We start from the raw sequence: 57,671 nt of genomic DNA, 5'->3' as shown, positions 1-57,671 counted from the left end.
TGCCATCGGACAACATATAGTCTTGCCAGCCGCTATAGCTGAGCACAAGATCGCCTACTTTGAAATCAGAATGCAGCGATGCCTCTACGCGGGCGACTGTGCCAGCGCCCATAACCGCATTCACCGCCACTGGCTCAGCATAAGATGGGGCGTCGCTCATACGACCACGCATATAAGGGTCAAGCGACAGGTACAGAGTGCGCAGCAATAGTTGACCGGTTGCTGGCGTCGGGACAGCCGTTTCTTCTAACCGAAACGTTTCGGCCGTCGGCGCGCCATGTGGACGGGCGGCAAGGACGATACTGCGATTGAGTGTGTTGTCTTTAGGCATGGTTAAGTCTCCTGAAAGTTGAACCAACGCCGGTGTCCCGGCGTTGTCGGTAGGATGGCTATCGAATGAAATAGCATTGCATTAGTTTATGCGAGAAAAAGAAATCCGGCCCGGTAGTGACGCAGTAACGCTCACGCACTATTCGCAGCTTATTAAAGGAACAGATGCGTACGGTTGCGGTTACGCGTACGCCACGCCATTTTGATCCGGTATGGATGTCTCTTTTACTATAAAGCGCCTTCAAGGATTTTGCGACTCACTTCCAGCGTAATATCCTTGTGTTCGCCTAACTTTGTCATCCCGTGCGCACTCAATTGTGTCACCACAATATCAATGGCAGCCTGACCCAATTCATAATCTCCGAGGCGAGTTTTAATGCCCATGCTTTCAAAGAAATCGCGGGTGTTCTGGATAGCTTGATCAATTCGGGCATCTTCGCTACCTTCTGTGATGTTCCACACTCTCGCAGCATATTGCAGCAGTTTGGCACGCTTGTTTTCGCGTTGTACTGTCAATAGCGATGGCAACACGATTGCCAGGGTACGGGCGTGATCAATGTCATATTGCGCCGTCAGTTCGTGGCCGATCATATGCGTCGCCCAATCTTGCGGTACGCCGGCACCGATCAAACCGTTCAATGCCAATGTCGCCACCCACATCAAGTTAGCACGCGCATCATAGTCGTTGGGTTCGGCCATGACGCGAGGACCGGTTTCAATCAGGCTCAGCAGCAATCCCTCAGCAAAGCGATCCTGTACCTGACCATTTACCGGATAGGTCAAATATTGTTCTACTGTGTGCACGAAGGCATCGACAACGCCGTTGGCGATTTGACGTGGTGGCAAGGTAAAGGTTTTACTCGGATCAAGTATCGAAAATTGCGGATAAACCAACGGGCTATGAAAGGCGAGTTTGGCCTGGATTGATTTACGCGTCACAACGCCGCCATTGTTCATTTCTGAGCCGGTGGCGGGCAATGTCAACACCGTCCCAAAAGGTAAAGCATTGGTTATATTGACGCCACCTTTGACGGCGATATCCCAAGGCTCACCATCGAAGTGTGCGGCTGCGGCGATAAATTTGGTGCCGTCAATGACGGAGCCACCGCCCACGGCTAGCAGGAAATCGATCTTTTCACGGCGCACGTGTTCTACGGCACGCATCAGGGTTTCGTAGGAAGGATTGGGTTCGATGCCGGAAAATTCCTGCACTTCGCGTGTGCCCAGCGCAGCTTTTACTTCATCAAGTGTGCCATTTTTTTGTGCGCTTGCACCACCGAATAAGATCAATACGCGCGCATCAGTTGGGACTAATGTAGATAGTTTGGCGACGGTATCGCGACCAAATACAATTTTTGTTGGATTATAGAGTTCGAAATTAAACATACGATTCCTTATTAGTTATAAATTAGACCGGTCGACTAGCTAAAAGACGAGTCAATAGGGCTGTCATGTAAATCAAGCGATGTGGGTTAGAAATAGCTTTTGATTGTTTAAAGCATTCAGTTAATAGGCTGAATGAACAGGGAGATTCTCGTAAACAAATGTAAGACTGCTAAGGAAGCGGTTTTACCCTTGTTTCAAAACGCTGATGGTGGTCTCCATGGCGTTTTCGAGAGGGCGGCGATCGCGTTGTAGCTTGGCAAGGAGGCTTGCGCCCAGCCACATTTGGTAAAGCATTTCAGCCGTTTTTTCGGGATTAAGCTGAGAATCCAGAGAACCTTCTGTGATGCCCTCGGTAATGCAAATAGCCAACTGCTCCATGAGGCGTTTGGTCCCTTTGCACAGTGCAATGCGCATATCGTCCGACAAGTCGGCAACTTCAGCGCCCAACTTCACCACCATGCATCGTCCCTTGGGGTCGTGGCTTGACTGACTTTCAACCCATCCTCCCCAATACTGCAAGAGCCGGTAACGTGCTAATTGTGCCGTATTGGAAGCATCGAAGGGAGCGTGCAGTATTTGCTTGAGCTTAACCAGATATTCATCAAAATATTGCTCAAGAAGCGCGCAGCCGTATTGTTCCTTTGATCCAAAGTAATGGTAAAAAGATCCTTTTGGAATATCTGCAGCGCTCAGAATTTCGCTTAATCCAACGCCCGCGAAGCCTTTGACCGCAATAATTTGCTGTCCAGCGTCGAGTATGTGGCGTTTGGTGATGTCGTAGGTTGCTCGCATGATATTAGCAAGTATAGCGTAAATTAGACCGGTCGTCTAAAGTTGGTAGGAAATCGAATTTGAATCATGTAATGCCGCCTCAAAAGAGCCTATTTTTGGTGAATCTCTTTATGTAAGCCTTCAATGCCGGTCATCGTTGGAAAATGTTTATCCGAGACCGCTTGAGATGAGAATAATCGGAGCGCATAAAATGTGCACCAATCATGCGCACTCTTTTCGTCAACGCATTGCGTACACCCAACAGCAGAAAAGAGGCATCAAACGAATGAGGGTTGTGCGAATGTGAATATACTCAATCAGTCACTTATCCGTTATCCTTCAAGAATGTATAAAGACACTTTTTTGGTAGTTGTCAGGCATATTTGTCCGATGGCTTATGTTCGCCTCATGTTCACTCAATTTTCCTCCACTGTTAATGACTTCTCGCGCTAATCATCATCTCGATACCTATCTGCTTCGCGTCTTGCATACTTTGCTGGTGGAGAAGAGTGTGTCACGCACGGCGATTAAGTTGGGGCAATCGCAACCGACTATCAGCAATACGTTGAAGCGCTTGCGCGAGTTGACCGGCGATGCCATTTTAGTGCGTGGCAAAACGGGAATGGTAGCAACCGAGCGCGGGCAGGAACTATTGGCGCTGGCGAAGGAAGGACTCGATGTATTTGAAAAAATCGGCGCACCGGTAGCAGCATTTGAAGCAGGAAGCACTGCACGGATATTCCATGTAGGAACGCCGGACTATCTGAACGTTTTGTTGATTCCCTCGATCATTGAACAAGTGCGGCGGCGCGCTCCTGGCGCCAGTCTGATGGTGCATGCACTTGATGCTGGGCTGGATTATTCTAATGCGCTGGAGACCGGACGGCTGGATCTGGTCATCGGTAATTGGCCCGATCCGCCTGAGCATTTGCATCTTGCGCAACTGTTTGAGGACGAAGTCGTCTGCATGATGCACCGTGATCACCCGGTTGCCAAAAAGGGACTGACGCTAAAATATTACGTTGAGATGCCGCACCTTGCACCGACCCCATACATCGAAGGCCATCGGAGCAGCATTGATGCGGCTTTGGCGGAGCAAGGATTAAAGCGCAACATTCAGGTGGCAATTCCCTATTTTGCATTGGTCCCGCATGTGTTGGCAAAGTCAGATTTGATTTTTACGACCGGTCGTCAGTTCGCTAATTACTTTGTGAAGGACTGGCCGATTCAGGTGTTCCCGCTTCCGTTCGATATGCCCAAAATGCGGTTTTATATGTTGTGGCATACGCGCTCGCATGTTGCGCCCGACGTGGTGTGGTTGCGTCGCCTGATTTCTGAAGTCGCCGTCGGACTTGGTATGTCCGCGACTTGATGTTGCGATCACGCTCCCAAACCGTCTCACGGGTTCGGCAGCGCTGATTTCTCGTAATCGCTGTTAGTCGGTACTTAACGTGAACTAAGAGTGAACGAAGTTACGGCTAATTTATACGCGATTGATTTCACTCATCGCCATAATCAATCGACGGCCGCATTGGCATTTTGCGTGATGTGGCGCGAGCATATTGCGGTGGCCATGGTGTTTCGGCACGCAGCGCATCCGCAGCGTGTAGTGGCCAGTTAGGGTTGCGCAACAATTCACGCGCCAGCAAGATCAGGTCGGCTTGTTCGGTGCGCAAAATGTGTTCAGCCTGAATCGGCTCCGTAATCATGCCAACTGCACCGCTGGCAATGCCTGCTTCTTTTTTAACGCGGGCCGCAAATTGCGTCTGATATCCCGGACCGACCGGAATGACGGCATTGGCCGCATTGCCACCAGTCGAGATATCCACCAGATCGATACCCGCTTCCCGTAGCAATACGCTCAAAGCCACTGTTTCATCCGGGTTCCAGCCGCCCTCGACCCATTCTGTCGCAGAGACCCGCACAAACATCGGTAACTCTTGAGGCCAGACCTGACGGACAGCAGTGACGACTTCCATGACCAGACGTATGCGGTTTTCAAAGCTGCCCCCGTATTGATCGGTGCGGGTATTGCTTAATGGCGATAGAAATTCGTGCAACAAATAGCCGTGTGCTGCATGTATTTCGATCAGTTTGAAACCAGCCTTGTGGGCACGTTCTGCAGCAGCGACAAACGCTTGCACTATATCGGCAATTTGTTCCACCGTGAGTGCTAACGGCGTTGCGAAACTAGTGTCGAAGGCCAGTGCCGACGGTGCTACCGTTTGCCAGCCACCTTGCGCTAATGGAATGCTGCCTTGCGTCGATTCCCATGGTCGCGTGACACTGGCTTTGCGTCCGGCATGGGCTAGCTGAATGCCGGCTACTGCGCCTTGCTGAGCAATGAACTGCGTGATCCGGCGTAATGGCGCAATATGTTCATCTTTCCAGATGCCAAGATCCTCGGGTGTGATTCGGCCATCGGCAACGACCGCGCTCGCTTCAACAATCACCAGTCCAGCGCCGCCCACCGCACGACTGCCCAAATGCACCATGTGCCAGTCGTTAGCAAAGCCATCCTGGGCCGAATATTGACACATCGGAGCGACGGCGATCCGGTTTGGCAGCGTGACGCTACGTAAAGTTAAGGGGGAAAATAATAAGCTCATAGCGGTTTTCCGATCAAAGGGTTTTAGATGATGCCATTATTAAATTGCAGTGCCAAATTGCAGCGCCGCCAGACTCGCGTAAAGGCCATTTTGTGCGACAAGTGACGCGTGGTTTCCTGTTTCGACTATATGGCCGTGTTCCAGCACGATAATCCGATCGGCCCGTTGGACTGTCGCCAAACGGTGAGCGATCACCAGCGTGGTACGACCGACCATGGCAGCTTCCAATGCGCCTTGGACAACACGCTCAGATTCGGCGTCAAGTGCGCTCGTGGCCTCATCCAGTAACAGTAATGGTGGATTTTTCAACATGGCGCGGGCGATCGCAATGCGTTGACGCTGGCCGCCAGATAAACGTACACCGCGTTCGCCCAGAAACGATTGATAGCCTTCAGGAAGCCTGACAATAAACTCATCGGCGGCTGCCATGGTCGCCGCTGCGATGACTTCTGCATCCGTAGCGTCGACCCGACCGTACCGAATATTTTCCATCGCATTGGCAGAAAAGATGACGGTGTCTTGTGGAACGATCCCGATGGCATCACGTAAACTATGCAAATCCAGAAACTTAATGTCTACGCCGTCCAGTTTGATGCTGCCTTGTTGCGGGTCATAGAAGCGCAGCAATAGTTGAAATAAAGTGGTTTTACCCGCGCCGGAAGGACCAACGATCGCGACGGTCTCACCGGGACGAATAGTCAACGAGAACGCTGATAACGACGCCGTGTCTGGACGGGATGGATAATGAAAGGCAACATTTTCCAGCGTTACTGCCGCACCTTGTTCGGTACGTGGCGGCAAGTTTTCAGGTACTAATAATGACTGAACAGGTGACTTAGCCGATAATAATTCGAGTAAGCGTTCAGTCGCGCCGGCAGCGCGTTGCGTATCGCCCATGACTTCTGCCAACGCACCGATTGAACCGGCAACCAGCGCTGCGTACAAGATAAATTGTCCCAGTTCACCGCCACTCATTTTGCCTTGCACGACCGCGTGCGCGCCCAACCATAGTACGAATACGATCGCACCGAACACTAGTAAAATCGCCATCATGGTTAACAACGAACGGGCGCGGATTCGCTCCATTGCAGTTGCGAACGCACTTTCAATGGCGCCTTTAAAACGGTTTCCTTCGATGTTTTCATGCGTGAAGGCTTGTACAGTCGGCATCGCATTCAAGATTTCACCCGCCATCGCCGAGGCGTCTGCAACACGATCCTGCGAGGCGCGAGACAGTTTTCGTACGCGCCGTCCAAACCAGACGATTGGTAGCACTACCAAGGCCAGCATGACGATGATGATCGAGCTCAGTTTGATACTGCTGACGAACAACATAATCAAGCCGCCAGCGAACAGTAAACCATTGCGTAACGCCATTGAAATACTGGTCCCGACCAGCGCCTGAATCAGCGTGGTATCGGTCGTGATGCGAGAGAGCACCTCGCCAGTTTTGGTAGTCTCAAAGAATTGTGGACTTTGGGTCACGACGTGGGAGTAGACAGCGCTGCGCAGGTCCGCAGTGACGCGTTCACCAAGCCAGGACACCATGTAAAAACGTGCCGCGGTGGCTACGCCCAAAATACACGCGACGCCGAATAAAGCCAGAAAATACAGATCAATGTGGCTTGGGTCCTTGATGCCGTTTCCACCAAAGCCCAAATCAATCATTTGTCGGAAAGCGTAAGGGATCGCCAACGTTGCGGCAGCGGCGACCAATAGCGCAATCCCAGCCAGTACAAATTGGCGCTTATAAGGAGAAAGGTAGGGAATTAATCCGGCTAAAGTAGCTAAACTGCGTTTTTGAGGGACTTTTGTTGTGGTTGTCATGTTACTTTTGATTTTGTTGCTAACTGGTTAATTTGTTGCGCTGTGTTTGCGGCATGGCATTTCCGCGTGTAAATTTGAACCAAGTGTCTGACCTGAATGTCGATACTCTGATAAATTATACAAATACTACTATCACGGGGTATCAAACTAGTTTGCTAGTGTAGTAGATGTTGCGAAGCAGCGCAGAATTGTCGGTAATTCATCTCAATTCTTAGCGTACGCGGTGCTTTTACCTAAATCTCATCAAAATATATAGCCTGATGTTGGACGCCTTAGTTCGATAAATACTATTTTTACCATTCTGGAGACTTCCTTGGCTCAACAACAACAACCGGAGCAGCCGGAAAACTGCACGCCGCAAAGTTATATTGAGGATGCGATCGTTACGCAGCTTGAGGCCGGATTAATGGCACCTCAGGCGTCAACATCGCCCAAATATCTCTACGATACGCTCGGCTCGCGTCTGTTTGCTGCGATTTGTGAGTTGCCGGAATACTATCCGACCCGCACCGAAGCAATCATTTTCGATCAGTATGCGTCACAAATCGCGACGGCGGTGGGGCGTAAGGCGACGTTGATTGATCTTGGCGCTGGCAATTGCGCCAAGGCCGCCAAGCTTTTTCCTAGTTTGCAGCCCAGTGAATACGTAGCGGTCGATATTTCCGAGAAATTTTTGCAAGAGGCGGTGGCGGGTTTGCAGCAACAATTTCCCCACATCGCGATGACTTGTCTCGGCATGGATTTTTCGAACGAGCTTGAATTACCCGTATCGATCTCGCGCGAACGTAGACAATTTTTTTATCCGGGATCATCCATCGGTAACTACACGCCGCTTGAGGCGCTGAAATTTTTATTGCGGATTCGAAAAACCATTGGGATCGATCATAGCAACCATAGCGGTAAAGACAACGATGACGGTGAACATAAAAGTGGCGGTGGCGGCTTGTTGATTGGGATCGATCTCATCAAAGACAAGGCAATTCTGGATGCCGCTTATGACGACGCATTGGGAGTGACTGCATCGTTTAACCTCAATCTTTTACAGCATATTAATCGTCTGTTGGATGCCGATTTTGAACTTCGTGAATGGCGTCATCGCGGCTTTTATAATGCTCAACAACATCGTGTAGAAATGCATCTGGAAGCTAAGCGCAACGTGACTGTGCGCTGGAAAAATGGTGGAAGCCGCCAGTTCGTGGCAGGCGAGCGTATTCATACTGAGAGCAGTTACAAGTATACGCAGCAGAGTTTTACCGCGCTGCTGCAGCAAGCCGGTTTTGGCAAGATTCAGACATGGTGTGATCCGCATGAGTGGTTCATGGTGTGTCACGCGCAGGGAGGATGAGAATGGGTGCTTTGACAGTAGAAAAAGTGGCGGCCCCGACCTTGGCTATGGCGACATTAGCGGCCTTGTTTGCCAGGCTGCGTGAAGATACGATGGCGCTTGTGGCACCCTTGGAGGCAGAGGATTGCTGCGTGCAATCGATGCCGGATGCAAGTCCGGTTAAGTGGCATCTGGCGCATACGACCTGGTTTTTTGAGACATTCATTCTGGAACGATTCGAACCGAATTTTCAGCCATTTCATCCTGCGTTCCGCGTTCTATTTAATTCTTATTACGACGGTATTGGTCAGCAACATCCGCGCGCGCAGCGTGGCTTGATAACGCGCCCGTCATTGGACGAGGTATGGGCTTATCGCCGCAATGTAGACGAACGTGTATCGCAAATATTTTCTTTAGAATTACCATCTGCAAGTGCTGATGCGTTGGCCGCCCTGGTCGAATTAGGATTGCATCACGAGCAGCAACATCAAGAGTTGTTGCTGACGGATATCAAACATCTATTTTCGATGAATCCGCTAAAGCCACCTTATAAATTACTCGAAACATCTTTGTATCAAGTTGCGCCAAGGGATGTATTGCCGCAAATAGCGCTATCACACTGGCAAAAATTCGATGGTGGTATTGTGGAGATCGGGCACGATGGTGTCGGTTTTTTCTTTGATAATGAAACACCGCGCCATCGCCAATTTGTTGAGCCATTTTTTATTGCAACACGTCTGGTCAGTAATCGTGAATATCTCGCTTTTGTTGAAGATGGTGGCTATCAAAATCCCTTGTTATGGCTTGCCGCAGGTTGGGATTGGATTACGCAGGAAAAATTGACTCATCCTATTTACTGGCAAGAATCACATTCCCAATTTGATTCGACATGGCAGGAATTTACCTTGAATGGTTTGCAGCCAATAGCGCTGGATGAGGCGGTCGCACACATTTCATTTTTTGAGGCCGAAGCGTACGCGCGTTGGGCGGGTGCGCGACTTCCGACCGAGGCCGAATGGGAGAGTGCGGCTAACGTTGCCGATCACGATGAGACCGATTATTTTGGGCAAGTCTGGCAATGGACCACGAGTAGTTATGGGCCGTATCCGGGCTACACTGCGCTTGAAGGCGCGGTAGGTGAGTACAACGGTAAGTTTATGGTGAATCAATATGTCCTGCGAGGGTCGTCGTGTGTGACACCAATTGGTCACACACGATTGAGCTATCGCAATTTTTTCCCTGCGACTGCGCGTTGGCAATTCAGTGGTGTACGATTAGCGAGATCATCGTTGCCGCGCCTTGACTAACTAACTTTTTCTGATTTTTCGGACAGTTCCGCAATTAAAAAATCGATAAAAACTCGGACCGCGGGCAGGAGTCCGCGCTGCGTCAGATAGACCAGTTGCAGCGTGCCCGAAGGCATGCCCCAATTTGGCAAGACGCGCAGCAGTTCTCCGCGGGCGATTTCGTCGTCACAATTTTCTGATGGCAGCATCGTAATCCCAAGGCCGTGCAATGCGGCTTGTTTTCGAATGGTAAAGTCTTCCACCGTTAGTCTTGGATCGACTACTAGTGTGTACCGCTCGTTGTTGGGGCCAACCATCGGAAAATGTGCACGACGATCCTGATTGACTGCACCGAGAAAAGGAAATTTTGCTAACGCTCGGGGGTGTTCCGGGACCGCGAATTGTTTCATTAAGGTCGGTGCAGCGACCAGATAAACTTCAGTCCGTTGCAGTCTGCGCGTGGCGAGATTGGGATCTTCCTCTTCAGGGGTACGGACGCGGACTGCGATATCAATTCCGTCCTCCAGCAAATTGACGCGCCGATTGGTCAATACCAGCTCGACACTTACGCGAGGATATCGCTCCAAAAAAAACGGGAGAGCAAGCGTCAACTTTTCACGTGCAATCGGCACCAGACAACTTACCCGCACATGACCGCTCGGTTCGGTCAGCGAACTGGTGACCGCGTTCTCCGCAGCTTCTGCCGCCGCCAAAACGATCTGGCATTGCTTGTAATAGCGACTGCCGATATCAGTGAGTGCAATCCCACGCGTATTGCGTTGCAGTAATCGGACGCCCAACCGTGCCTCCAGTTCCGAGATGCGACGCGATAGTCGCGACTTTGGAATCCCAAGGGATCTGCCAGCGGCCGTGAAACCGCCTTCTTCGACCACATTAGCGAAAAAATACAGGTCATTTAAATCATTCACAATTGTCTTTCATTGTTCTTTATATAGAACAATATATCTCAGTATTGACGGCTAGTTCAATTTTGTGGTGCAAGGTAGGATGCTGTTAAACCATGCGCCAGGTTGGCGTTATCCGAATCTTTCATTATTTTATGACGTGCATCGGACGAAACAAGTCTTCAATTGCTCTGATTTGTCACAAATTTTGAACAGTTTCTACATTTATTGGACGGAATTATCATGAAATTATTACACATTGATTCGAGCATTCTTGGCGACGCTTCGGCTTCGCGCGCACTGACTCGTGAGGTCGTTGCTAATTTGACGTCGGCCGAGTCTGGCGTTGAAGTGGTGTATCGTGATTTGAGCAAAGACGTCACCGCACACATTTCCGGTGGAACGTTTGTGGCTAAGGGTACGCCCGCTGAACAACGCAGCGAGACGCAACAGCAAGAGGTTGCCTTCGGTGAGGCGATTTTGAACGAATTTATGGCGGCGGATGTGATTGTCCTTGGCGCGCCAATGTACAACTTTACCGTTCCAACGCAACTAAAAGCATGGATTGATCAGATTTGTGTTGCGGGCGTAAGCTTCCGATATTCGGAAACTGGCCCAGAAGGTTTGGCAAAAGGTAAGCGGGTAGTGATTGTGGCGACATCCGGTGGCATACACGCTGGTACGCCAACGGGTTTTGCCCATGAGGACTACTTGAAAGTTGTTTTCGGTTTCTTAGGTATTACCGATATCGAAGTAATACGTGCCGATGGCTTGAATTATGGTCCAGATGCTAAAGAAGCTGGATTTGCCGCCGCACGTGTCAGTATCAACGCGTTAAATTTTGCTGTAGCTGCGTAAAACGCAATAACGGCTTAGTACTGTTTTAGTACAGTTGGGTAACGCCAAATTGGGTTAAGTTTATCGGTAATGACCGGGCTTTTGTCCGGTACTATACAACACGAAACACCACACGAGCGCACGTCTTTTTATGAAAGATGTGCGCTTTGTCATTGGTAACGGCAAAGCGCAACAGGTCCGTCATCCACAACATACGGTAATACATCAGGATTCAGGTTACGGCGATCGCGGGGTTGCCACGATAGCCGTCAGTCGTTATAGAGTCGATGAATGCTTATGCAGCAGCGGCTCTGTGGTTGTTTTCCTGATTGGCGGCTTCACTGGCAATGCCAATTTGTCGATTGATTGCGCTTAATACTGCTTTGAATGAAGCAGTCACGATATTGGCGTCGATACCCACACCAAATGCGGTTGGCGCGTCATTCAGGCGCAATTCAATATAACTGGCGGCTTGCGCATCAGCGCCGGCGCTGATGGCATGTTCATGGAAGTCCATGAGCTTTACATCCAGTCCTAATGCATTGACAAAGGCATCGATCGGACCATTTCCCTTCCCTTTGAGGGTTAGTTGTTGGCCATCGCGCATAATATCGAGTTCGATATTGATTGGTTCAGCTTTGCTTGAGTCTTCGGTCATGCGGTGCGCGCGATACACGTATGGGGTTTGTTTATCAAGGTATTCCTCCTTGAAGATCCGGTAAATGTCGCTCGAGACGATTTCTTTGCCAGTCGAATCGGCTGCTTTTTGAACTGCACGGCTGAACTCTATTTGCAAACGGCGTGGCATGACCAGGCCATATTCCTGTTCCAGCAAATACGCCATGCCACCTTTGCCGGATTGACTGTTAACGCGAATCACCGCATCGTAGCTGCGACCAAGATCAATCGGGTCGATTGGCAAATACGGGACTTCCCAAATGGCGTCAGCTTGTTGTGCTTCAAAGCCTTTTTTAATCGCGTCCTGATGCGAGCCGGAGAAGGCTGTGAAGACCAGATCGCCGACATACGGATGGCGGGGATGTACGGGCAATTGATTGCAGTCCTCAACACATTGACGAACGCTGTCGATGTCGGAGAAATCCAGGCCTGGATTCACGCCTTGCGTGTATAAGTTGAGTGCCAACGTGACCAGATCGACGTTGCCGGTGCGCTCGCCATTGCCGAACAAACAGCCTTCAACCCGATCAGCGCCTGCCATCACGGCCAACTCTGCCGCAGCGACGCCGGTACCACGATCATTGTGTGGATGGACGCTGAGAATGACAGAATCACGACGGGCCAGATTGCGGTGCATCCATTCGATTTGATCGGCGTAGACGTTTGGCGTGCTGCATTCGACCGTGGCAGGAAGATTAAAAACGATTTTCCGCTTAGGGGATGCTTCCCAGGTCGCAGATACGGCGTCGCAGATGTCCTTGGAAAAATCCAGTTCAGTCATACTGAAGGATTCAGGAGAATACTCGAATCGCCATTGTGTTTCTGGAAGCGCATCCGTGAGTTGCTTGATCAATTGCGTACCGGCGATGGCGATAGCTTTGATTTCGTCGCGGGACATCTTGAAGACGATTTTGCGAAATGCCGGCGCAACGGAGTTATACAAATGGACCATCGCACGCTTAGCGCCCTTGAGCGAATCAACAGTGCGACGAATCAGCTCTTCGCGTGATTGCGTCAATACGATGATCGTGACATCGTCAGGAATGCGATCTTCTTCAATCAGTTTGCGAACGAAATCGAAATCAGTTTGAGAAGCAGATGGAAATCCCACTTCGATTTCCTTTAAACCCACCTTTACCAGCAACTCAAAAAAGCGCAGTTTGCGTTCGGCATCCATAGGCTCGATCAATGCTTGGTTACCGTCGCGCAAATCGGTGCTCATCCAGATTGGTGGCACGCTGATAATTTGGTTGGGCCAAGTACGATCAGTCAATGGAATCGGTGGAAACGGGCGATATTTAGTAGCTGGGTTTTGCAACATCATGATGAGCCTCTATTAGAACTGGTGAAATTCGGAAAATAGTGTGTAGTGGCAAAAAGGTTGCCTGACGGCCACTTGCAGATTAACGCGAGGCCAGGCAACCGATCGGTAGTTTTAGCAGTCGCAATAGGGTTGCGCGCACAGGCAGTGTCATTGTCACGGCGCTTGTGTGTCTTGCGCCATATATAAATGCTAGGAAGGTTGGCTTGAAATACATTTTAAATTTGCTTTTCTGTTCGAGACCCTTTACCAGGATTCTCTGTTTTACTGCATTTGGTTTTTTTGCTGCTGGCAAGAGTCAAACATTTACCAGTTGCAATCTCGTTTGTACCTGAATTAATACGTAGTCGAGATCAAAGTGCGCGTAGTAGCGATAGCGCTATTAGCGGCAGTAGTAGCAGTAGCCCTGGCAGGGAGCCAGAGGTAAGCAACAGTGAGCGGGAAGAGAGTTTTGCAGAAGACATGGGCTTAATGTATGGGATATACGCTTGACGTGTCAAGCGATTCTGACGAGGTAGTTAAACTATTTTCTGGTGTTTGTATCTGACGAGCCGTTTGACTGCGTCAGGATGCTGGTTGAAATAACATTATTTGCCGAGCAGACCAATTAAGCCAATGACGATAAGGTATAGCGCGATGATGTAATTTAGCAGCCGCGGAATAGCCAGAATTAATACGCCAGCAATCAGAGAGACGATAGGCGTAAGGTGGAGACCGATATTCATGTTCCGTCCTTTCATAGATGTAAATAGGTAATATCTAAGGAAAACCCCGGCAACGACACCATGGATGCTCAATAGAACGAAGTGTACTTTTGTCGCCTGGCATTGAATGTAGGACAAATGGCAATTGTGTTGTAAGACTGCGAATTAGCGGCGCGATGCGGTCATTTCGAGACGAAGATTTTATCTTCCAACACATTAAAGAATACGTATTTGAATAACGGAGATTTGTTGATGTGAGATTCGTGTCAACTGACAAAGCATTGTTAACGTTTTTAAGCATTGAAGAATATCTTTATTTCGTAAAAAAATCGGCTTGGCTATTTGACTGTATCAGGAGGAGACCTTACACAGAATGACAGCGTGGCTACTGCCGATAAAACACATACACACGACAAACACCGTCTAAACAATTCGCTTTATACCAATCATTTCTGTACCAACCGGCTCAGGGTGGGGTACGGCCGGTTAAGACGTATGGCATAGCAGCGAAGTTCAGGCGGGATTACTCCCTTCCCGGGGAATGCGATTGGCCCAGTTGGCCGTTAAATTGGGTGCTACCAAAACATCTAGTTCGTACGACTACCAGAAATCAGGCGGGTAAGAAAAGTGGACGCGGAGCGCGGATGCTTGGGCATGGCTCGCTCTCCCACCAATGCCCATTGCTCTGATAACTGTTGGCAAGTAGCACGCAGTACTGGCGCTAGAGTCGGCAAGTCGGCTAGCGTGCGCAAATGATATTCAATGGTTGCAGCTGATTGCGCACAATCGCCAGTTCCCAGGCTGCGTGTGTTGTACTGCGATATACGTTGCAACACGGCAGACACCAACAATTCTGGCGCTATGTTGTGTGCATTAATATCTATCAATATCGTATCTGTGGGCGCGGAAGAGGCTTTGGATGTCACTGGCTTGGTCAAGATGGACTCCTTGTCAGATTTTCTGGTACCGTTTAAATAGTAATGATTCTCATTTGTATTATTGTCCGACAAATCTGGGAGCGCAAGCACTTATTTGTTTATTTTGTTTGCGTATATTTATTTGCAGCGGTGATAACGACCGTCACAGGGTATCAGTCGCAATCGCCACTTACGCTGCCATGCTAAATTTTGGTCGCCGCCGGTGAACTGAACAGGCGCTCACGCTTTTGTTCGTCGTCGAAATAAGATTGATAAGTCTTAATCAGATCGCTACGACTGATTATGCCGATCAGGCGCTTCGAATGGATATCCGATACGACTGGCAATCTTTCCAGGTGGTGTGTCGCCATTCTTGCGGCAGCGATACGGCAGGTCTCACCCGGCAACGCAACAATCAGGGATTGATGTTGGCCGGACTGGCTTAATATCATCGCAATGGATGAGGCAGGGTCAGCTTGCGGATGAATGCTGGCGCGATCAATCATGCCCACTAATTGCTGGTCTGCATCGACGACGGGATAGCAGCGATATTGTTGATCTATCCCAAAATATCGAGTCAAGGTTTCCCCTACGTTGAGATCAGACGGTATTGATACGACGACGCCGCTTTTTATTTCTTCGACATGCTGCCGTTCCAGTGGATCGACTCCGTATTCACGATAAATATGAAAGCCGCGACGGGCGATTTTTTCGGTCATGATGGAGCGCCGCATGGTTAATACCGTAAAGCCGTACGCTACGCCCGAGGTTAATAGCAGCGGCAGCAGGGCATTAGCGTCATGCGTCAATCCAAATGCAAATACCGCAGCCGTAAGTGGCGCGCCCAAAACACCTGCCAAAACCGCAGCCATGCAAACCAACGGCCACAAATGCATATCACCACCGGGTAATAGTGGGCCAAGGACGGTCCCAAGCCCCGCGCCAATAATCAACAGCGGCGCGAGCACGCCGCCGGACGTGCCAGAGCCCAGAGCCAGCATCCAGATAATGGCCTTAACCAGCAATAGGCTCACGACGACTTGCAACGCCAAATGATTATTTAGCAGGTCACCAATTACGTCGTAACCGACGCCCAACGCACGTGGCTCGAAATATCCGCCAATCCCCACTGCCAATCCACCGATTGCCGGCCACCACATCCAATGGATCGGCAACTTGCCAAACAGATCTTCGATCTTATACAGTGCGGTCGACATAAAGGCCGATAGCGCGCCTCCACAAATCCCTGCAATCACGCAAGAGAACATAGTCGCTAGACCGACTGCGCCGGTTTTTAGCGGGAATAGCGGACCTGCGTCCAACAGTAGTGGGCGGGTAAATCCGGCCACGGTGCAAGCAACGATCACAGGCAACAGGCTACGTGGTCGCAATTCGAACAGTAATAACTCAACGGCCAGCAATACCGCAGCAATTGGCGTACCAAAAATAGCCGTCATCCCGGCGGTGGCACCGGCAACCAGTAACGTTTTACGCTCTGCCGACGTCACGTGAAAATGCTGTGCAATCAGTGAGCCGATAGCACCACCTGTCATAATGATTGGTCCCTCTGCACCAAACGGTCCGCCGCTGCCGATCACGATCCCCGAGGATAATGGTTTCAAAATGGCGACCTTGGCCGACATTTTACTTTTGCCAAACAAGATCGCTTCAATCGCTTCCGGGATGCCATGACCTCGGATTTTTTCGCTACCAAAACGTGCAATCAGACCCACGATCAGTCCACCAATTATTGGCAGGGCGATGACCCAAACGCCTAAATGATGCTCAGCCGGTGAACGCACCGAGAACGACCACGTCTGAAAGAAAAATAAATTCGTGAAGAGGTGAATCAGCGCCAGTAATACAAATGCCGCCAATGTCCCGCAGCAGCCGATCACCACCGCGATCAATGAGATTTTTAAAAGTCTTGGATCGGCTGAAAAATCGCGTCGCAAATGATGAAGGTGGGCGTGATTCGATGCCTGTGTAGGAACGCTCATGATGAATGTTTAACATTGATATTTGGAATACGGAAGGTGTCTGTCAGTGTGTTTAATTCTTCGTGATGGAGGCTGGCGAGGGTTGCCAGGCAGCGTTCACCAGCCGGTAAAAGATGGACATTGACTTGCCGCCGATCGACTTCGCTGGTGCGGCGTTGTACAAGCAGTAGTTTTTCGCAGCGGGAAACTAGCGCGACAACGCTGTGGTGTTGTGATTGCAGACGCTCCGCCAGTTCACCCACCGTCGACCAGTCCCGACCGGGCGACCCTTTAACGTGCAATAGCAGCAAATATTGCTGCGGGGTGACACCGTTGCTCTGCGCAGCTTCTTCACTGAATCTTAAAAACTTGCGTAATTGATAGCGGAATGTTGAAAGCGCTTCGAAGTCTTGCTTCGTGAGCGGAGAAGAAGTTTCATCTGTCATTTTGGCATCGATGTTGGAAATGGAAGAATGGAATTATATCAAATTACGATATAATTTTTTGAGAAGAGGAAAACGTAAGATTAGAGGCTATAAAAAAACCCGCAACTAAGCGGGTTTGGATGCAACATAAAAGCGGTAGCCGAAGGCGCTTAGTTCCAACGTCCTGCTCGCCCGCCAATGCTCATTCTGCCAGCGCCCAACAGTAAAATCGCGAGCGCTATAAACAAATAAAATCCCTGTAACTCCAATCCCCAGCCACCGGTGCTGGACAAGGTCATTAGCTGTTTGCTGTGTACCAGCGAAAACGCAAACAACATATTGATGACGATGATTAAAGCGCCGACACGCGTCCAGATGCCTAGCAATATCATTATTGGCGCCAATACCTCGCCGACATATACCAGATAGGCGACTGCTGGCGGCAACCCTGCATTGCTGACTAAGCCGACGACAAAACCAGGACCATTAAAAATTTTTGAAATTCCGTGGAAAAGAATCAATATCGCCAGAGTTGCACGAAGGATGAGCTTACCAATGTCGTCACTATTTTGCATAGTATTTCTCGCTGTTCTTATGTTGGTTGGTACTAAAAAAATTCTTTGTCAGTATATACATGGCGGTGGAACTTGCACATCCAGTGCAATTTCTTTGTCGATATTTTTTTGGAAGTCTCATGGTTTTTAAGCCATCATGTTTAGCTATACGCGCAAGAACTGTAATGTGCCCCGCTGCTGTTAACTAGCAATCGCACGATGTTGCATTTGATGTAAAGATCATCCTTTGGAGAGAGCGCAAGAGGTATAAACGTTGGAAGAAGCTTCGATGACCGCATATGTCTGTCTTGGATATCGAGGGAACGATTCATCCAAATGATGTCTAAATTGGACGGAGAAGAAGTATGAAAAAAAATCACTGTTGCTGTCTTTTACAAAGGACTTTGTATGCAGATTCGTCGAACAATGATTGTCGTTGCTTTATCCGCTGGATTGTTAGCAGGCTGTCAGAAAAAGCTCACACCTCTGCCAGAGACGACCATACCAACACAGTCCAGGACGCCCTCCACATTTAGTCCATCTCTAGCAATCACGCCAGCGATGCCCGTTACTCCAGCCTTACCCATCGTACCCGTGGCTCCTGTTACACCTGCAATACCTACAACGCGAGCACTGGGCGAGAGCAAGTAACGATCCTCAGTTTTGATTGATCAGGACAAACTAGTTACTTCAAGCATCGAGGCCATGTGCTTGTAAAAAATGATGTTTGGCGGACGGCAGTGACCAAAAAAAAGCATAAACTTCTACTGTTCCCAACTGAATATTGAGCGTTTTCTTTTTTTAAAAATTGCGAGATGCGCTCAAGCGCTAGTGGAAGTATCCGCTGCTCACAACCACCGGAACACCTGCGACACCAGCATTGATGACGCGCCGTGCAACGCCCTCAATTTTGGTCTGAAAAGCCCGATAAGTAGTCAATAGGTCAAGTTTTGGATCTTTAGAATGCGATAATACCGCAAGGGTCGCGGCAGGCACGAGGCACTGATAATGCCGATAATCGACGATTACTGAAAACAAAATCCCTGCGCGGGTTAAACGCGGTGAGGCCAGTACAGTATCCATCGTAATCTCCACAGGTGGGATTGTTAAGTGCCGATATCAGAAGACTTTTAAGCGTATTTCTTGCAAAACTATTGACTGCGCTGTCGTTTGCTTCAGCTGCTAGTCAAAATATATGGTGCTTTTTCGATATTGCTTGAAAAAAGAGTTACTAGCAAGAACCTACGTGAAAATAATGCGAACTTCTAATAACTTCCTTATTTAGAGGAGGCGTTTGCACAAAATTGGTGCTCAATTGGTGCGCACTTAGCTTACTGTCACGCGTTGCCATCCAATTATTAAGGCCAAGGCATTGGCGTGACATTGACATATTGCGGTTCATGCTCAGATTGGGACACATTACCTGCATGGTTGTCTCCTCCGGTTTCTTCGCCTTGAGCAAGTTTATGTCCCAAAATGTCGCTGATATCTTTTCCTGTCGCTGTGAAGTCGGATTGCATCAGTGGAAATGATTCGACCGGCCAGTTTTCAATTGCCCAGCTGGTAAATTCATCAAAACGGCGTGTTAGCTCTCGTGCGAATGCATCGCGTTTTTCCTTATCATTCATAGCGCTCTCCCGGTGATAAATTCATATGTGAGCCAGAAATCATTCATACCATCAATTAGACTGCGTCACGCGCGAAACGTTTTAATCTGATGGCACAATTTCTCTGATAAAAAATATTTTGATCGTGTGAATTTTGTCTCTATATGAAAGTTATATATCTTATGAATAACTGGTATGTGAATAATTCAGCATACAACAGGTCAAGGAGTCGATATAGTTACACCTGTCTCCTCCAACACCTCCTAAGGTTTGGATTCAGCCCGCAACCGAAAGGTCATGCGGGCTTTTTTTTGTCTTTCGACTGCGGATCTCCCGTTGTCGCTCAAATATGTCGTTTGGTAGTGGATGGTTTTGTGGATGCTCCAACTTTGTGCTAAACCAAACTCAAGAAGCAAAAAATGAAATACTTCGCTGTGATGAGTTTGGGAGAGTATTGGTAGCGCGAAGAGGTAGTCAGAGGAAGGTTTTCACTGCTCGTACAGGCGCTTATTTTCAACAAAGTGATCCTGTGGAGCAGTATGACTGTTGCGGGCGTGTTAATGCGACATACAGTACGCATCCAATTCCTGCAGTAAACGTTGTTTCTCTACCGCTGGCAAAAAGCTGGCCTCGAAGCTATTTCGGGTAAGTTCGACCAAATCCGTTCGGCCAAGCTGAAGCGACTCGGCAACTGCCAGATAATTAGCGTTCATGTAGCCGCCAAAATATGCAGGATCATCTGAGTTGATAGTTACGGCCAGACCGGCGTGTAGCAAGCGAGCGAGATTGTGTTCAGCCATGTCATTTACCACGCACAGCTTCAGGTTTGACAACGGACAGACTGTTAGCGGCGTGCGTTGTTTCGCGAGTCGTTCCATCAATGCTGGATCTTCTTCGCTGCGCACGCCATGGTCGATACGCTCAACGTGAAGAACATCCAGTGCGTCACGGACATATTCTGGTGGACCTTCTTCACCAGCATGAGCGACCAGGCGGAACCCAAGTTGCCCGCAGCGCGCAAATACCTTCTCAAATTTTTCTGGCGGATTGCCGCGCTCGGCAGAGTCAAGGCCAATGCCGATCCACAAATCAAGATATTGTTCACGCAACGGAAGCGCAGCTTCTAGCGTAGAAAATGCATCTTCTTCCGATAGATGGCGCAAAAACGACATGATCATCGCACTACTAAAACCATGCGCGTCACGCGCCTCACGTAAAGCGCGCGCAATGCCGGAGAAAACAACGTCAATTCCAATGCCGCGCTCGGTATGGGTCTGTGGATCGAAGAAAATTTCAGCATGGCGCACGTTATCAGCGCGGCAGCGATCAATGTAAGCCGCTGTCATTTCATAAAAATCTTGCTCCGTTTGGAGCACAGCCGCACCGGCATAATACAAGTCCAGAAATGACTGCAGATCGCTAAAAGCATAAGCGGCCTGTAATTCTTCAATAGTTGCGTACGCTAATGTAACTTGATTGCGTTGCGCTAACGCAAATAGCAATTCGGGCTCCAACGTGCCCTCGATATGTAAATGTAGTTCGGCTTTTGGTAAACCTTCGATAAACGATTTGAGATCGGCGCTGAGGGCTGGGATATGCTTGGAAATAGTCATGGTTGTCTTAAATGTGCAGTCTAGAATCAGATGATCCCATGATTCTACAGAATCACAGCAACTCAATGAGTGATGGTGGTAAATTACACGCAGACAACTTCAAACAAGACCATCTCATGACAGAAATAATTAAAATAGTAAAAGCCGATTTAAATAGCCTCCAGCACACGCATGCCATCATTGACTTGCTAAATGCATATGCATCGGGTCAGATGGGTGGAAATCATCCTCTTACCGATTACGTAAAAGAGAACTTGATCGGCGAATTCAAAAAAAGGAGCACTATTCAAATATTGCTCGCTTTTGTGGGAAGTCGGCCGCCGGTCTGGCGATTTGTATAGAAGGTTTTTCAACGTTTTCTTGCCAGCCTCTATTAAATATTCATGATCTCGCGGTGGCGCATGCGTTTCAGGGGCGAGGTATTGGCCGGAAGTTGGTCGAGCACGTCGCGAATCTTGCAAAAGAACTGGGCTGCTGTAAAGTAACATTGGAAGTTTTAGATGGAAATACGCGTGCAAGCGATCTTTATAAATCCTGCGGCTTTGCAAACTATGCCTTGAGCCCTGAAATGGGTACAGCGATGTTTATGCAGCGGATGCTTTCGTAAATGGAGAGCCAACCTATTTCTATTTAACGATCGTCTGGTTCAGCGTACCAAGATGCGAGTTGATTTTATGTAGATTAGCAACCGTGAGCTTCAGATCGGCTTCATGTCCAATAGCGTTTATTGTTTAACGGGTTTGAACTTAATATTTATCTAGCATTAGCATGACCGCATCGTGTTCCCGTTCAAGTATATCCAAAGGTCTTTCTCTGTCCCCATCAAATTTGTCATGAGACGGTATTCAGTTTCTAGCAGTCGTGAATGATTTAGCCTCATCAATTTTAAACGTTGATGTGCGTCAAAAGCGCTTGGGAAATCTGGATATTATTAGGCCAGGAGCGAATTTTGTACGTTTCTGGACTTTTTATAACGCATTTCTGGCGAAGAAAAGGGCGCGCAGCGTAGAAATTTTTTTCGATCCTGCAAATGACGTAACAAGGTATCTATTACGATCATAATAAGATGCCTTGTCGTCAGAGTTCCCCAAATTCTATCTACATTTAAGTCAGCGTTGCCGATGCCACGCTGCTGACTTACCAGATCGATATTTCACGTCCGATTAATCTTGATGATCATCAAACCCATTCTCTGCAAAATAGCGCATAAGTTGAAGATCGGTATCCAGTTGTAATTTTTCCATAGCCGATCGCTTATGATGACTAATCGTTTTAATACTGCGATGGAGCTGTTGGGATATTTCAACAGCAGAGACGCCTCTTGAGAAAAAACGTAATATCTCAATCTCGCGTGGACTTAAACTGTTTCTGGGATCTCGATCTTCAACGGTGATCAACTGTCGCATCTTCATTAATTCTGCGCTACTTTTGCCTAAAAATATTTGCCCGTCGCATGCGTGATTGATCGCTTCCGCGATCTCTGCAATTTCACCTCCTTTATGCAGAATCGCGCTGACTCCCAATGTCAGTAAAGCATGATAGAGCGAGGTTTTTTTGGTTGCCGTCAGCACTACAACAGCCACGTTCGAGAATCGCTGCCGTATCTGCCGTATCATTTCCAGCCCATCGACTTCATTTCCCACTGGCATTGAAAGGTCGATCACTGCAACATTACAGTCCGCTTTGGCTAGCAGATCAAAGAGAGAACTAGGGCCAACGGCAAAACCTATTACAACCATATTTTTGCATTGCCGTACCAATGCATTAAGACCTGAAAGAGTGACGGGGTGATCATCTGCGATGACAACCCGAATTCTGTTTCCTAAAGAAAAGTTCGTATGATACATTTTTGCTCCATTTATAAATATTTATATATGGACTGAACTGTATAGCGCGCATCATTGTCTCGATACGAGAGAATTCTTGAAACGATGTCGTGTCATCTATTTTTTTCGAGAATAAACTTAGAAGACATTGAAAGTCTTAAGACTATTCATAATTTAGTGATTGAAAGTATCTTTTTTAAATCTTTGAGTGTTCTTTTTAATTTGATTTTTTCTTTTTCTTTGATTGGTAACTGGATATAAAAAACTGCATCAAGGTATTTTATTTTCAGTTTGTATTGGTTGTGGGATCAAAGTAATATCGACGCGGCGATTGCGTGATCGCTCCAATTCATCAATATTGTTGTTTAGCGGACGGGTATCGCCGTATCCCTGAATCGCAAATTGTGTGATCGGAAATGCAGACATTTCAATCAGCCAATTGCGTATCGCACGGGCACGGGCCTCAGACAGCAAGAGGTTTTGGTTGGGACTGCCGACGTTGTCGGTATGACCGGCGATTAGGACAATTTTTTTTGGATTTGCCTTTAACTGCGATAACGTCTGATTTAATAACGGCGCAGCTCCAGCTTTGAGGGTCGCTTTCCCCGTATCAAAAAGTAGTACTGAGTTGAAGGTAATCGTACTTAAGTCCATAGGGTGATAACTGGCTATGGCAACATCAATCAATGGCAGAAAAGACGTTCCGCGATAAAATCCCCAACGCATTCCGAACGGAATTCCGAATTGAGCATGCGCCTGTAATCTTGTGCGATCTTGTATCAAACTATGTAAGGAATTACGTTTTTTATCATGCATGATGTCTGGTATTTTTAGGTAAGTATTAAGATTACCCGCCAGACGTTGAATGAACTGATAGTTATTCCATGCGGATGCAGCGAACGCGATACACAAGGCCGCTATGGCTATCCATAACGCATGGCAGAAGTTGGTCCATAATGGAGAAATATTGTGCCCTTTGAGGTCTTTTTGGTTCGTGAGCAGCAATGGTAAAAAGTCGGGTAAAGGAAACGGTTCTGTACTCGCTTTGGCTGGTACCGTTGGTAAACCGGTTTTTGTAGTTAACCATCTTGACCATGCACCTGCACGTGATGGGGTTCGCTCGACATCTGCTAAAAATATACCTGCTGGCATGAGCGGCGTAGTATCTGTCAGCGAGGACAGCGTCGTTATCATCGTAGTGTCATTCAGCCATTGGATTAAAGCCAAGGCTAAAACGCTTCGTCTTGTATCGCAAGGAAGAGAGGAAGTGGGGATGCTCTCAAGTTGTTGGCGGATTAGATCAAGATTTTTTCGTAAATAGTATTTACCGCGCTGAAGTTTGCCGGGATGAGTTGTCTGGCTAATCCAGGTAGCGGTGGTGGATGCGTACAGACCATGATGGCCAATCAGCTTTGCGTATACCGCCACATAGCATGGCAGCGTATATTCAGGAATGGTCGTTTCCGCTTTTAATGTAACGCCTGTTTTTTCTCTCTCTATTGCACGTAAGGCGCACTGCCAATGAGAGAATTCGGTACGTAGTGCAGTTTCATCAATACTGTAGTCAGTTAGGAGAGGTAGTAACACAGCTTGAGGAAAACGCTGATGAATGGCATATGACGAAGCAATCACCACTTTTAATTGTGCGGGCGTTTCAGCATATAGCCAGACTGCATGTGCATCCTCCCTTATTTTTTCAGACGCGCCGTTACTTGAAAAGAGGGCCGATGCATGCGGTCCAATTACTACAATCACAGGCAATTTTGACGGGGGCGATAAATCTAAAGTATCTGTCAGCAATCCTGACCTGGAAGTTATTTTTGTTAATGATAGCGATGCACCGAGAACAACGGCAAGAATGAAAATCGCAATAATGCCAAGCCATTGGAATTGCGATGCGAGCATAAAGAAGAGTTGAATAATGCTGAAAATTAAGACTGTGGACCATATTAATAATACGAAACGAGGGCGGGAGTAATACACGTTTAATCTTCCTTGGACATAATGGAATCCACCGGCTTTAACATCTGTAACCGATCAGCGCTTCGCGTTAATTGATAGGAAAAAGTACACCATAACGCTACGCCAAATACAATACCGAGCGTAGTCTTGCACAATAAGGAGAAAGCTGCAGCGCTTAAGAAATGGCTCCTTATCTTGGCTTTAGTAGTATCAGCGGACTGCACAGTCGAATGCGAATAACGACCAAGTAGTAAAATGAACCGCTGTCGTTCTGGCTCTTCTTCGCTAGCATAACGCCCCCTAAAACCTAGTCTGAGTACTAAATCGTAAAGAGCGATTCGGTCCAACGAGGGGTTAGTCTGAAGCAGTAATTGATTGATGCGCTCAAAGATATTGTCACCAGCGTTATTACTACTAAAAAAATGACTCTCTAAAGATGCGCTTTGCCATTCTGATTTTTGGAAGTCGGACAAATAGCGAACCGTTACGTCGTCCAAAAGTCCGCATTGTGCGTAACTGGCCTCTTCTATGATTTCCTGATCGTAGTCGGCGTCGCGCATTTTATTACGCAGTTGTTCAATCAACCCAGCACAGCGCGATCGCAAAGTATCGCTTGAAAAAATCTCGGTCTGCTGTGCCAACACGCTTACCTGAAGCCAGATGTCAAGCAGCAAGACTTGAAACAATTGATGTGAACGTGACAAAGTTATCCTAACGGCGTGGGTCATTGTAGGTTATTGAAAATAGAATGGTTTCTTGCATGTGATCGGTGGCGTTAAACTTTGCCTTTTTTTGTGTGATTTGGACACGTCCATGAGAATAAGTAAAACCGGACCGATTTCGGATGTTTACTCAAACTTGTTAGTCAATATTTGACAAAAAGTAAATGACCGGATATCACGATGTCGGAATTTATTTTTACTTGTCTATCTGATCTATCAACTTATAGGTCAGTATTGAAAATACTATTATTCGTCAACTTCCTATTCAGAAGCCGCAAATTGATTTTCTTGGTGCTGATCAGTCACGCACGAAAAATTAATTTTGCATATGGTGAGTATTCATTTCAAGTTATTTTGTCGAACTAAATAATTTAAGCGAGGGATTAAATATCCGTCTCATCCCACTTTGCCAACAAATCAGATGGAATAATATCGACTAGCTCAGAAAATCTTTTCCCTACCATTCGCTCTCCTTGACGTAATAAAACAATCACGGGACTACTTGGCTCGTTTTCTTCAAACCAATTACGTACGTCTTGCAACTTTGCAAGAGCAGACCACCGGTCAGTGGTTGGCTGTAAAGCATTATCAATAAAGCTCCCACTATTATTAGCACTTCTAGTCACCGTACATGTTGGTGGCAACTGTCCGAGTTGATCAGGCCCTATCAAAGTGGAATCAGGTTGTGGACACTGTACTGATCCATGCGACAACAAAGTCGGCTGTTCGTCTTTAACCATCATTGCTTTTGGGGTGTTTGTTTGTTGCTGATTAATTACCCATCCAAACGGTTGTAGCAACGCGCGCAAGGGGTCAAGATTGGGGGCGGCATCACCAAGGGTGACGTTGATCTTCTCGATCAATTTTTCACCCAGTTGCATAGCATCTGCCAGCGCCAAAACATGTCTGTCGCGTTTGGCGGATAGCTCTTTTAGAATGCGGTTAATTGCCTCCGGCATTAACGCATTTTTGATACGCGGCATCGCAGATGATTTTTCAATATCGCGTAGTTGTAGTTGCACACCGGCGACTTTAGGCAGCGCAATATTGCGTAGATCAGATAACACGCCATTTTGCTCAGCCAGTGCAGCCAGCGCGTTGGCTCGCATGACCGGATCGCGCTGATCCTCAAAAGTAAATGAAGGATGAATTTGCTCTGAATAACATTCCAACATAGACTTTAGCAGTGCTAGGCCATCCCTTAATCCTTCTGCGCCGTCAAGATTGATTCGACTTCGCATCAATAGGATGATCAGGCGTATGTCCTTGGTGCGTAAAAGAAGGGCGTGCGTATTTCGCTCGACGTCGGACCAGTTGATCGGGTCTGGAGTGCCGACGAAGTCGCCGAACTGCGCATCCGATTTTGTCGCTGTCGCGTTTTGGAGTAAGAGAAATGTAGGATCGTATTCCAAATTAGGACCGCAAGGCTGGTCAACGCAAATTGGCGCTAATAGTTCTCCATAACGAATAAGAGATGTGTCATTGCCTGGATTCATGTTTAGTCTTCTGAGTTCGAATATTGTATTGTTCAGGCTCAAACACCATCCCCGTAATAGGCTGGTGATCTTGAGACTTACCAAGCCAAGTGGAATAGCCTAATTTATGGACCGTATCGGCGCATGCAGAAGGTGCTTGATTTTTCTTTATTAATAGTTTTACATCCCAGGCATACTCATAGCCGATAAAGGCACGTACCCATTCGATAAGTGCCTGTAAATCGTTGCCTTGTGGCGTGAATCGTAAATATTGATCAAGTTCAAGCGGACCCAGGACTAAACGAAATTTGTGTTGACTATCAGCAATCGTGGTACCGAGCAGAGCGCCTTCGCCAAGGACTGAGGGCGTTCCAGGATGGCCTAATCGGCTGTAGTCAGACGTGGGAATGTCTATCCATTGCGGGATAAACTCTTGGATCAATACTGGCACGCCAAAATAATAGGAGAGTGTTGCCGAGATTCCATCGGGATTGCGCGCTTCGCGGACCAAATGGGCGACGCTCGCCAGCCTTGCATGCACCGGAAGACAGGAGTCTTCAGCTTCCTTTGGATCAATTCCCCCCAAGCTTCCAACATAAAGGGAGAAGGTTTCCTCACCCCGACGATCAAGTGATGCAGTGGCTTGAGAGGATGCCCAGGCCCGATAGAATTGCGAAAGTGCCCGGTGATGAAATAGGTCGGCGAAGCGCATCAAAGTATCGTCATGATGGCCAACAATTCGCGTGTAGGCGAGCTCGGTCAGATGGAGCGGTAGTGGCCCTTGTGCACCCCATATACCAAGGCCATATAAGCGGATACCAAGTCGGCCATGACGAACCTGAATGGATGCAATTTCACGCGGCGCAAAGATCATTGTTGGCTGCTGGCCAAGGCGATACAACTCTTCGTCAGGAAGGTGGGCGGTCCCTGGTAAAGGCGCCATAGGGTCACGGGCAGCAACAGCCCGCAACAAACTCAGAAAGCCTGATTTCCACGGGGTTGCTTCATTGAACCACGCTTTTAATGTTTCCAGCGGTAATGGTGTGACGCTATCGCTTGACGACGAATTTTTCGTCTCGCTATACTCTTTTATTGGGAACGTCATACGTTGCCTCGTCCGCCCATACGCGCCGGCCATCTTGTAATCAGCCCCCTTTGAAGAGAGTGCAGTTCGGTTTCAGTGAACACATTGATAGCGACATGACGGGCCAGATAGTGTTCCAGGATCAATCCGAGAAGGTACGGACTTATACCCGAAAATCCGGTTTCATCGACAGTCAAGCTGCAACTTACTCCGCGACCGTAAACGAGTAATCCATTTCCCGAGAGGCGCCGCACTACCGGTTCGGTCTTGGTGCTGATTAAGCTATCAATTTGAACATTTTGTTCGCGTTCTCCCGAGGCAACGAAGAGGCGCAACATATTACGCATTGCTTGTCCACCATCGGCATGATCGAGGTCTGAAAGTGGCATGTAGTTAAAACTTAGCTGGCGAATCAACCGCCATGCAGTTTCTCCTTGGGCGAATGGTGCGCGCGGTGCACTGGGTGGGAAAATCAGACTAACGCCATCTACCGGAATAGATTCGGCCATATTCAGCTCGTTAATACCATTTTTGGATATAAGGAGAGGTAAATCCCGATTGGTTACAAGTGCGTCCACAGATAAATACTTTATATCATCCGAGTAAGGCGCCTCAGCCTGATCAACCAACGACACGAAAACTTCGGTGCCGATATAGGATGTGCCAGCTTTTTGCTTACGTGTATTGACTGACGTCAGCCGTTGTTCGCGCCGGATCGAGAAATAGCGACCGTTGTTACCGGCGTCGCTGTGCAATGTTTGATAGAGAGGATTAAAGGTAATCTCGTCGGCGTCCTGTCCTTGTTGTCCCAGCACCCGCGATGCCGAAAATACCTCGTAGTCTAGCGGTTTACTACGGTCGGGTATCAAATGAAAATCGGTTAAGCCGCGATCGACTTCTATGCGATCAGAACGCTTTGGAAATAGATTGACGATGGGTGTGCAAAATAACTGGAAACGTGATGCCTCAACGTGGGTCGCTAATGCGAGAGGTAGCCGATCCAATAAAATGACAATTTCAGCTTCACGACCGTGAATTTGAGCGAGGCCGGGAGCGAGTTGGGTTGCTGCAAAAAAATAGAATCGACTACGACAGGCAAAATATTCATGGAGAAGATTATGGCCATGAAAAGTATTCCACGGTAGTGGAAGTAATCCTTGATCTGGACGTAAACCCTCAAATTCGACGGCACCTTTATTTACTATATGGCCCTCGCCACGTGCCGCGCCATATTGACGTATTACCGATGCGATGGTTCCAGCATGCACCATTTCAAATAAATGCGAAGCAATACGTTCGTCTCCATTAATGAATATTGGTAATCGATCCAATTCTTTTAGTTCGGAAAAATTGACCTCGCCCGTGGTACGTAATTTTATGCGAAGCGCCCCTCGCAAACGTACGTTGGAAACCAAATGACGTTCTACATCCGGAATATCCGGAGGGACTGCTGCTAGTTTGGCTTCTATAATTTCGATTGGCCAGAGCGTGACATCCTGTCCACTGCGAAATTCACAAGCGGTTTTTTCTCCCGCTGGAATAGCGGCTGTAAGAGCGCTGTGACGAGGGACCTTAAAGCCACTGGTAAAGTCTCCTTCCTTGAGGCTTGGCCGCAGACGTGCTACAGACATAGATGGAGTTGGCGCGACATAGTTGGGATAAACAACCTCCAGAAGGCGCTGCGTAAAGCGTGGAAATTCAGCGTCCAGCTTTAACTGCGTGCGTGCAGATAAAAAGCAAAACGATTCGATTAATCGCTCCACATAAGGATCTGCTACCTCAATGCCTTGCATTCCCAGTCGGCTTGCGATCTTTGGATGTTGCGCTGAAAATTCACATGCCATCTCTCGCATGTAAGTTAATTCACGACTATAGTACTCAAGAAATTTGGGGTCCATTAAAGCTCTCAGGCGTAACGCCTTCTGGGTTGATATATGTGTGTCGAACGCGTCACAAACGAATTCGACATTTTTTTTACGGACAAGTAGCCATGCAGATTTTAGATTTTTAGAAAATTTACTTTAGCGGTCTCGAGATCAAATGCGCTCTGAATGCGAAACTCAAGAGGATACGGAGACCAATGAATCAATGCATTTAATTCAAAGAACAATATGTTGTAATGATTGGAATTCGCATTGTCGGTTAGCGGCCTGAGGGAAAGCGAATCTGGTAGTAGACGCGGCTCAAAATCGACAATCGCTTTACGTATCATTCTTTCTACTTTAATCCAATTGCGATCTGCGATGTATTCGCCTGATAGGGCAGGGATGCCATAATTCATCACCGAACTCGCTACGGCGGAGAGCGTTTTCTCATCGATCGCATTACTAAGATTGGTGGTGTTAAGCAATAGCGTGAGATCTCGCTTAATAACGCTACGCATGGCCTGTGTCCCAAATAAGTATTTATGGGGAGGCTCCGTATGGATGTTCGGAGCATCATCTTGCAGGCGATCAATCAACGTTGGAAGATACGTACTTGCATGCAGTTTATCTGCTTGGCTCATGGGTGATTTCTTTCCACGTTTTAATCCGTATTTTGAAAATTTTTTTAAAATAAAAATTCCTTGCTGTCGATATTTTTTGTATTGCCAGGAGTTCTTTTCGTCGTAGCATGCATCATGCTTAATCCTTTTTTTTGTCCAATGTCGTTCCCAAAATAGGTAAATAACTATCAAGACTAATCATGTGATGTTCGCGCTGGGTTAATAGCCCCGTTTTTCGATCAGGAAGGATTGCTGTGTCACCTGGAGCAAGCAGGCGAAGTATTTCTTGTGGTTCAACCTCGGCAAATAAAGCTTCAGTATTGAATTGATCAAGGTCTGAGAGAATTGTATTAATCGCCAAATCTTCTCCCAGCAGATCTTGCAGCAATGAGCCGTCTAAAAGGTCTGGTGAACTGTCTAAAAAAGGGTCCACCGGAGCTAAACTACGACTTGGCACTCCGTGGATTGCGAGGTCAAATGTATTATCGGTTTCATGCCCTAACAATGCACGCCCATATTCCGCTGCTAAAGATGCTAAAAGATCATCTGGATTCCCGAGGCCGGTTTGCGAAAGAATAGCTGCAGCAGCACCTTCCTTGTTTATCATCCAGCCTGGAGTTCTTAGCGTTGAATGAAACGACGGCCTTTGTTTTAACTCTAGATTTGAACCGTTCGAGACAATCAAATCGCTGAAACTTTGATCGTCGATTACAGTCGTATTTAATACAAGTGCGAAGTCTTCTTCGTTGCGTAGAGCGTCTACATAATCATTTTTAGTATCAAAATTATCGGATGATTTTTCAGTTTTTATCAGCATCTAATACGGTCTTTCAATAGTAAGTTTTACGCTATCAATCTCATTTTTCTTCAGACAGAGATCGTCATGCGCTACGAGTGCTAATTTTTTTAGTCGGATAGTCGGCCACTTAGCAAAGTGATCCGTCATCAAACAATTTAATGCCCGAAAATTTGATTGATACTCGCTTCACTAAACCCTCTCTCAAATAGTGTTTGCAACATGTGATAGCCCGCGTGTTGCAATCTTCAAGCCAGCTCAATGTGTCGACACAACATGTGATTGCAAGAATAAATAAATATCAATCACATTTCAGTCGAATTTTTTCCAAAAAGATATTCGTTCAAAGTTGCTTTTCGCAATTATGACTAATTTATCGTTATTTATATGTAAGAAGATTCTGAAAATTCAGAATTATTTTTTATATTTCATAAAATATATGAAGAAAAAAATATAAAAAAATTTAATTATAAAGAGTGATTTTCATAGGTAAAAAATAGTGTTCAACGGCGCACAAAAATTAAGTATTTCGTAAATATTTTCTGTTCATCAAATTAAAGAACTAGAATTTTCTCAGCTCAAAAAGTATCAGCATGTGTGTACTATGCTCGAACTTGAATACGTCAAACCATAGCGCCGCTAAAGTTGATGACGTAAATTTTTTTCTTCAAATCTCATTTATACAATACAAAAATATATGACTTTATCTCGTCAATTATTGTTCGGAAAACTTGATCTAACGCTTTTCAAAAGCATTGAAAGTGCAACCACTTTTTGCAAGCTTCGTGGTAATCCATACGTAGAAATTGCACACTGGCTATGCCATATTGTTAAAGCTAAAGATTCGGATTTAAGACGGATTGTTAAACATTTTCAAATCGATGCGGATTGCTTGGAAATCGGATTGGAAAAGGCGTTGAGTCATCTTCCTACCGATGCTAGTTCAATAATTGATTTTTCACATCACATAGAGTTGGTGATTGAGCGAGCCTGGATTCATGCGTCATTAGAGTTCGAAGAAAGAAAGATACGTAGTAGTCATCTCCTGGTGGCATTGTTATCTACACCCGAGCTGCGTAGGGTGTTAACGGGCATTTTTATTGGATTCAAAAATATTCCAATTCAGGAGCTGATTGACATGCTTCCTGTCATTACCCAAGGATCAATTGAAGAAGGGGAAACTTCGTTCGATGGCGGCGGATTTCCTTGCGCGTTACCGGGTGAAGTCAACAACGCAATGGTCCAGCGAATACCCACCCAAAATAGTTTGGCGCTTTACTGTACGGATTTGACTCAGCAGGCGCGTGAAGGAAAAATTGATCCGGTGATTGGACGTGAGCATGAAATCCGTACCATCATCGATATCTTATTAAGACGGAGGCAGAACAATCCTCTTCTGACTGGCGATGCCGGGGTCGGAAAAACCGCAGTGGTTGAAGGTTTTGCGCTTGCCATATCGAGAGGGGAAGTGCCGCCGTCCCTTGCTGACACAAGATTATTATCACTTGATGTTGCGGCATTATTAGCTGGTGCGAGCATGAAGGGTGAATTCGAATTAAGGTTGAAAGGCGTGTTGGAAGAGGTGATCGTTGCCACGTCTCCGGTGATCTTGTTTATTGACGAAATTCATACACTTGTTGGCGCTGGCGGCACTGCGGGTACCGGCGATGCTGCCAACCTATTGAAGCCATCGCTCGCACGCGGGATTTTACGCACTATCGGTGCCACTACATGGAGTGAGTATAAGCGTCACATTGAGAAGGACCCAGCGCTAGCGCGTCGTTTTCAGGTAGTACAAATTCCGGAGCCGGCGATAGCTAGCGCCATAACGATGTTGCGAGGCTTGGTGAGTACATTGGAAAAACATCACGGCGTCTGGATATTGGATGAGGCGATTCTGGCGGCCGTTAATCTTTCGCATCGTTACATTCCCGCTAGCCAATTACCCGACAAGGCAATTAGACTGCTAGACACTGCTTGCGCGCGCGTTGCGATCACCTTTCATGCTCCACCAGCAGCCCTGCAGATGTTGCGCTTCCAATTGCTTGCGGCTGAGATTGAAGCCGGTATGCTAAAAAAAGAACAAAGTCTTGGTAGGCCGAATCAAGAAAAAATCGCGAAATTACACATAAAAATAGTTAAGCTTCAGCAGGACGCCAAAACGCAAGAATTCCGTTGGGAAGCCGAAAAAGCGTTAACAGAACGTCTGCTCCTGATACGCCAGAAGTTAGCCGGAAGCACTTTAACTCAAGAAGTTAAGTCAAATCCGGATATTGTCGAGTCCCTACCAAAAGCGTCGATAGGTTCGATAAAGGAAAAAATATCCGTATCCACACTTGCAGGAGTGCAGGAACTTTCAGAAGCGAGATGGCCGATTCATGGATTCGACGCTGCCGTTAAGACGGACGAACCGTCGGATCAGCCAGAAGAGGCGGACCTTCAAGAGGCATTGCGTAAATTGGAAGCTGAACTAAGAGAGCTTCAACAAGATACGCCGATGGTCCATTCTGAGGTTAATGCGTCAGTAATTGCTTCTATCGTTGCTGATTGGACGGGTATTCCAGTTGGGCGAATGTTGCAAGATAAGATTGATGCCGTATTGAAGTTGCCTGATCAATTGGCGCAGCGGGTGATTGGTCAGTCTGCAGCCTTGGCGTTAATCAGCGAACGGCTCCAGACCGCAAGCGCTGGCATGAGCGACCCAGGAAAACCAATTGGTGTGTTTTTGTTGGTGGGACCATCGGGTGTTGGGAAAACTGAGACCGCGTTTGCCATCTCGGAGATGCTCTATGGAGGCGAGCAGAATCTAATTACGATCAATATGAGTGAATATCAGGAGGCGCACACGGTCTCGTCGTTAAAAGGGGCACCTCCGGGATACGTGGGTTACGGTGATGGGGGAGTGTTAACTGAAGCGGTCCGTCGACGGCCATACAGCGTTGTCTTACTCGATGAAATAGAGAAAGCGCATCCAGACGTGCATGAAGTTTTTTATCAAGTTTTTGACAAGGGTTGGATGGAGGACGGCGAAGGTCGTGTCATCGACTTTAGAAACACCGTGCTGATACTTACCAGCAACGTCGGTGGCGAATTGCTTTCCAATGTATGCGAAAACTTGGATCAACTTCCTGAAGTTCAGGATTTGCTGGATGCTTTGCAGCCGGAGTTGTTAAGTATTTTTCCATCTGCATTTATCGGCCGTGTTTGTATCGTTCCTTATCTTCCGTTAATGGACGACAGCATTGCTCATATTGTGAGTCTGCAACTAGATCGTGTTTGCGCTCGTATGGAACGAACTCATCAGATTACGTTGGAATATAGTTCGCAAGTGGTGAGCTATATTGTCGCTCACTGCCCCACTGAAGAAACCGGCGCTCGTACGTTGATTAGTTTTATTGAGCAAAAAATTTTACCTGGTATCAGTCGATATTGGTTGGATATGCAAGGCAAAGGTCTGCCAATAAAGCGGCTTCGAATCGATATGGAGTCGGGGAAAATTGTCTATCATCCGGAATGATTAGGACTATCAAGCTTGGCTTTTTTACAGACTCGATTTCTCTGAAATAGCTTGATTGACTCCCTATATACCAATGCCTTTTACAGTGCAATCCTGGCGCAGGAATTTTTCTCGCGCTAGCCGGATAGCGCGCTAAATTCATGTTAACTATTTTTTATATTAATTAGTTCGTATGGCGCAACAGAAAGTAATCGAATTAATCGAATTAATCGAATCAAGCAGATTTTTTCATTACTAATTCCAGAAATTTTACGAGTAACACGTTTATTTATTTATCAACGTCATTTAAAGGTCCTATGTCTGAATCTAATAGTTCGCAGAAATTTATGGCACGTAATCGTGCCCCTCGAGTACAAATTGAATATGACGTCGAAATTTATGGTTCGGAAAAAAAAGTTGAACTTCCCTTTGTGATGGGCGTTGTCGCCGACTTATCTGGGATGCCAATTGACGCCTTGCCACCAATTGGCGATCGAAAATTTTTTAGTATTGATACGGATAATTTCGATGAACGTATGAAAGCGATGAACCCGCGTGTGGCATTTTCAGTACCTAATACCCTTACCGGTAATGGCCAACTCCTGGTGGATATGACATTCGAAAATATGGAAGATTTTTCTCCTGCAGCCATCGCCAGAAAGGTTTCGGCGTTGTCACAGCTTTTAGAAGCCAGGACCCAACTAGCAAACCTACAGACATACATGGATGGAAAGGCCGGCGCAGAAAGTCTTGTCACTAGTGTGCTGAAGGATCCTGCATTACTCAACATATTGGCAAATGCCCCAAAACCGGAATCCCAGAAAGCATCTCCAAAGACTCCAGATTCCAAATAGCAACAAAGTTATTCGGCCGCCAAATTGTAGTGATTAATTAATTCAAAGAGGAAAATATGGCTGTACGTGAAACGTTAGCTCGACCTGCAGTGGATGCTGCAGTGTCGCAATCTGATTTCAGTGCCTTACTGTCACGAGAGTTCAAACCAAAAACCGAGCAGGCGCGTGAGGCGGTAGAGAGTGCCGTCAAAACACTCGCCGAGCAAGCGCTCGCAAATGCGATCACGATAGGCGATGATGCTTACAAAAACATTCAGACAATCATTGCAGAAATTGACCATAAACTATCGGAGCAAATCAATCTGATTTTGCATCATGTTAAATTTCAACAGGTCGAAAGTGCATGGAGAGGTTTGCATCATTTGGTCACCAATACCGAAACAGATGAGAATCTAAAAATTCGATTCATGGATGTTTCGAAGGACGAATTACGGCGTACCATGACACGTTATAAAGGCGTGGCATGGGATCAAAGTCCTTTCTTCAAGCAGATTTACGAAGAAGAATATGGGCAACTTGGCGGTGAGCCATATGGTTGTCTCGTTGCCGATTATTACTTTGATCATACGCCGGCGGATGTCGATCTCTTAGCCTCTGTTGCCAAGGTCGCCGCTGCATCACATTCGCCATTTATTACAGGGGCGTCGCCGTCTGTGCTGCAAATGGATTCCTGGCAAGAGCTGGCTAACCCGCGCGATCTGACGAAGATATTTACTCAGAATCTGGAATATGCATCCTGGAATGCGTTGCGTAATTCAGAAGATGCGCGCTATATCGGGATGACTATGCCGCGGTTTTTAGCGCGTCTGCCATACGGTATTAATACCAATCCGGTGGACGAATTCGATTTTGAAGAAACCACAGATGGCGCTGATCACCTGAAATATGTTTGGGCAAATGCGGCCTATGCAATGGCAGTGAACATTAATCGTTCATTCAAGCGTTATGGCTGGTGCACATTAATTCGTGGCGTTGAAAGCGGTGGCGTTGTAGAAAATTTGCCCTGCCATACCTTTCCTACCGATGATGGCGGAGTCGACATTAAGTGCCCTACCGAAATTGCGATTTCGGATCGTCGTGAAGCGGAACTGGCAAAAAATGGCTTCATTCCATTGATCCATCGAAAGAATACAGATTATGCAGCCTTTATCGGGGCGCAATCACTCCAAAAAGCTGTTGAGTATCATGATGCCGATGCTACCGCGAACGCGAATCTTTCGGCGCGTCTTCCATATTTGTTTGCTTGCTCTCGCTTCGCTCACTATCTTAAGTGCATCGTTCGGGACAAAATTGGTTCGTTCAAAGAGCGTGAAGAAATGCAGCAATGGTTGAACGGGTGGGTAATGAATTATGTTGACGCAGATCCTGCCAACTCGTCTCAAGAAACCAAGGCCCGCCGTCCATTAGCGGCCGCCGAAGTGGTTGTAGAAGATGTCGAGGGCAACCCTGGTTACTACCAAGCTAAATTTTTCTTGAGGCCGCACTTTCAGTTAGAGGGTTTGACGGTTTCTCTACGCCTGGTGGCAAAGTTACCTTTAATTAAGGAGGCGCCATAACCAACTCAGGATACATGGCGTGGATTTCCATATATATAAGGGCCTCATGACGAATTTGGTTTGAACATACCAACTCCGATTCTGGAATACCTGGTTAATCGTGGCCAGCTTTCAAACCAGTTTAAAAGCTATGGAGCGGAGAAGCGCTACAACCTATTTAGCGCTAAATAAATAGTAATATTTTTGATGAGCGAAGCGGTGGTTTCTATTTAGACACATCGTTAAAGAAACGGAGCGATGCGGCGCTCGCCTAAAAAAAAATAATTCCAGTAATTGGTATGACGGAATTTTTCAAATCACTCACCTAGAAGTTTTTTTAACCAAAGAAAAAAGGAATAACGCGCATGGCACAGGATATGTTTCTTAAGATTAACGGCATTGACGGCGAATCGTCTGACAAAAGTCATAAAGCGGAAATTGAAGTCTTAAGTTGGTCGTGGAGTGTTTCCCAACAGTCAAATATGCATGCAGGTTCCGGCGGCGGTGCTGGTAAAGCGACCGTTGACGATTTGGAGTTTCAACACTATATCGATCGTGCTAGTCCTAACTTAATTCAATATTGCCTGAGCGGTAAACATATTGATGAGTCAGTTCTTGTCGTGCGTAAAGCAGGCGGCAATCCACTGGAATATCTTAAGTTGACCATGAACGACGTTTTGGTTACGCGTGTTGCGGCTTCGGGCACCAGCATTGATGAGACGCGCCCGAAAGAAACGGTGCGTTTGTCGTTCTCTAGATTGAAGCACGAATATGTGGTTCAGAACGCACAAGGTGGCAGCGGAGGCGCAATCACCGCAACGTTCGATATTAAAAAGAACGTGGCCTAAAATTAAATTTATTGCATTTTCCAATTGGTGATGCAGATTTTTTTCGCCGGAGAATTTTCTGGCGGATTTTTTTGAGAAGGTTGGGCAGAGTGTTCTGTTTTTTCAGGGCATTGTGGGCAACCATTTTTTGCCCTATTTTTCTTACTACAAATGTATTCAGATTTATTTCCTAAACACCAATTTCAATTTATTGTGTTAAGGCACTTTGGAGCACTCTTGCTGATATCGACGCTGATGGCATGTAGTAGCGGATCACCTATTAAAGAGCAAACTAAACTGGACCTTCAGATTGAGGCAAGTAGACATGTTAATCAAGACGACCGAGGTCGATCTGCGCCGGTTATGGTGAGAGTGTACGAACTTAAGTCGGCTGCAAGTTTTGACGATGCGGATTTTATTTCTTTACAAAATAATGGAAAAAATGTAATCGGATCGGACTTGCTTCACATGGATGAGTTCATTCTGCGTCCCGGTAACAAGCAGATAATCCAGCGAAAAACACATCCAGAAACCACTTCTATTGCTGTATTGGCAGGCTTTCGTGATTTGGGGAAATCTGTGTGGAGAGTGATTCATACGTTGGACGTTGCGCCGGATGCGGCATGGTACAGAGCCGCAATTCCCGCTGACAAGGCGAGGCTCAAGATCTATCTCGATGAGCAGACTGTTTCGATCACTGAACTGGATTAAAAAATGAGTTGGTATAACAAAGTAGTGTGGAGCGAAGGACTTTTTTTACGACCACAATTGTTTCAGCAGCAGGAACGTTATTTCGAACATTTTTCTCATAAAAGGACGGCGTCGCTAAGTCCATTTTTTTGGGGATTCAATCAGTATGAAATTGATAGAGAAACCTTACTGTTTGGAAAGTTAGTATTTAAAAGTGGCTCCGGTATTTTTTCAGACGGCACACCGTTTGATGTTCCCATTCATACACCGCCACCGCCGCCATTGACGATTGTTCCTGAGCATCAAAATCAGACGATCTATCTGGCCGTTCCATTGCGCTTACCGAATGCAGAAGAGACGACTTTTGATGATCGAGGAGGATCATTGGCTCGTTACCTCGCATTCGACGATGAACTGCGCGACAGTAACGCAATTGGGCAAGGACCAAAACCCGTTCAGTTATGTCATTTGCGCTTACGTCTCCTTCCCGAGAGCGAGCTAACTGAGTCGTGGATTGGCATCGCGTTAACTCGCATCAAGTCGTTAAAGTCGGATGGTGCTGTTACTCTGCATGACAACGATCATATTCCTCCTGTGACGGGTTGCTCCGCGAATAGCTTACTTCGCGAGTGGATATTGCAATTGCACGGTTTGTCTAAATTACGGGCTGATGCACTTTCGGCTCGCCTTTCCGGTAGTGATGGTAAGGCCGGAGCTGGTGCTGAGGTTTCTGATTACCTTTTATTGCAAATTTTAAACCGGTATGAACCATTGCTGGAGCACATGTGCCAGATCGGCGAAATTGCCCCGGTTGAACTGTACCGTCAACTCATCATGCTGTCAGGCGAGCTGTCAACGTTTGTGCGTCCGCAGACCCGTCGACCTGTTGTCGCACCTGGTTACAACCACATGTCCATATACGGAAGTATTAAGCCGCTCGTTGACAATATATACGATCTACTGAGCCAGGTACTCATCCGAAGTGCACAACCCATTCCTTTGACTGACCAGGCGCATGGAATTCGGAATGCTGCGATGTTGCCCACAGAATTGGCTGGTTTCACCAGTTTGGTACTGGCCGTTAGCGCGCAAATGCCAGCCGATACATTAAAAATGCATTTTGCTGCACAAACAAAAATTGGTCCACCGCAACGCTTACCGGAACTGGTCCGCTCGCACTTGCCTGGTTTGTCGCTTATCCCATTACCCGTTCCGCCGCGGCAAATTCCATTCAATGCCGGGTATGTATATTTTGAGCTGGCACGTAGCGGGCCGCTCTGGGAGCAGATAGCGAAGCATGGTGGACTTGCTATGCATGTTGCAGGAGTTTTCCCAGAGCTTCAAATTGAATTATGGGGAGTGCGAAATAAATGAGTACGTCAGCCGAAAGTGATGGCGGCGACCAACGTGAAGATGCGTCAAGCGGAGAAACTATCAATCCAGCGCGGGGCGTAAAACAAGCTGGTTTATCCGCTACATTATTGTGGAATGCCGAAGAGTCGGAACTAAAAAGATCCGAATCGGTTGCAGAGGTTTCCAATGAATTTGATCTGGCGAATAGTCTTCAGAGTCGACTAATCAAAGTAAAGGCGGCCATAAATCCGTTGCTAGAAGCCGCCGGACCTTTGTTACGCGCATTAGCCGACATGCCTGAAAAGCTCACAGAGAGGGAAAAAGTCGATGCACTCTATTTGTTGTTAGTGCGCGAAATTGTTGATTTTCAGACTTTGTGCGATACCGCAAATCTTCCATGGAAGCACGTGACGGTAGTGCGGTATTGTATTTGTACTGCCTTGGATGAAAGCGCCAATCGCACTGAATGGGCTGGAGGCGAATGGGCACTGAAAAGTTTGTTAGTCACCTTTGAGGGTGAAAATGATGGCGGGGAGAAGTTTTTTTTACTCCTTGGACGTCTGGCAAGTGACCCGCAGCAATACGAAAGTGTCATCGAGATTTTATTGCATATTCTCGGACTTGGTTTTGAGGGGCGCTATAGCGTTATAGCCGATGGACGACGTCATATTGACAATATTCGTCAGCGACTTCTGACCCTACTTAATAGCGCGCGCGACCCACTCAAACCGGGATTGTCGCAGCATTGGCAGGGTGAACCAGCAGGTCGAATGTCGCTCTTACGTAGTTTGCCGGTATGGACTATGGCATCGCTACTGGGGCTGGTCCTGTTTGGATTATTTTTTTGGTACAAATACCATTTACTTGAAAAAAGCGTCGAAATCGAACGGCATATTATTGCTATCGCTAAACAGTCACTACAACCGTCTCGGGTGTCGCCGACACCAGCCAAGGTGATTCCTTTACGTCTATCTGCTTTATTGAAATCTGAAATTTCGGCTGGCTTGGTAAGTGTATCTGACGAGGCCGATCGTAGTATCGTCACATTCCAGGGAGATACGATGTTTGTTCAAGGGAAGAGTTCGGTGCAGAATAATATCAGACCGACTTTAGACAAAGTGGCGAGTGAAATTATCCGGATGGGTGGACAGGTAACCATCATCGGTCATACCGACAGTCAACGTATTCACACCGCTGAATTTCCTGATAATCAGGTGCTATCTGAAAAGCGTGCCGGGTTCGTTGGTCAATATTTTAAAACTCACGGGATTTCCGGAGACCTTATAGTGACCATTGGGAGGGGTGCGTCAGAGCCCATTGTTGGTAATGCAACCGCAGCAGAACGCGCGCGCAACCGCCGCGTAGATATCGTAGTTAAGCAGTAACAGGAACGCAATGTCTTCTCTTAAAAGAATAGTTGATTTGATTTTTTCACGACAAGTATTTGTATTTGTCGCCTTATTGTTAATCGCCCTGGCTATTTGGTTTGTGGGCCCGTTATTTGGATTCGGCGGGCTTTACCCGATGGTTGGCACTGCTATGCGCGTGACGCTGATTGTTTTATTACTGGCAGCCTTGCTTGGCAGACTAATGCATTTGCCCGCAAGTATCGTTGGCGTTGCTGCATTTTGTTTACTAATTTGGAATGCCGGACCACTGCTGGTATTAGGTGATGTGCAACCGCTAGCATCCGAATGGCTGCGGGTGCTCATTGTATCGATGGTAGTGATTGGTTATGGAACGTATTGGCTTTATAAATTAGTACAGGCAATGCGTAGTGACGATGATTTATTGCGGAAAGTCTTTCATCCCATAAAAAATCAGTCATCAGACGTTGCCCGTGTTGAGATACATGCGGTTAGGTCAGTTGTCTCGAAGGCTATTCGGCAATTGAAGATGATGCGTGGCCTTAGTGGAATAACTGGACTGCTTGAGGGAAAGCGATATTTGTATGCACTTCCCTGGTACATGATAATTGGTACCACCGGAGCGGGAAAAACCACAGTTATACGTAACTCTGGTCTTGAGTTTCCCCTGGTCAACGAGGCGAGTGAGGCCGCTTTGACGGAGCAAAACGGCACACATAATTGTGACTATTGGTATGCGAACGACTCTGTGCTGATTGACACCGCAGGGCGCTACGTTGAGCAGGACGATCAAAAGAGTGGAAAAACTAAGAATGTGAATGCCGCCGAATGGACTGGCTTGTTAGGGCAATTACGTAAATATCGACCGCGTGCACCGCTCAATGGCGTGCTGCTGACGGTAAGCGTTCCTGACTTACTCAAAAGAACATCTGAATCCCGTGCCATCTTAGGAACAACGATGCGTGCGAGACTCACTGAACTGCGCAGTAATCTTGGGATTCGCTTTCCTGTTTATGTCGTTATCACCAAGTTGGATTTCTTGCCTGGATTTTCTGAGTATTTTCAATCGTTGACAGTAGAGCAGCGTGCCCAAATATGGGGTTTCACGCTTCCTTATCATAAAGAAAGTGTAACGACCGTATTTCAAAAAACCGGTGCTAACTACGAGCAGGAGCTTGCGTTGCTGGGACTACGCCTTGAGGCGGGTGTCGATAGTCGTCTACAAGAGGAATATGATCTCGTCCGACGTAAGAAGCTGTATGCCCTACCTCAGGAATTTCGGAGTTTGTCTGTCCTGTTAACAGAATTCCTCGGACAGGTTTTCCTCGACTCTCTCTATGACGATACGCAACTTCGCAGTGGGTTACGTGGTGTCTACTTTACCAGCGCAGCGCAAACAGGTGAAATTCTGGCTGTAGATCGCGCAACATTATTTCAGCGGTTTCGGCGTGGTTTGGAAGAGTTGAAGACGCTCGGCGGTGATCAACCTGGTAACAACTCGCAAGGCAGCAGTCGAACAAACAATCGCAGTTTTTTTCTGGATAACTTATTTCGACACGTTATCATTCCGGAGGCACATCTGGTTCGGCCCAACTTACGTTGGGAATGGCGTTTTCGACTGATACGAATGGTAGGGCATTTTTTAACGATAACACTTTTTGTCTGGTTCGGAAGTGCACTAGTGGGAAGTTTCGGCAATAACCACAGATATTTGCAAACAATTAAAGGCAAGACTCTTGCGCTGGAAGAGCTTGTGATGTCTTACCGAAAAAACCCAAATCTATGGGAGATTTCAACAGTGCTTGATTCGGCCCGTGATTTGTCGCGCTATAAAGACCTCAATGTAGAGAGCCCAGGCGGGGCCTATCGTTACGGCCTCTATGCCGCGCCCGCGATTGAACATTCAGGACAAAAAACTTACGCGTCTCTACAGCAACAATTGCTATTGCCACAAATCGTCAGACGTATTGATACCGCTCTGGCTGCTAATATCAAGGCAAGGGACGCGGACGCCGTTTATGACACGCTTGCGGCTTACCTGATGCTGTTCGATAAAGACCATTTCAATGGACAGACGATTAAAAGTTGGGTATTACATGACTGGGAGCGCTTTGATAGTGCCGAGGAACTTGGTGGTCAGACGGCTTTGATGCCTCATTTGACTGCACTTTTTGCAGAAGGGCAGCAAGTACAATCTTTGTCACCAAAAAATGAGGATCTTATTAGAGTTGCGCGTACTTTTTTGGATAATAATCCCATTACGACTCGACTTTATAAGCGTGCTATCGCTGCAATGGAAAAAGAGGCTCCCGACAATTTTACGTTGTTGCGGGTACTTGGTCCGCAGGCGAACGTTATCCTGACGATGAAAAATGGTTCGTCGCTGGAACGCGGAGTGCCTGGCTTGTATTCTTATCACGGGTACCATCATGTTTTTAATAAGCGTTTGCCAGAATTTGTGAGTCATGCACAAATAGCGGACGCATGGGTGATGGGGCGACGCGGGGATGTCAAGCAGGCTTATTTGGCTCAGGGAAATGGGGTTCATGCGCTAACTACTCGGACCATTAATGATATCCGCCGCCAGTACCTGACGGATTACGGGAATTACTGGTATCAATTTTTGGACGATATTCGGCCACTTTCCAGCATTGCAAATGTCACGACCGGTTCGTTGGCTCTTGACGTTCAGGCTCTGCGTATTTTGGCAGCCCCCGATTCACCGTTGGTCCGACTTGCACGTGCTGCAACCAGTGAAACTTCGCTGTCCTTTCTCGCTTCGTCTGCGGATGAATCCTTGACCGATAAAGCTTTGGCAATTATTGGTAAAACATCAGAAGGCGTTAGAACCCCAAGTTCACTTCCTAATACATTGAATGCTAATGGGAGGGGAAATCTAAAGTTGGAAAAAGAATTGGTGGACAATCGATTCGCCGCGCTGCGTGAGGTAGTGACTGGTCAGGCAGATACCGGAAGTGGACCAGCTTTGCGGGTTATTCCCGTGGTTGAAAGAGCGTTACAATTAGACGCCATTGTCGGTTTGCTTAACGAGCAATACACACTATTGGTAGTCGCTGACAATGCACTCGCCAATAGTGAGTTGCCGTTGGTTAATGATATTGGTGACAAGCTGCGGATGGAGTCGGCACGCCTCCCGCAGCCTTTCCAAGCGGTATTGTACGGTGTTGCCGAACATGCTTCCGAAACGGTTCGGCATGACATTAAACGATTACAAACTGCCAAATTGAAGGAAGCCGTGGCATTGTTGTCAATGCAAATAGAAACGGGGGTAGGGCACGCTTGCCGGACTGCGATCGAGGGGAAATATCCTTTCGTGACAAGTAATCAGGAGGTTGATATTGAGGACTTTATTCGTGTCTTTTCTAGCGGTGGTCTGATTGACGACTTCTTTCAGAAACATCTCACGGGACTTGTTGATAGCAGTATAAAACCTTGGCGTTATAAAGTAGTCGATTCGGCGCTGCCGGTGGTGAGTGGTCCCGATTTAGCACCATTTGAGCGAGCAGCGGCGATCCGCGAAGTGTTTTTCCGCGATCCAGGCTCGAAACGAATGTCATGGAAAATGAATGTAAAAGTAACCTCGATTGATCCAGCAATTACACAACTGTTGGTGGATATTGACGGGCAGGCATTTCGATATTCACACGGACCAATATTACCTTTTAGGGTGAGTTGGCCGGGTCCACGCGGTGGCGCAATGGCGGAGATCTCGGCTAACCCACGGGTGCGTCCTGATACTTCATCCGATCGGACTGATGGACCATGGGCACTATTTCACTTGGTGGCGCGTGGTCGCGCAATTGAGACGGCCTCTTCCAATCGGGTTGCAGTGGAATACACATTTGATGGTCGGCAGGTCGTGCTTGACTTACAAACTGACAGTTTGCCGAATCCCCTGACTGGTAAGTTATTTGATGGCTTTCATTGCCCAACCGGAATCATATGAGCGCGGTAAATTGTAGTAAGGCGGCTTCACTATGGCTCAGTAATGCAAAGCCATGGGAGTTTATTTTTGCGTGAAAGGTTGACAGAATTCGACTCTGAATCCGCAGTTAACATAATCTGATGTGGTGGATTTTGAGATCATTTGACCGGATGATGAGTAACACGTCATTGAACCATCGAGAGCATACCTTTACGCTTCCAATTTGCTTGGAATAAAAAAGTAGGCTGAATCAATGCATTGATTCAGCCTACTTTTTATTTGTATTGAATATTGTCTACGACAAACAGAAGTATTTTGTTTAACCCGTATTCCGTAATCCTGCTGCAATACCATTAATGCTTAAATGTATTCCGCGTTTGACCCGTTCTTCAGTTGTCTTGCCCGAGGCCGTGACACTACGGTGACGTTTGATTAATTCCACCTGCAAGTGATTGAGCGGATCGAGATAAGCGAACCGATTTTTTATTGAGCGTGCTAACAATGGGTTATTCGCCAGTCGCTCCTTGGCACCGGTAATCGATGACAGCAAGCTGCTGGTGAGTTCATGTTCTTGCACAATCCGCTTAAAAATACTGTTCCGCAATTTCCGGTCAGTTACTAATGCTGCGTAACGTGATGCAACAGCCAAGTCTGTTTTAGATAGCACCATATCCATGTTTGAGAGTAGTGTGGCGAAGAACGGCCATTCTTTATACATGGTACGCAACAGTGTCATTTTTTGCGTTTTGGTTCTCGCATCGGCATCGTTCAACCATCCTGATAATGCACTGCCGAATCCATACCAGCCCGGCAGCAACAAGCGACATTGACCCCAAGAGAATCCCCACGGAATGGCACGCAAATCTTCAATCCGACGGGTCGACTTGCGGGAAGCTGGACGCGAGCCAATATTTAGTTCTGCGATTTCTGCGATGGGTGTCGCTTCAAAGAAATAATCCGTAAATCCGGGGGTTTCATAAACGAGGTGGCGGTAAGCCTGATAGGCACGTTCGGATAAGCCATCCATTAATTGTTCAAATTCGCTCAATTTTTTGGCTTGCTTACCGACAGCGGTATGCGGCATCAGACTGGCTTCTAGTGTTGCTGCCACCAGCAGCTCCAGATTACGGCGACCAATCTCTGGGTTTGAGAATTTTGACGCAATAATTTCGCCTTGTTCGGTTAGCCGAATTTGACCATTCACCGTGCCTGGCGGTTGCGCCAGGATAGCTTGATAGCTTGGGCCGCCGCCACGACCAACTGTGCCGCCCCGTCCATGGAACAAGCGAAGTTTGACACCCGCAGCATCGAAGACGCGAACCAGTTCGACTTCTGCTTTATATAATTCCCAATTTGAGGTCAGGAAACCGCCATCTTTATTGGAATCGGAATATCCCAGCATGACTTCTTGCAAGCGGCCTTGTTCTACAATCAGCTTCGCGACGGGTGGTAGGGACATCCAGCGCTGCATAATGTCGGCTGCAGCGCGCAGGTCGGGAATCGTTTCAAACAACGGAATGACCATCAACTCAGGCTCACTGTTGACGACTGCCTTAGCGCTGTTGTCGGTAGTGTCCAGCTGGATGCGTAGCAATCCGGTTTCCTGTTGAAGGACCATGACCTCTAGCAAGTCAGAGACGGTTTCAGTATGCGAGATGATGTAGTTACGAATCGCACGTGCACCGTAGCGTTGACGGATTTCGCGTGCCATCCGCATAATGCTAAGCTCTGAGTTGGTCTCGTCCGTATAGCTTATATATTGCGAGAAAAGCGGACGTGGATTATGCAATTCAGCTAAAAGCAGGGCAATTTTTTGCTCTTCGCTGAGTTGGTTGTATTTCGGTTCTACGCCTGAGCGGACAAATAACTCGGTGAGTACGCGTTCATGCACGTCGGAACTTTGACGCATGTCCAGCGAGGCCAGATGAAATCCAAAAATTTGGCTAGCGCGCTTTAGAGTAGATAAGCGCGGCTTAACCAGTGCGCCGCCGTGGTTGGCGACCAGCGAGTCTTCGATGATTTGCAGTTCTTGCGTAAACTCAGACACGGTGACGTAGTGTGACGCGGCGCCAACTTCATTACGCAAAATATTGGTCGCACCAAGATCGCGGGCGGTCGCAGCGAGTCGCGCATAAATGCCGATTAAGGCGCGTCGGTACGGCTCATCGGAACGATGGTCTGACATGTCAGGCGAGCACTGAGCCAATGCCTCTAACTCTGGGTTGACGCCAACCATCAGCGTCGATACCGAAAGTTCTGCGCCTAATAGATGAACTTCTTCCAGATAGAAATCGAGGATGGTGGTCGATTGCCGTTGCAATGCGTGCTTCATGGTATCAGCGTTGACATTCGGATTACCGTCGCGATCGCCGCCGATCCAGCTTCCCATTTGCACAAAGGGAGCCAAAGGTGCGACGGCACCTGATTGGCGGGCGCGGGTCGGGAACTGGGTGGCGATTTCAGATTCGATATCGTCGTAAAGCGCAGGTAATTCACGTAAAAAAGTGATGCGGTGGTAGGACAGAGCATTTTCTATTTCGTCCGCGACCGTCAACTTCGAATAGCGCAACATACGTGTTTGCCACAAGGTGGCGATGCGACCACGTAAAAGTTCGCTATTGTCACGTAACTCTTTTGGTGTATGCGGCTTGTCACGCTCGGCTAGTAGACGGGCTATTTCCCGCTCAGCATCCAGAATGCTTTTGCGCTGTACTTCCGTCGGATGTGCGGTAAGTACGGGCGAAATCAGGGCGTCTTTTAGAAAGTTGCGCACCGTCGCACCGGATACGCCAGCGTCATCAAGCTTGGTTAAGGCATGCGCAACGCTGCCCGGCTGCGCGGCCGATCCAGCCAGCAAATGTGCGCGACGGCGGCGATTGTGGTGCTGATCTTCGGCGATATTTGCCAGATGCGAGAAGTACGAAAATGCACGCACAACAGAATTGGTCTGGTCGCGTGTCAGTTTTTTCAATAACTTATCGAGGTCAGCGCCGGCCTGTTGATCTGATTCGCGACGAAAACGCACGGCAGTCTGGCGTATCGTTTCGACTACGTCAAATACGGCATCACCCTCCTGATCGCGCAAGACGTCGCCTAACAGACGTCCTAACAGCCGGATATCTTCTTTGAGCGGAGCGTCTTTATTAGGAAGGGGACTCTTGGTGCGAGCGGGAGATGTCGAGGGGATCAGTTTTTTTGCCATGGTGGACGTGCTGTCTGCTTTTCTGAATGAAAGATAGAAATTGGCCAACGATAACTTGTTAGCCCGATTACAACCAAAGACTAAGACATTAACTCAAATAGGGATGGAATAGCAGTTCAATCGACAATGCCAAGGTGCAATAATGTGGTGTTCGTATTCTGAGATGCTCTTTAACGACGACAGGAGCGCAAGTAAACAACGCGAAAATTACCAATAACCGGATGTTAAGTACGGTTTCCATTGATTGTTAGTACAGACGCTGAAGGGGCGCATGCTAGAATTTGGCCTGACAGCCTGCGTCGTTGCGACGCGGGTGTGGCCGTATTGGGCTACTTTGATAAAACATGAAAGAGCGTGTGTTGAAAATATTTCCTCCCTCCAAGTTAATAATTGCATCCCGCGAAAGTCGCTTAGCCATGTGGCAGGCCGAACACGTGCGTGCTAGATTAATGGAATTATATCCGGACTGCGTCGTTGAAATTCTCGGTATGACTACGCGCGGGGATCAAATACTTGACCGAACGTTGTCCAAGGTAGGTGGTAAAGGTCTTTTCGTTAAAGAGCTGGAAGTGGCAATGGCTGAAGGCCGCGCTGATTTGGCGGTGCATTCATTGAAGGATATGCCAATGGAATTGCCCGAAGGTTTTGCGCTGGCGGCCGTGTTGGAGCGCGAAGATCCGCGTGATGCTTTTGTATCTAACGATTACGCATCTATTGAGACACTGCCAACGGGCGCGATTGTCGGAACGAGTAGTCTTCGACGTCAGGCGTTGATCGCTGCGCGCTTTCCGCATTTGGTGATCAAACCTTTGCGCGGTAATTTGGATACGCGTTTGGGTAAATTGGATAAGGGCGAATATGCGGCTATTATTCTCGCTGCAGCAGGTTTGAAACGGCTGGGATTAGCTGAACGGATAAGGGCGGTGATCGCGCCAGAACAAAGTCTGCCAGCACCGGGGCAGGGCGCGATGGCCATCGAAATTTGTGAGGGTCGCGATGATCTGCAGCAAGCACTCGCTCCTTTAAATCATTTAGCCAGTGCTCGGGCGGTTACCGCCGAACGCACTTTGTCGCGGGTTTTTGGAGGGAGTTGTCAGATTCCTCTGGCGGCATTTGCAACTATAGAAGGTCCCAATATGCGTTTGCGCGCAATGATCGGTACACCTGATGGTTTACGATCAGTGACCGCCGATATCATAGGAGCTGCTGACGCGCCCGAAGCGCTGGGCATGCAGATTGCCGAATTACTCGAACAGCAAGGTGCTGCTGCGATTCTGGCTGCATGTAAAGAGGATTTCGCGGAAGATGCTTAATCAGAGGATTCCAATAAGGTTCTAACGCGATATATGAAGGAGTCGGTGCTTCTGCTAATAGTTTTAGCGGTTTTAATGGCTTTTTGATGTTTTGCGAGAAGCCCAAGAAACCTAGTAAAGCGACGCAGCAAAGCAACAGGGCAACCATTTTAGGAGTTTGATCTGCATGAGTAGACGGCGACCGATCGTGATTACACGTCCGCGAGCGCAAGCGGTACTGCTGGCGCAAGAGATTACGGCCCGAGGTGGAGAACCGGTTATCTTTCCATTATTGGAAATTCTACCGCTGACCGATGATGCTGAATTACAAGCAACGTTGGTAACGCTTGATCGCTTTGCAATGGTCGCGTTTGTCAGCCCTAATGCCATTGATGCGGCTTTCAAGTATATAGCGCAGTGGCCGCCCGGCGTGGCAATTGGCATTGTTGGTGAAGGTAGCCGACTGGCGTTGGGACGCCACGGCGTCAGCGCACAAAATGCGATTATTTTTAGCCCACCTGACGCTGCAAAAACGGACTCAGAAGGATTGCTGGAGGCGTTAGATTTACCTGGCTTATCAGGGCGACACGTATTGATCGTACGTGGTGACAGTGGACGTGAGTTGTTAGCCGATAGTTTGCGCGCTGCTGGCGCTGAGGTGTTGTCGCTCTCGTCATACCGCCGTCAGGCTCCTGCGATGACGCCTGCTGTGGCGACCCAATTGCAGGAATTGCTGATGACCCAAAATGACTGGATAGTCACAAGTTCAGAAGCCCTTAGAATATTGATGCAGATGGTGCAAACCATGGAAAACGTTGCACAAGATGATCCTAATGTTGTAAAAATGCAACAGAAAAATTTACTAGTTCCCCACGCCCGCATTGCCGATACTGCACATGCGCTAGGATTTACTGCAGTAACCCTGACAGGCTCAGGGGACGAACGACTACTCGACGCGTTACAATTCTAACTATGACTGAACCGCAATCCACTCCCCACTCACACCAGCCCGCTGGCCCTACAGCTGGTCCACAAATTAACGCGTCGTCTTCGCCGCCGCATACTTCCGTGTTGCAGCCATACGCATTGAATAATGGCAAAAGTGCTAATAAGCAGTTACGCACGGTCTATGTTCTCGTGCTGATACTTGCAGTCTTGCTGGCCGCGCAATGGTGGAGTTCTCACAACGAAAATGTGAAGTTGCGCACTGAGATGGCGCGACGTTTGCAAGTGGGCGATAGTAGTAATAACGACACTAAAGTTGTAGTTAAATCGGTTCAGGACGGGACTAAAGAGCTTCAGGCGAAAGTTGCTGTGTTGGAAAACAAGCAAGTTGAGTCTCAAAGTCAGCAGCTTGCGTTGGCGCAGTTATATCAGGATCTTTCAAAAAATGGCGATGATTGGGCGTTATCTGAAGTCGAGGATGTTTTGTCTACCGCCAGCCAGCAATTGCAATTAGCGGGTAACGTGTCGGGGGCATTGATCGCCTTGGAAAATGCCGATAAGAATTTGGCGCGATCCGACAAGCCGCAATTCGTCATCATTCGTAGTGCTATTGCGCACGATATCGATAGACTGAAGGCACTACCGACGCTTGATACCACTGGCATTGCAGTGCGCCTGGATAGTTTAATTAGTCAAATAGACAGTCTTCCGTTGTTATCAGACGTGCAACCGGTAGCCGTGGCCAGTCAGCCAATTAACGCGCCAGCCAGTCCACCTATCAATCAGTCCGTCGAGAAGCTGAGCAACAAAGGATCGCATCCGGTAGGATCGAAAGGGTCTAAGGCTAATGATGCTAATTTGGTTGGTAAGACCGCTTTTGATAACACAACATCAATAAATGGTCAGCTTCGCACCAATTGGGGCGACGTAATTAAGCAGACGTGGCAAAGCTGGACTGCCGAAATGTGGGTAGAAATTGGCCAGCTTATACGAGTACGGACGGTCAATTCGCCCGATGCGTTGCTCTTGTCGCCCACGCAAGCATACTACGCACGCGAGAATCTGAAATTACGCTTGCTCAATGCAAGGCTTGGTTTGTTGTCACATAATGAGTCGGCTTTCCGCAGTGATTTGATCGCAGCGCAAGAAACTATCACGAAATATTTTGATACCCGTGCCAAGCAGACGCAGACCGCGCAGGCCCTGTTAAAGCAGATACAAGGTAATAATTTGTCAATCAATATGCCAGCGTTGGACAGTCTGGCTGCGATTCGTACTTACAAAAACAAGCGATAGGTTTATGCGATTTTTTCTTTGGCTCATTGCCCTGTTTGCCGCCGCCATTGGCTTGGCTGTCGCTGCCCGTTATAACGTTGGTAACGTCGCGTTGTTTTATTCGTTTAAGCGCATAGATTTGTCGCTGAATTTTTTCCTGTTATTGCAAGCGTTGTTCTTCATTGCCTTATATATATTGGTCCGCGCCATTCGGACTACACAAAAATTACCAGGAAAAGTGATCTCTTATCGCCGTCAAAAGCGTGAAGAGCGATCCAATAAAGCACTTCGTGACGCTCTTAAGTCTTTGTTTGAGGGACGTTTTGGCCAAGCCGAAAAGGCCGCCACGCGTGCCGCTGAATTGAACGACAATTTGGGCGTTGCAGCGTTGATCGCCGCTCGTGCCGCGCATCGCATGGGACAGTTTGACCGTCGCGATATCTGGCTCTCAAGTATCGAAGACAAAGAAGCGATGAAGACGGCGCGCCTGATGACGACGCTGAACTTGCTGGTGGACGAACATAAGCCGCAAGCCGCGCTGGTCGCGGTGAGTGAGCTTAATGCGAGCGGCATTCGCCATATTCAAGCTTTGCGTCTGGCATTAAAAGCAAACCAGCAAGCCAAGAACTGGCCTGAAGTCCTACGCCTGGTGAAAACACTCGATAAGCATGATGCATTGAATCCCGTGCTGTCGAGTCGGCTGCGTGAGTTGGCATATGACGATTTGTTGAAGGATGCTTCGCATGATGCGGAGTCACTTCAACGTCTATGGTTGACGATTCCGGCAGAGGATCGTGTCAAGCCGTCCCTTGTCATTCGCGCCGCTAGCGCCTTTACGCAGCGCGAAATGCAGGATGAAGCGCGGAATATGATCGAGAAGTCTTTGATTGTTGAGTGGGATGTGCGATTGATGCGCGTATACCGTGACTCGGTCGCGGGCGAAGGGACACCGGCGCTGCGGACGCAAATTGAACGATGTGAGGCTTGGACGGCTATAGAGCCGCAGGACCCTGAATTAGCCCTGACGCTTGGCACCTTTTGCCTTAAACAAAAGTTGTGGGGCAAGGCGCAGCGCCATTTACAGCAGGCGTTATCGAATGCCACTGAACCACGTACCGTGCGCGAAGCGCACCTTAAACTGGCGCAATTGCACGAGGGTTTGGAAAACGCTGAAAAGGCAGCAGAGCATTATCGACAATGTGCGTTAGCAACGATGATGTAGTTTGTAGGTTTTATGTACACATTAGCCACACTCTGTTGCCATTTTTAAACCGGACCAAAAATCATCTTGCTAGCAAGTCGGATGATAAATTCTGAATTTTCAATCCTGAATCAATCCGGACTCGAAATCCTCCATAAATTATTAAATTAATAATTTATGGAGGAATTTTAGATATTAATCTCTTCCAGATTCTATCCAAAAAAATGAATATATTTCTTTGACCATCAGGTCAAAGTTTTATTTATTCCTGGTTCACCCTTTGTGCCCGTTAAATCGCTTGTTTTGCGGCTTATTTCTTGCATCCCATAAAAACGCATCACACCGCACTGTGTTCGTTCGCCTATACTTAGTGCTTGTTTATATTATGGAAGAGATGCATTGAATAACTTGTTATTAGTCATTGCCGCGCTATTTTTGGTTGCGCTCAATGGCTTTTTTGTTGCCGCCGAGTTTAGTTTAGTTAAATTGCGTCAAACGCGGATTCGGGCAATTGCCAAAACACACGGGACACGCGGACGCATTTTATCGACGGTGCACCGCCAGCTAGACGCTTATTTATCTGCTTGTCAGCTAGGCATTACATTGGCCTCGCTTGGTTTAGGTTGGATTGGTGAACCGGCTTTTGCCGGATTGTTGGAACCCGTTTTTGGCTGGATTGGCATTGCATCTCCCGAGATTATTCACGGCGCTTCCTTTATCTTCGCATTTTTTGTTATTTCATTCCTACATATCGTGGTCGGTGAACTTATGCCAAAGACCATGGCCATTCGTAATCCTGAAGTAGTGGGCATGTGGAGTGCGTTGCCACTATATGGTTTCTACTGGATGATGTACCCGGCAATCTGGTTGTTGAACGCCAGCGCCAACGGACTACTAAAATTATTTGGCTTAGCGCAAGGCCACGGCCATGATACGCAATACTCTGCCGATGAGTTGAAATTGATTTTACGGAGCAGCCGCTCCAGCGAAAGGTTCACGCCGGATGAGTGGAATGTGCTTGCGCAAACATTGGATTTCAGTGAACTCGAAGTATCGGATCTGATGCGGCCAATTAATGAGGTTGCGGCACTACATGCCAATTTAAGCCTCCACGAAAATTTGCAAATTATTTATCGCCATCGCTTTAGTCGTTATCCTTATTTTGACGATGATGGGGTGACCGTTCTTGGTGTTGTGCATATGAAGGATCTTTTCTTCGCGCAGCAAGAAGGGAAGTCGATAGAAAGCTTGAAAGAGTATTTGCGTCCGGTCCAGTATATTTCCTCTCGCATGTCTGCTTTGGCCTTATTTCGCCTCGTACGCAGTGGCGCGCCGCACTTTGCCATCATCGGCAAAAAAGGCTTGGTACCGCGTGGTTTTATTACACTTGATAACCTGTTGGGTGCATTGGTGGGTGAAATTCGCGACGAGTTCCGTCTTAACGACAATGATTGGACGCGTCTTGAGGATGGTACGTTGGTGGGTAAAGGTAGTTTGCCGATCTTCTCACTGGAGCGAATTTTGGGTGGCGATATCGAAGAGATCGACGACGTTGACTCGGTGGGCGGATTGATTATGGCCAAGTTGGGTAACCTGCCGCAAGAGGGTCAGAAAGTCGCGTTCGATGGTTTTGATATTGTCGTCAAAAAGATGAACGGGCCACGTATCGTGCTGGTGAAAGTATATCCGGCAAGCGTGAAGTAATTTCAAACGCTAAAGGGCAAGGGACGAGCGCGCGCGTCCCTGCAGAAACTTTCTCGATGGCCAGCCAGCGCCACAGCCATCTAAATACTTCAATTTTCCTTTTTTAACGCTCTCCTGCTCGCTTTCATCGCGGCTAAGTGATTTCCACATATCTCTGCAAATAGCTTGAACGATACTGTCTGGTTCAGCTAAAGTTGCGGACTTCCTAATTTTTATGGCTTTTACTGTCACAAGCAACTTTGCTTGCTCGTGATTAACGAGTGCAGTACCAAAAATTGGAAAAGAGTATTAGGGAAGAATATTGTTGCGTGGCTGTCGTTGACTTATGGCCGATATGTGGTGCAGAGTTAACAAAGATTGTCGCAGGCAGAAAAAATCTAAGCACAATATGTGTAAATGGAGAGATAAAATGGCAAAAAAGCCGCTGTATAAATCACTGTACGTCCAGGTATTGACCGCCATCGTCATTGGTGTATTGGTGGGACACTTTTACCCGGAAACCGGGGCTTCAATGAAGCCGTTGGGCGACGGCTTTATCAAACTGATCAAGATGATCATCGCACCGGTTATTTTCTGTACCGTAGTGATTGGTATTGCCGGTATGGAAGACATGAAAAAAGTCGGCAAAACCGGCGGGATGGCTCTACTCTATTTTGAGATCATGAGCACGCTGGCCTTGGTCATCGGTTTGATTATGATCAATATTTTTCAGCCGGGTGCAGGGATGCATATTGACGTCACCGCGCTGGATACCAAAAGCCTCGCCGCCTACACAGCGCCTGGCAAAATGGAGTCCACCAGCGACTTTTTCTTCCACATTATTCCTAGCACTTTTGTCGATGCTTTTGCGCAAGGCAACATTTTGCAGGTGCTATTGATATCGGTACTTTTTGGTTTTGCACTGCATCGTTTTGGCGGTCGTGGCACGCTGATTTTTGATTTGATCGAAAAACTGTCACATGTCTTATTCGGCATTGTGGGCCTGATCATGAAAGTGGCTCCAATCGGTGCTTTTGGTGCGATGGCATTCACTATTGGTAAATACGGTATCGGTTCACTGTTGTCACTGGGAAAACTGATGGGGTTGTTTTACGCAACTTGTCTCATCTTTGTTTTCGTTGTACTTGGCACCGTTGCCAGATTGCATGGTTTTAGTATTTGGAAGTTTGTTAAATACATCAAGGAAGAGTTATTAATCGTCTTGGGCACATCATCATCAGAGACGGTGTTGCCGCGCTTGATGGCGAAGATGGAAAACCTTGGTGCCAAGCAATCGGTGGTTGGTCTGGTGATCCCAACAGGCTACTCTTTTAATTTGGACGGTACGTCGATTTACCTGACCATGGCAGCCATATTCATTGCGCAGGCGACGGACACACCGTTGACGATTTGGCATCAGATTACCTTGCTGCTGGTGTTGTTATTGACGTCTAAAGGTGCAGCTGGCGTGACGGGTAGTGGCTTCATTGTGCTGGCAGCAACATTGACCGCGGTTGGTCATGTGCCGGTCGCAGGATTAGCGCTGATCCTGGGAATCGACCGCTTTATGTCCGAAGCACGGGCTTTGACCAATACTGTTGGTAACGGTATTGCGACGATTGTGGTCGCAAAATGGTCGGGCGATTTGGATGAAGTACGGTTGCATCAACAATTGGATGGTAAGGTCGATCCGGAGCAGGAACTTGAGTACCAGAATGCTAAATTGGCGGCTGCCGATAACAAAGGGGCTTACAAAGCTTGAGATGTCTAGACGTAAAACGGGATACGGCATTTGCCGTTATCTCGTGAGACAAATAAAAAAACGGTCCAATGGACCGTTTTTTTTACATCTGAATAAACCTTCACTTTCAGATCAGGATAGTTTCACCGCATGTTCGCGCGTTTCGTGGAATGTAATTTGCGGCCAACGCTCTTGCGCCAGACGCAGGTTAACGCCCGAACTCGCCAGATAAGCCAGATTGCCGGCGGCATCGTGAGCAAGGTAGTTTCCGGCAGATGATCTTTCAAAATCCGCCAACATCTTCTTATCGGCGCAGCTAATCCAGCGGGCGCTGCTAATGCTGGTGCCTTCAAACACGGCATCGACGCCGTATTCATTCATCAAGCGACTGGCAACCACTTCAAATTGCAGTACACCCACGCCGCCAAGCACCAGATCGCTGCTGGAAACCGGTTTGAAAACCTGAATCGCACCTTCTTCGCCTAGCTGTTGCAAACCTTTGTGCAGTTGCTTGATTTTCAGTGGATTACGAATCCGTACTGAGCGGAAAAAATCTGGCGCAAAGTAGGGGATTCCAGTGAACTGCAACAGTTCGCCTTCTGAGAAACTATCGCCAATCTGCATATTGCCGTGGTTCGGTAAGCCGATGATGTCGCCAGCGAATGCTTCTTCAACTTGTTCACGGCTCGACGCCATGAAGGTCACGACGTTCGAGACCTTGATTTCTCGATTAAGGCGCAGATGCTTGATTTTCATGCCACGTTCGAAGTGGCCAGAACAGACCCGCAGGAAGGCAATCCGGTCACGATGCGCCGGATCCATATTGGCCTGAATCTTAAAT

At 47.6% G+C, this 57,671-nt stretch carries 46 protein-coding genes (2 of these 46 running past the window's edge); 21 read left to right on the top strand and 25 right to left on the bottom strand.

Going from position 1 to position 57,671, the window contains the following annotated elements; all coding sequences use genetic code 11:
- The 3 genes from curA to ACXX82_RS04835 form a co-directional block, all read right to left on the bottom strand.
- Positions 1-331: the 5' portion of an NADPH-dependent curcumin/dihydrocurcumin reductase gene (gene curA / locus ACXX82_RS04845; RefSeq protein ID WP_458562527.1), read on the bottom strand. The gene continues 698 nt to the left of window position 1, outside the view; only the first 331 of its 1,029 coding nucleotides appear in the window; the start codon lies at positions 329-331; its stop codon lies beyond the left edge, outside the window.
- Positions 332-558: 227 nt separating this feature from the next.
- Positions 559-1,716: an iron-containing alcohol dehydrogenase gene (locus ACXX82_RS04840; RefSeq protein WP_322232453.1), complete on the bottom strand. Its 1,158-nt coding sequence runs from the start codon at positions 1,714-1,716 to the stop codon at positions 559-561.
- Between the two features lie 183 nt (positions 1,717-1,899).
- Positions 1,900-2,508 carry a TetR/AcrR family transcriptional regulator gene (locus ACXX82_RS04835; protein ID WP_458562526.1) on the bottom strand — a complete coding sequence of 203 codons (609 nt, stop codon included), beginning with the start codon at positions 2,506-2,508 and terminating at the stop codon, positions 1,900-1,902.
- Between the two features lie 415 nt (positions 2,509-2,923).
- Between ACXX82_RS04835 and ACXX82_RS04830 the strand changes: the two genes are divergently transcribed.
- A complete protein-coding gene (locus ACXX82_RS04830) occupies positions 2,924-3,859 on the top strand; it encodes a LysR family transcriptional regulator (protein WP_323507038.1) in 936 nt (311 codons plus the stop codon).
- A gap of 127 nt (positions 3,860-3,986) precedes the next feature.
- Here ACXX82_RS04830 and ACXX82_RS04825 read toward each other — a convergent pair whose 3' ends face one another.
- Together ACXX82_RS04825 and ACXX82_RS04820 are read right to left on the bottom strand one after the other, a co-directional pair.
- Positions 3,987-5,096, bottom strand: a complete 1,110-nt coding sequence (locus ACXX82_RS04825) for an NADH:flavin oxidoreductase/NADH oxidase (protein ID WP_322232450.1) — start codon at positions 5,094-5,096, stop codon at positions 3,987-3,989.
- Positions 5,097-5,135: 39 nt separating this feature from the next.
- Complete coding sequence (locus ACXX82_RS04820; RefSeq protein ID WP_322232449.1) at positions 5,136-6,923, bottom strand: ABC transporter transmembrane domain-containing protein; 1,788 nt, start codon at positions 6,921-6,923, stop codon at positions 5,136-5,138.
- A 313-nt stretch (positions 6,924-7,236) separates the two neighbouring features.
- Between ACXX82_RS04820 and egtD the strand changes: the two genes are divergently transcribed.
- Positions 7,237-8,268 (top strand): L-histidine N(alpha)-methyltransferase, encoded by a 1,032-nt coding sequence (gene egtD, locus ACXX82_RS04815; protein ID WP_322232448.1) that lies wholly within the window; start codon positions 7,237-7,239, stop codon positions 8,266-8,268.
- Positions 8,265-9,554 carry an ergothioneine biosynthesis protein EgtB gene (gene egtB / locus ACXX82_RS04810; RefSeq protein WP_416186770.1) on the top strand — a complete coding sequence of 430 codons (1,290 nt, stop codon included), beginning with the start codon at positions 8,265-8,267 and terminating at the stop codon, positions 9,552-9,554. The genes egtD and egtB overlap by 4 nt, the downstream gene beginning before the upstream one ends.
- Here egtB and ACXX82_RS04805 read toward each other — a convergent pair.
- Positions 9,551-10,462, bottom strand: a complete 912-nt coding sequence (locus ACXX82_RS04805) for a LysR substrate-binding domain-containing protein (RefSeq protein ID WP_458562525.1) — start codon at positions 10,460-10,462, stop codon at positions 9,551-9,553. The two genes, egtB and ACXX82_RS04805, sit on opposite strands and share 4 nt — an antisense overlap.
- Positions 10,463-10,681: 219 nt before the next feature.
- Here ACXX82_RS04805 and ACXX82_RS04800 point away from each other — a divergent pair, with 219 nt between their 5' ends.
- The gene (locus tag ACXX82_RS04800; protein WP_322232446.1) at positions 10,682-11,296 is read left to right on the top strand and encodes an FMN-dependent NADH-azoreductase; all 615 of its coding nucleotides are present in this window, start codon (positions 10,682-10,684) and stop codon (positions 11,294-11,296) included.
- 274 nt (positions 11,297-11,570) lie between these two features.
- Here ACXX82_RS04800 and leuA read toward each other — a convergent pair whose 3' ends face one another.
- The 6 genes from leuA to ACXX82_RS04770 form a co-directional block, all read right to left on the bottom strand.
- The gene (gene leuA, locus ACXX82_RS04795) at positions 11,571-13,277 is read right to left on the bottom strand and encodes a 2-isopropylmalate synthase (protein WP_322232445.1); all 1,707 of its coding nucleotides are present in this window, start codon (positions 13,275-13,277) and stop codon (positions 11,571-11,573) included.
- Positions 13,278-13,861: 584 nt separating this feature from the next.
- Positions 13,862-13,999, bottom strand: a complete 138-nt coding sequence (locus tag ACXX82_RS04790) for a DUF3096 domain-containing protein (protein WP_322232444.1) — start codon at positions 13,997-13,999, stop codon at positions 13,862-13,864.
- A gap of 566 nt (positions 14,000-14,565) precedes the next feature.
- The gene (locus ACXX82_RS04785) at positions 14,566-14,868 is read right to left on the bottom strand and encodes a hypothetical protein (RefSeq protein WP_323507052.1); all 303 of its coding nucleotides are present in this window, start codon (positions 14,866-14,868) and stop codon (positions 14,566-14,568) included.
- Positions 14,869-15,098: 230 nt separating this feature from the next.
- Complete coding sequence (locus ACXX82_RS04780; protein ID WP_458562524.1) at positions 15,099-16,895, bottom strand: chloride channel protein; 1,797 nt, start codon at positions 16,893-16,895, stop codon at positions 15,099-15,101.
- Complete coding sequence (locus tag ACXX82_RS04775) at positions 16,892-17,320, bottom strand: MarR family winged helix-turn-helix transcriptional regulator (RefSeq protein WP_322232442.1); 429 nt, start codon at positions 17,318-17,320, stop codon at positions 16,892-16,894. The genes ACXX82_RS04780 and ACXX82_RS04775 overlap by 4 nt, the downstream gene beginning before the upstream one ends.
- A gap of 149 nt (positions 17,321-17,469) precedes the next feature.
- Positions 17,470-17,874, bottom strand: a complete 405-nt coding sequence (locus ACXX82_RS04770; RefSeq protein WP_322232441.1) for a DoxX family protein — start codon at positions 17,872-17,874, stop codon at positions 17,470-17,472.
- A gap of 387 nt (positions 17,875-18,261) precedes the next feature.
- Between ACXX82_RS04770 and ACXX82_RS04765 the strand changes: the two genes are divergently transcribed.
- Positions 18,262-18,504, top strand: a complete 243-nt coding sequence (locus tag ACXX82_RS04765) for a hypothetical protein (protein WP_323507033.1) — start codon at positions 18,262-18,264, stop codon at positions 18,502-18,504.
- Positions 18,505-18,681: 177 nt separating this feature from the next.
- On the opposite strand, the gene ACXX82_RS04760 is transcribed toward ACXX82_RS04765, so the two are convergent.
- From ACXX82_RS04760 to ACXX82_RS04750, 3 genes are all read right to left on the bottom strand, one after another.
- Positions 18,682-18,936, bottom strand: a complete 255-nt coding sequence (locus tag ACXX82_RS04760; RefSeq protein ID WP_322232440.1) for a DUF1488 family protein — start codon at positions 18,934-18,936, stop codon at positions 18,682-18,684.
- Between the two features lie 275 nt (positions 18,937-19,211).
- Positions 19,212-19,481 carry a hypothetical protein gene (locus tag ACXX82_RS04755; protein WP_322232439.1) on the bottom strand — a complete coding sequence of 90 codons (270 nt, stop codon included), beginning with the start codon at positions 19,479-19,481 and terminating at the stop codon, positions 19,212-19,214.
- A gap of 536 nt (positions 19,482-20,017) precedes the next feature.
- Positions 20,018-21,073, bottom strand: coding sequence for an adenosine deaminase (locus ACXX82_RS04750; RefSeq protein ID WP_322232438.1), 1,056 nt, complete (start codon positions 21,071-21,073; stop codon positions 20,018-20,020).
- A gap of 38 nt (positions 21,074-21,111) precedes the next feature.
- Here ACXX82_RS04750 and ACXX82_RS04745 point away from each other — a divergent pair, with 38 nt between their 5' ends.
- Together ACXX82_RS04745 and ACXX82_RS04740 are read left to right on the top strand one after the other, a co-directional pair.
- Entirely contained in the window at positions 21,112-21,414 is a 303-nt protein-coding gene (locus ACXX82_RS04745; protein ID WP_458562523.1) for a hypothetical protein, read from the top strand.
- On the top strand, positions 21,339-21,680 hold the full coding sequence (locus tag ACXX82_RS04740) for a GNAT family N-acetyltransferase (RefSeq protein ID WP_458563957.1): 342 nt from the start codon (positions 21,339-21,341) through the stop codon (positions 21,678-21,680). Before ACXX82_RS04745 ends, ACXX82_RS04740 begins: the two co-directional genes overlap by 76 nt.
- Before the next feature lie 556 nt (positions 21,681-22,236).
- On the opposite strand, the gene ACXX82_RS04735 is transcribed toward ACXX82_RS04740, so the two are convergent.
- The 8 genes from ACXX82_RS04735 to ACXX82_RS04700 form a co-directional block, all read right to left on the bottom strand.
- Positions 22,237-22,920 (bottom strand): response regulator, encoded by a 684-nt coding sequence (locus ACXX82_RS04735; RefSeq protein WP_322232437.1) that lies wholly within the window; start codon positions 22,918-22,920, stop codon positions 22,237-22,239.
- 249 nt (positions 22,921-23,169) lie between these two features.
- The gene (locus ACXX82_RS04730; RefSeq protein ID WP_458562522.1) at positions 23,170-24,882 is read right to left on the bottom strand and encodes an OmpA family protein; all 1,713 of its coding nucleotides are present in this window, start codon (positions 24,880-24,882) and stop codon (positions 23,170-23,172) included.
- A gap of 2 nt (positions 24,883-24,884) precedes the next feature.
- On the bottom strand, positions 24,885-25,565 hold the full coding sequence (locus tag ACXX82_RS04725) for a DotU/TssL family secretion system protein (protein WP_458562521.1): 681 nt from the start codon (positions 25,563-25,565) through the stop codon (positions 24,885-24,887).
- A 401-nt stretch (positions 25,566-25,966) separates the two neighbouring features.
- Complete coding sequence (locus ACXX82_RS04720) at positions 25,967-27,079, bottom strand: type VI secretion system protein TssA (RefSeq protein ID WP_458562520.1); 1,113 nt, start codon at positions 27,077-27,079, stop codon at positions 25,967-25,969.
- Positions 27,063-28,163, bottom strand: a complete 1,101-nt coding sequence (gene tssG / locus ACXX82_RS04715) for a type VI secretion system baseplate subunit TssG (RefSeq protein WP_458562519.1) — start codon at positions 28,161-28,163, stop codon at positions 27,063-27,065. The genes ACXX82_RS04720 and tssG overlap by 17 nt, the downstream gene beginning before the upstream one ends.
- A complete protein-coding gene (tssF, locus tag ACXX82_RS04710; RefSeq protein ID WP_458562518.1) occupies positions 28,160-30,040 on the bottom strand; it encodes a type VI secretion system baseplate subunit TssF in 1,881 nt (626 codons plus the stop codon). The genes tssG and tssF overlap by 4 nt, the downstream gene beginning before the upstream one ends.
- 101 nt (positions 30,041-30,141) lie before the next feature.
- Positions 30,142-30,648 carry a type VI secretion system baseplate subunit TssE gene (gene tssE / locus ACXX82_RS04705; RefSeq protein ID WP_323507747.1) on the bottom strand — a complete coding sequence of 169 codons (507 nt, stop codon included), beginning with the start codon at positions 30,646-30,648 and terminating at the stop codon, positions 30,142-30,144.
- A gap of 118 nt (positions 30,649-30,766) precedes the next feature.
- Positions 30,767-31,444, bottom strand: a complete 678-nt coding sequence (locus ACXX82_RS04700) for a TagK domain-containing protein (protein ID WP_323507748.1) — start codon at positions 31,442-31,444, stop codon at positions 30,767-30,769.
- Between the two features lie 676 nt (positions 31,445-32,120).
- Between ACXX82_RS04700 and tssH the strand changes: the two genes are divergently transcribed.
- From tssH to tssM, 8 genes are all read left to right on the top strand, one after another.
- Positions 32,121-34,940, top strand: a complete 2,820-nt coding sequence (tssH, locus tag ACXX82_RS04695; protein ID WP_458562517.1) for a type VI secretion system ATPase TssH — start codon at positions 32,121-32,123, stop codon at positions 34,938-34,940.
- A gap of 296 nt (positions 34,941-35,236) precedes the next feature.
- Entirely contained in the window at positions 35,237-35,773 is a 537-nt protein-coding gene (gene tssB, locus ACXX82_RS04690) for a type VI secretion system contractile sheath small subunit (protein WP_322232428.1), read from the top strand.
- A gap of 56 nt (positions 35,774-35,829) precedes the next feature.
- Positions 35,830-37,329 carry a type VI secretion system contractile sheath large subunit gene (tssC, locus tag ACXX82_RS04685; protein WP_458562516.1) on the top strand — a complete coding sequence of 500 codons (1,500 nt, stop codon included), beginning with the start codon at positions 35,830-35,832 and terminating at the stop codon, positions 37,327-37,329.
- 344 nt (positions 37,330-37,673) lie between these two features.
- A complete protein-coding gene (locus ACXX82_RS04680) occupies positions 37,674-38,156 on the top strand; it encodes an Hcp family type VI secretion system effector (protein ID WP_322232426.1) in 483 nt (160 codons plus the stop codon).
- Positions 38,157-38,372: 216 nt separating this feature from the next.
- Positions 38,373-38,846: a type VI secretion system lipoprotein TssJ gene (gene tssJ / locus ACXX82_RS04675; protein ID WP_322232425.1), complete on the top strand. Its 474-nt coding sequence runs from the start codon at positions 38,373-38,375 to the stop codon at positions 38,844-38,846.
- Between the two features lie 3 nt (positions 38,847-38,849).
- The gene (tssK, locus tag ACXX82_RS04670; protein WP_322232424.1) at positions 38,850-40,199 is read left to right on the top strand and encodes a type VI secretion system baseplate subunit TssK; all 1,350 of its coding nucleotides are present in this window, start codon (positions 38,850-38,852) and stop codon (positions 40,197-40,199) included.
- Positions 40,196-41,563: a type IVB secretion system protein IcmH/DotU gene (gene icmH / locus ACXX82_RS04665; protein WP_322232423.1), complete on the top strand. Its 1,368-nt coding sequence runs from the start codon at positions 40,196-40,198 to the stop codon at positions 41,561-41,563. The genes tssK and icmH overlap by 4 nt, the downstream gene beginning before the upstream one ends.
- A gap of 10 nt (positions 41,564-41,573) precedes the next feature.
- Positions 41,574-45,512, top strand: a complete 3,939-nt coding sequence (gene tssM, locus ACXX82_RS04660) for a type VI secretion system membrane subunit TssM (protein ID WP_458562515.1) — start codon at positions 41,574-41,576, stop codon at positions 45,510-45,512.
- A gap of 298 nt (positions 45,513-45,810) precedes the next feature.
- Here the strand turns inward: tssM and ppc are convergent, their stop codons facing one another.
- Positions 45,811-48,693, bottom strand: coding sequence for a phosphoenolpyruvate carboxylase (gene ppc, locus ACXX82_RS04655; RefSeq protein ID WP_458562514.1), 2,883 nt, complete (start codon positions 48,691-48,693; stop codon positions 45,811-45,813).
- Positions 48,694-49,052: 359 nt separating this feature from the next.
- Between ppc and hemC the strand changes: the two genes are divergently transcribed.
- From hemC to ACXX82_RS04625, 6 genes are all read left to right on the top strand, one after another.
- Entirely contained in the window at positions 49,053-50,006 is a 954-nt protein-coding gene (gene hemC / locus ACXX82_RS04650; protein ID WP_322232420.1) for a hydroxymethylbilane synthase, read from the top strand.
- A 166-nt stretch (positions 50,007-50,172) separates the two neighbouring features.
- Positions 50,173-50,955 (top strand): uroporphyrinogen-III synthase, encoded by a 783-nt coding sequence (locus tag ACXX82_RS04645; RefSeq protein WP_322232419.1) that lies wholly within the window; start codon positions 50,173-50,175, stop codon positions 50,953-50,955.
- 2 nt (positions 50,956-50,957) lie between these two features.
- Positions 50,958-52,226: a uroporphyrinogen-III C-methyltransferase gene (locus ACXX82_RS04640; RefSeq protein WP_322232418.1), complete on the top strand. Its 1,269-nt coding sequence runs from the start codon at positions 50,958-50,960 to the stop codon at positions 52,224-52,226.
- A gap of 4 nt (positions 52,227-52,230) precedes the next feature.
- Complete coding sequence (locus tag ACXX82_RS04635; RefSeq protein ID WP_458562513.1) at positions 52,231-53,427, top strand: heme biosynthesis HemY N-terminal domain-containing protein; 1,197 nt, start codon at positions 52,231-52,233, stop codon at positions 53,425-53,427.
- A 378-nt stretch (positions 53,428-53,805) separates the two neighbouring features.
- Entirely contained in the window at positions 53,806-55,110 is a 1,305-nt protein-coding gene (locus tag ACXX82_RS04630; RefSeq protein WP_458562512.1) for a hemolysin family protein, read from the top strand.
- A 409-nt stretch (positions 55,111-55,519) separates the two neighbouring features.
- Positions 55,520-56,851 (top strand): dicarboxylate/amino acid:cation symporter, encoded by a 1,332-nt coding sequence (locus ACXX82_RS04625; RefSeq protein WP_323507320.1) that lies wholly within the window; start codon positions 55,520-55,522, stop codon positions 56,849-56,851.
- Between the two features lie 111 nt (positions 56,852-56,962).
- On the opposite strand, the gene ACXX82_RS04620 is transcribed toward ACXX82_RS04625, so the two are convergent.
- On the bottom strand, positions 56,963-57,671 hold the 3' portion of the coding sequence (locus ACXX82_RS04620) for a peptide chain release factor 3 (protein ID WP_322232414.1). 1,004 nt of this gene lie beyond the right edge of the window; the window shows 709 of its 1,713 coding nt (coding positions 1,005-1,713); its start codon lies beyond the right edge, outside the window — the gene reads right to left on this strand; its stop codon occupies positions 56,963-56,965.

Source organism: Glaciimonas sp. GNP009, from assembly GCF_054343755.1.
Note: the sequence above shows the minus strand (reverse complement) of the source record. Positions and strands in the feature narration are given on the sequence as shown.

Coding starts and splice junctions, on each gene's coding strand:
- ACXX82_RS04820 (WP_322232449.1), bottom strand. CDS start 6,923: ATGACAACCACAACAAAAGTCCCTCAAAAACGCAGTTTAGCTACTTTA.
- ACXX82_RS04790 (WP_322232444.1), bottom strand. CDS start 13,999: ATGAATATCGGTCTCCACCTTACGCCTATCGTCTCTCTGATTGCTGGC.
- ACXX82_RS04700 (WP_323507748.1), bottom strand. CDS start 31,444: ATGCTGATAAAAACTGAAAAATCATCCGATAATTTTGATACTAAAAAT.
- tssM (WP_458562515.1), top strand. CDS start 41,574: ATGTCTTCTCTTAAAAGAATAGTTGATTTGATTTTTTCACGACAAGTA.
- ACXX82_RS04680 (WP_322232426.1), top strand. CDS start 37,674: ATGGCACAGGATATGTTTCTTAAGATTAACGGCATTGACGGCGAATCG.
- ACXX82_RS04735 (WP_322232437.1), bottom strand. CDS start 22,920: ATGTATCATACGAACTTTTCTTTAGGAAACAGAATTCGGGTTGTCATC.
- ACXX82_RS04840 (WP_322232453.1), bottom strand. CDS start 1,716: ATGTTTAATTTCGAACTCTATAATCCAACAAAAATTGTATTTGGTCGC.
- ACXX82_RS04645 (WP_322232419.1), top strand. CDS start 50,173: ATGAGTAGACGGCGACCGATCGTGATTACACGTCCGCGAGCGCAAGCG.
- tssH (WP_458562517.1), top strand. CDS start 32,121: ATGACTTTATCTCGTCAATTATTGTTCGGAAAACTTGATCTAACGCTT.
- egtB (WP_416186770.1), top strand. CDS start 8,265: ATGAGAATGGGTGCTTTGACAGTAGAAAAAGTGGCGGCCCCGACCTTG.
- ACXX82_RS04720 (WP_458562520.1), bottom strand. CDS start 27,079: ATGAATCCAGGCAATGACACATCTCTTATTCGTTATGGAGAACTATTA.
- leuA (WP_322232445.1), bottom strand. CDS start 13,277: ATGATGTTGCAAAACCCAGCTACTAAATATCGCCCGTTTCCACCGATT.
- tssK (WP_322232424.1), top strand. CDS start 38,850: ATGAGTTGGTATAACAAAGTAGTGTGGAGCGAAGGACTTTTTTTACGA.
- ACXX82_RS04775 (WP_322232442.1), bottom strand. CDS start 17,320: ATGACAGATGAAACTTCTTCTCCGCTCACGAAGCAAGACTTCGAAGCG.
- ACXX82_RS04625 (WP_323507320.1), top strand. CDS start 55,520: ATGGCAAAAAAGCCGCTGTATAAATCACTGTACGTCCAGGTATTGACC.
- ACXX82_RS04765 (WP_323507033.1), top strand. CDS start 18,262: ATGCAGATTCGTCGAACAATGATTGTCGTTGCTTTATCCGCTGGATTG.
- tssG (WP_458562519.1), bottom strand. CDS start 28,163: ATGACGTTCCCAATAAAAGAGTATAGCGAGACGAAAAATTCGTCGTCA.
- ACXX82_RS04830 (WP_323507038.1), top strand. CDS start 2,924: ATGACTTCTCGCGCTAATCATCATCTCGATACCTATCTGCTTCGCGTC.
- ACXX82_RS04825 (WP_322232450.1), bottom strand. CDS start 5,096: ATGAGCTTATTATTTTCCCCCTTAACTTTACGTAGCGTCACGCTGCCA.
- ACXX82_RS04745 (WP_458562523.1), top strand. CDS start 21,112: ATGATTCTACAGAATCACAGCAACTCAATGAGTGATGGTGGTAAATTA.
- ACXX82_RS04640 (WP_322232418.1), top strand. CDS start 50,958: ATGACTGAACCGCAATCCACTCCCCACTCACACCAGCCCGCTGGCCCT.
- icmH (WP_322232423.1), top strand. CDS start 40,196: ATGAGTACGTCAGCCGAAAGTGATGGCGGCGACCAACGTGAAGATGCG.
- ACXX82_RS04770 (WP_322232441.1), bottom strand. CDS start 17,874: ATGCAAAATAGTGACGACATTGGTAAGCTCATCCTTCGTGCAACTCTG.
- tssB (WP_322232428.1), top strand. CDS start 35,237: ATGTCTGAATCTAATAGTTCGCAGAAATTTATGGCACGTAATCGTGCC.
- ACXX82_RS04750 (WP_322232438.1), bottom strand. CDS start 21,073: ATGACTATTTCCAAGCATATCCCAGCCCTCAGCGCCGATCTCAAATCG.
- ACXX82_RS04835 (WP_458562526.1), bottom strand. CDS start 2,508: ATGCGAGCAACCTACGACATCACCAAACGCCACATACTCGACGCTGGA.
- tssE (WP_323507747.1), bottom strand. CDS start 30,648: ATGAGCCAAGCAGATAAACTGCATGCAAGTACGTATCTTCCAACGTTG.
- ACXX82_RS04635 (WP_458562513.1), top strand. CDS start 52,231: ATGCGATTTTTTCTTTGGCTCATTGCCCTGTTTGCCGCCGCCATTGGC.
- ppc (WP_458562514.1), bottom strand. CDS start 48,693: ATGGCAAAAAAACTGATCCCCTCGACATCTCCCGCTCGCACCAAGAGT.
- tssC (WP_458562516.1), top strand. CDS start 35,830: ATGGCTGTACGTGAAACGTTAGCTCGACCTGCAGTGGATGCTGCAGTG.
- ACXX82_RS04760 (WP_322232440.1), bottom strand. CDS start 18,936: ATGGATACTGTACTGGCCTCACCGCGTTTAACCCGCGCAGGGATTTTG.
- ACXX82_RS04780 (WP_458562524.1), bottom strand. CDS start 16,895: ATGAGCGTTCCTACACAGGCATCGAATCACGCCCACCTTCATCATTTG.
- ACXX82_RS04800 (WP_322232446.1), top strand. CDS start 10,682: ATGAAATTATTACACATTGATTCGAGCATTCTTGGCGACGCTTCGGCT.
- tssF (WP_458562518.1), bottom strand. CDS start 30,040: ATGGACCCCAAATTTCTTGAGTACTATAGTCGTGAATTAACTTACATG.
- ACXX82_RS04755 (WP_322232439.1), bottom strand. CDS start 19,481: ATGAATGATAAGGAAAAACGCGATGCATTCGCACGAGAGCTAACACGC.